This is a genomic window from Chromohalobacter nigrandesensis (assembly GCF_023061285.1).
Lineage (GTDB): Bacteria > Pseudomonadota > Gammaproteobacteria > Pseudomonadales > Halomonadaceae > Chromohalobacter > Chromohalobacter nigrandesensis.
In genome coordinates, this window is sequence record NZ_JAKGAM010000001.1 from 398983 (window position 1) to 456653 (window position 57671).

The window sequence follows — 57671 nt, forward strand, 5'->3', positions numbered from 1 at the left end:
GTTGTGGTTCATGCAGCGCAGCGCGAGCACTTGCCACCGCGAGATTCTACCGTTTTCCGTTGGCATTTCGCGAACCGCGCGCCATGCCCGTATCGTGTGCGCTGGAGCCTGGCCCCGGCATATGCGAAGCTGCCCACACAACGCCGCCTGCACGTGGCGGCAAGGAGCGACAGCCAAGGAGGTGGCATGTCACGCCAATTCGCTATCCTGGGTCTCGGCTATTTCGGTAGCACGGTGGCGCGCGAACTCAAGCGCCACGCAAACCAGGTACTCGGCGTCGACCGCGACGAGGCGCGTGTCGATGCGCTGGCCGAGTATCTCGATCATGCCGTGATCGCCGATGTCACCGACGAAAAATCCCTCGCCGAACTTTCCCTCGAGAATTACGACGCCGTGATCATCGACGTCGACGGCAATCTCGAGGCCAGCGTGATCTGCACGCTGCATGCCAAGGAACTCGGGGCACGCGAGATCTGGGCCAAAGCGCATTCCGACGCCCACTACAAACTGCTCGACCGCCTCGGCGCGGACCATATCGTCTACCCCGAGCACGATACCGGTGTCCGCGTCGCCGAAAGCCTCAATTATCATGCCATGGTCGATTTCATTCGTCTCGGCGAACGCGAATTCGTCGTCGAAATCGAAACCACCGAGCGCCTCACCGAACAGTGCGAGACTGTCGCCCACTTGGGGATCGACGAACGTGCGCTCCAATTGGTGGCCATCAAGCGCGGCGACGAGGTGATTCGCGCCCCGGGACACGACACCGCCCTCGTCTGCGGCGATCATCTCGTGCTGCTGGGCGATCTCGCCGCCCTGCGCGAGCTCGGCAACAAGCTATGATCAGCGCATCACCCCACCGCGTCTGTGCATTCGGCATCCCGGGAGAGCGCTGAGCATGCGTCTTTGGAAGCGTCTAACGCGTCCGTTCCGGCATGCGCCGCACGGTCGCGTGCTGCGACTTTCGCCGCCGGAATCCCTGCTGCTGGGTTTTACCCTATTGTGCTTACTGGGCAGCGGGTTGTTGATGCTGCCAGGGGCCGCAACGCAGCCGCTCGCCTGGCATCAGGCGCTGTTCACGGCGACCTCGGCGGTTACCGTCACCGGCTTGGCGGTCATGGACACCAGCAGTTTCACGGCGCTGGGTCAGGTCATTCTGTTGGTGCTGATCCAGATCGGCGGGCTGGGTTTCATGACCTTCGGCGCACTGACGCTGCTTTTGCTCGGCGCGCGTCTCCCCTTGCAGCAGCAAACGCTGGTGCGCGAGGCGCTCGGTGAAACCTCGTTCGGCGCGCTCTCGCAACTGATACGCATGGTGGTCGCCTTCGCCCTGGTGGTCGAGGCGCTGGGCACCGCGCTGCTGGCACTGCATTGGGTGCCGGAGCTGGGTTGGTCGCGAGGGCTCTGGGCAAGCCTGTTTCATGCCGTGTCCGCGTTCAACAACGCCGGCTTCTCGCTGTGGCCCGATAGCCTGACGCGTGACGCCGGCAACCCGCTGGTGACGCTTGTCGTCAGCGCGCTGTTCATCGTCGGCGGACTGGGCTTCGTGGTGATCAGCGATATACGCGAGAAGCGCCGTTGGGGCCGCTTCTCGATGCAGACCAAGGTGGTGATTTGCGCCACCCTGGCCGTCAATCTCGTCGCCATGCTGGCGCTGGGGTGCCTCGAGTGGCACAACCCCGCCACGCTGGGTGGGTTGGAAAGCCTCGGCGACAAGCTTCAGGCCACCTGGTTCCAGGCCGTGACACCGCGCACCGCAGGCTTCAATAGCGTGGACACCGCCGCCATGACCGATGCCTCGTCGCTGCTCACCATGCTGCTGATGTTCATCGGCGGCGGCGCGAGTTCCACCGCCAGCGGGATCAAGCTCACCACCTTCATCGTACTCATCCTGGTGGCTCGCGCCTTCCTGCGCGGCACGCAACCCGCGGCTTTCGGGCGCGCCATCGCTCAACAGACCGTGATGAAGGCCATCGCCGTGGCACTCGCCGGGGTCTCGCTGGTGTTCGTGACGCTGCTGGTGCTGACCATCACCGATAGCCGCCAGGCGTTTCTCGATCTGGCCTTCGAGAGCGTCTCGGCGTTCGGCACCGTGGGACTGTCACGCGGCATCACCGAAGAACTCTCGAGTCCCGGTCAGTGGATGCTCATCCTGACCATGATTCTGGGGCGTGTCGGGCCGCTGTCGTTGGGCTATTTCCTCGCCACACGGCGCACCAGTGGCATGCGCTATGCCGAGGGCCATATCCAGATCGGCTGATGGGAGCTGGCATCAATAGCCTGGGGGCTTGCAACATTTCGATAATTATTTAAATATAGAAACATCGCAACCCACTTTACGACTGGGACACAACATGCCACTCGCCCTTCCCATCTTCATCGTCACGCTCGTCCTGGTCATCTGGCAGCCACGCGGCCTGGGCATTGGCTGGAGCGCAAGCGCCGGCGCCCTGGTCGCGCTGCTCACCGGCGTCATCCATCTCGAGGATATCCCCGCCGTCTGGGATATCGTCTGGAACGCGACCTTTACCTTCATCGCCATCATCATCACCAGCCTGCTCCTCGACGAGGCCGGTTTCTTCGAGTGGGCGGCACTGCACATCGGGCGCTGGGGCAACGGCCGCGGCAATCGACTATTCGCCCTGGTGGTCCTGCTCGGCGCGCTGGTGGCCGCCGTCTTCGCCAATGACGGCGCCGCACTGATTCTCACCCCCATCGTTTTCGAAATGCTCATCGCCCTGGGGTTCAGTGCCGGCGCCACCCTGGCCTTCGTCATGGCGGCCGGATTCATCGCCGATACCGCCAGCCTGCCGTTGGTGATATCCAATCTGGTCAATATCGTCTCGGTGGACTATTTCGAGATCGGCTTCGGCGAGTACGCCAAGGTCATGGTGGTGGTCAACATCGTCTCGGTGCTGGCATCGCTGGGCATGCTGTACCTGTTCTTCCGCCGCGCCATTCCCGACGCCTATGCCCTCGAGGATCTGCGCACCCCTCGCGAGGCGATCCGCGACCCGGCAGTGTTCAAGGCCGGCTGGTGGGTGCTGGGGCTCTTGCTGATCGGCTTTTTCGTCGCCGAACCGCTGGGTGTACCGGTCTGCGTGATCGCCGCCATCGGCGCACTGATTCTCTTCATCATCGCCCAACGCGGCCAGCATATTCGCACCCGCAAGGTATTGCGCGAGGCGCCCTGGAACATCGTGGTGTTCTCGCTGGGCATGTACCTGGTGGTCTATGGGCTACGCAATGCCGGCCTCACCGACATGATCGCCGTCGGCCTGGAATGGCTGGGCGCGCATGGCCCATGGATCGCCACGCTGGGTACCGGCTTCATCGCCGCAGGGCTATCTTCGGTGATGAACAACATGCCCACGGTGCTGGTCGTAGCGCTGTCGATCGATGCCAGCGATGTGGCCGATCTAACCCAGCAGGCAATGGTCTACGCCAATGTCATCGGCAGCGACCTGGGGCCCAAGATCACCCCCATCGGCAGCCTGGCCACCCTGCTCTGGCTGCATGTGCTGGCACGCAAGGGTATGCAGATCAGTTGGGGCTACTATTTCAGGGTCGGCATCGTACTCACCGTGCCGGTATTGACGCTCACGCTATTGGCACTGACCGCCTGGCTACAACTGCTCAACGCCTGACACGCGAGCGCCGTATTTCTCGGAGGTAGACATGAAATTTCTGATCTTTCTCGGCTCGACACGCGACAGCCAGCCGCCCAAACCACCCCGGGTCGGCGAGCGCGTAGCACAGGCCTGCCGTCGCTACGTCGAGCTGGCGCATGCCGATCATCAGGTCGAGATCATCGACCCACTCGACATCGATCTCGGCACGGTGTTCAAACCCCATTTCGCCTATGCCCAGCACCAGGCGCCCGAATCGCTGGACCAGCTCGCCGACAAGATTCGCCAGGCCGACGGCTACATCATGGTCAGCCCCGAATACAACCACAGCATGAGTCCTGCCCTCGCGCATCTGCTCAATCATTTCGGCAGTTCGCTGTTCGCCTACAAGCCGAGCCTGATCGTCACCTACTCCGGCGGCCAATGGGGTGGCGTTCGCGCAGCGGTGGCCATGCGCAGCTTTCTTTCCGAGCTGGGTTGCCTGCCGGTGTCCGCGATGCTGCATATTCCCAAGGCGGGCGAGGTATTCCAGGCGGATGGCACGCCGGCACTCGAGCAGGACACCGAACGCTGGAAAGGGTATTTCGGACGCGCCACGACCCAACTTTTATGGTGGGCCGAAGCGGCCAATGCACAGCGCGAGGCGGTGGACCCGCATGCCATCATCGAAAACTTCACGCGGACGCCGGCTCAGCGCAACGCTCCCGACGAGGGAAGTTGATCGCCCGCGGCAGCCGCACGAAGAAGCAGCTCAGCAGCTCCCCGCATCGTCAGGCAAGCGGCACTGCTCAGGCTGGTCATCGCAGCAATGTGCGGTCAAGTAATCCACCAGCCCGCGCATATGCGAGAAATCGGCACGGTAATGCACATGGCGGCCATGCGATTCGCCATGTACCAGGCCGGCATGGGACAACTCCTTGAGATGAAAGGAGAGCGTCGAGGGCGATACTTCCAGCGCCTCTGCGATATCGCCGGCAAAGGCACCGTCGGGGCCGACACCGACCAGATAACGGAAAATCGCCAGCCGCGTGCGCTGCGCCAGCGCCGAGAGCGCCTTGAGCGCGTCGTTGGTTTCCATGATTGCACAACAATTGAAGTGACGTTGATCCCCGACTATCCCATACAGGAGACCCCCATGCACGATCTTCCCAATCTTGAGGACGCGCACTTCGCCGTGCCCTCCGCCGCGGGCTTGTTCGATACACTGCCCAGTACGCACGCGCCGCGCATCCTGATGCTTTACGGGTCATTGCGTGAACGCTCGTTCAGCCGCCTGGCCAGCGAGGAAGCCGCCCGTTTGCTGCACGCCATGGGCGCCGACGTACGGCTATTCGATCCGCGCGGCCTGCCTCTCCCAGACAGTGAGGATGCCACGCATCCCAAGGTGCAGGAGTTGCGCGATCTGGCGCAGTGGTCGGAAGGCATGGTGTGGTGCTCGCCGGAACGTCACGGCTCGATGAGCGCCATCATGAAGGCACAGATCGACTGGATTCCGCTTTCGCTGGGGGGAGTACGCCCAACCCAGGGCAAGACCCTGGCGGTAATGCAGGTGTGTGGCGGCTCGCAGTCCTTCAACACCGTCAATCAATTGCGCGTGCTCGGTCGCTGGATGCGTATGCTCACCATCCCCAATCAGTCCTCAGTGCCCAAGGCATTCCTGGAATTCGACGACACAGACCGCATGCAGCCCTCGCCGCTTTACGATCGCATCGTCGATGTCATGGAGGAGTTGATGAAATTCACGCTGCTGGTGCGTGACCGCAGTGACTACCTGACCGATCGCTATTCCGAACGCAAGGAAAGTGCCGAGCAGGTCTCGGAACGGGTCAATCAACGCGCCATGTGACTTCACGAATGCCAAGGCAGCGTCTTTCATCAAACTGACACACATTGGCATTACATTATTTTTACCATATCTATTGAAAGGACGATCCCATGGCCAAACAACGCGTCCTGTTCCTGTGTAATGCCAACTCCGCCCGCTCGCTCATGGCCGAGGCACTGCTGCGCCATATGGCCGGACAGCATTTCGAGGCCTATAGCGCCGGTGTCGAACCGGACCAGCCCCATCGCGCGACGCTGGAAGCGCTCGATCGACTCGGCGTGAAGAGCGATGGACTGGCCAGCGAGCCGCTGGAGACGTATGCGGGACAATACTTCGACAGCGTGATCATTCTCTGCGAGAAAACTCAGCAACAGTGTCGCGAATGGCCCGGCGATGCCGGGGAGCTGCTGTTCTGGGATATCCTCGATCCACGCCTTAGCGCTCGCGAAGATGCCTACGCCCAGGCACTGCAGGAGATTCGCACCCGGCTTCAGCTATGGCTCAACGTCAAGCGACGGGAAACGTGAAGGCTCGGACGATTAACTCCCGGGCCAGCCATGTATACGCGTAACTCACATTGCTATCCTTTCCCTGCGTATAGGGAATCCTTCATCCTTCCACGACAAGGAGACACCCGATGACACTGCGTATCGGCATCAACGGACTCGGCCGCATCGGCCGTCTTACCCTGCGTGCCTTGTGGACTGCGCGCCAGACGCAATCTCTGGAAATAGCGCGCATCAACGATCCCGGCGGCGATGCCGAGACGTTCGCGCACTTGCTGGAATTCGATTCTGTTCATGGTCACTGGGCACCGGGACAGGGCCTCGAGGCACGCGAAGACGCGCTGCTCATCGATGGTGTGACCGTCCCCTTCAGCGCCAACCAAGGCTTCGCGGACAGCGATTGGTCGGGATGCGATGTGGTGATCGACGCCTCGGGCGTCGTCAAGAAGAGCGCGCAATTGTCACCGTACTTCGATCAGGGCGTGAAACGCGTGGTCGTTTCCGCGCCGCTCAAGGACGACGACGTGCTCAACGTGATCATGGGCGTCAACGATGGCGACTTCGACCCCGACACACATCGCGTTGTCACCGCCACGAGCTGCACCACCAATTGCCTCGCCCCGGCGGTCAAGGTCATTCACGAGACGTTCGGCATTCGCCATGGCTCGATGACCACGGTGCATGACATCACCAATACCCAGACGATCCTCGACGCGCCGCACAAGGATCTGCGTCGCGCTCGCGCCTGCGGCATGAGCCTGATTCCCACGACGACCGGCTCGGCCAAGGCAATCACCGAGATATTTCCCGAGCTCGAGGGCAAGCTGAATGGCCATGCCGTCCGCGTGCCACTGGCCAACGCCTCGCTCACCGATATGGTCTTCGAGGTCGAGCGCGCTACCAGCGTCGAAGAGGTCAACGCCACCCTGGAAAACGCCGCCAATGGTGAACTGGCCGGTATCCTGGGATTCGAGACCCGGCCGCTGGTGTCCATCGATTACCGCACCGATCCGCGCAGTTCGATCATCGATGCGCCCTCGACGATGGTGATCAACCACACGCAGGTGAAGCTCTACGCCTGGTACGACAACGAATGGGGCTACGCCAATCGCACCGCCGAGCTCACCCTGAAAGTCGGTAACGCCTAGGACAATGATGATGACGGCCATCGAACGCTTACGCGCCCTTCCCTTCGAGATCCGCCAGTACCTGCTGGTGACGGGCAACTACTGGGCGTTCACGCTGACCGACGGCGCACTGCGCATGCTGGTGGTGCTGCACTTCCACCAGCTAGGTTACTCGCCGCTGGAGATCGCGCTGCTGTTCCTGTTCTACGAAGCTTTCGGCGTGGTCACCAACTTCGTCGGTGGCTGGCTCGGCGCACGCCTCGGCCTCAATCGCACCATGAATCTGGGCCTGGGACTACAACTGATCGCGCTGGGGATGCTGCTGGTGCCGGCGACGGCATTGACCGTCCCTTGGGTGATGGCCGCCCAGGCAATATCCGGGATTGCCAAGGACCTCAACAAGATGAGCGCCAAGAGCGCCGTCAAGGTACTGGTGCCTTCGGACAGCAGCAACGCGCAAGGCGCGCTGTATCGCTGGGTGGCGATTCTCACCGGTTCCAAGAATGCTCTCAAAGGCGCCGGGTTCTTTCTTGGTGGGCTGCTGCTGACCCTGATCGGATTCCAGGGCGCGATACTCGCCATGTGGCTGATGCTCGTCATCGTGCTGGGCCTGTCGCTATGGCGTCTACGCGCCGATCTCGGGCGCCAGAAAGCCAAGCCCAAGTTCCGCGAGGTGTTTTCCACTTCGCGCGCTGTCAACGTACTCGCTGCAGCCCGCCTGTGCCTCTTCGCGTCTCGCGATATCTGGTTCGTGGTGGCGCTGCCGGTGTTTCTCTACGATCAGCACGGCTGGAACTTCTGGAGTGTCGGCATTCTCATGGCCGTCTGGGTCATCGGCTATGGCGGCATTCAAACCCAGGCACCGCGCATCACCCGATTGCTCCACGGCGATACGCGTACCATCACCGCCGGCTGGGCACTGGCGTTGGCGCTGCTACCGGCGCTGATCGCCCTGACGCCTTTGGAAACCACCTCCTTGTGGTTGGTAGTGGGACTGCTGGCCTTCGGAGCGATCTTTGCCGTCAATTCCAGTTGGCATAGCTACCTGATCGTGCGTTTCGCGCGCGCCGAGGGCGTGTCGATGGACGTCGGCTTCTACTACATGGCCAACGCCATGGGGCGCCTCATCGGCACCGTGTTATCCGGTTGGGTTTACCAGGAGTATGGCTTGGCAGCATGCCTAGGGTTCTCTGCCGCTCTGGTGCTGACAAGCGCTCTACTCGCACTGGGCCTGCCAAGACAGACCCAGTAACCCTGCGTTGATTGTCTCCCGTCAGCGACTAGCGGCGGGAGATCTCCTAGCCGCACGCTCGGTTTTCTGCTAGAGTCCTATGCCTTTAGTTCGCTCCTTAGACGAAAGGCTAAGGCTCAAACGCCCAGCGGCGATATACGTGAGCGCAAACAACGCCCAAGTATCGAGCCTGCCGCAGCCTCACTACCAACTAATGTCCAAGGGATTATTCTTGCTTATGCATTCGATGGCATCGACAGGTCGCCAACGCGGTCTTACTCCCCCCTAGCATCACGCTTTCTGGCGCGCTTTCCACATTGAAAGTGTCAACGCCGACAGCACTTCAGCTTTCTTGCTGAAGCGCTACGTTTCCGAAAATATAAAACTGACGCAACATGCGCCTTTTTGACGTGCGACGATGCATGCAAAACGGTTGCGTTTGCGAGACTGGCAAAAGGCTCGCTCTCCATACGATGAGCCTCGCGGAGCCGCCTCACGACCCCGCACAAGGAACCCTTCATGCTTCGTTCATTCCGCCAGGCATGGCTATCCAACATTCGACTTGACCTGCTCTCGGGCATCGTCGTCGCCCTGGCTCTAATTCCCGAGGCCATCGCGTTCTCGATCATTGCCGGCCTCGACCCCAAGGTCGGACTCTACGCCTCATTCTCGATCTGTGTCATCACCGCCATCGTCGGTGGGCGCACAGGGATGATTTCCGGCGCTACTGGGGCCATGGCACTGCTCATGGTCACACTGGTCGCCGAGCACGGCCTGCAATACCTGCTCGTCGCAACCCTGCTTACTGGCGTGCTGCAGATCGTTGCCGGCTACCTGAAGCTCGGCGGCCTGATGCGTTTCGTCTCACGCTCCGTGGTCACGGGCTTCGTCAACGCTCTGGCGATATTGATCTTCCTGGCACAGCTCCCGGAGCTTACCGGTGTCACCTGGCATGTCTATGCGATGACGATTGCGGGACTGGGCATCATCTATCTATTTCCTTATATTCCCGTCATCGGGCGTATCCTGCCATCCCCTCTGATCTGCATCGTGGTGCTGACAGCCGTTTACATGATCGGCGGCCTGGATATTCGTACGGTCGGTGACATGGGCGAACTTCCCGATACGCTACCGGTCTTCCTGTGGCCGGACGTGCCCCTCAATCTGGAAACACTGCTGATCGTACTGCCCTACTCGGTCATGCTGACCGTAGTCGGGTTGATGGAATCGATGATGACGGCCACCATCGTCGACGACCTGACCGACACCCCCAGCGACAAGAACCGGGAGTGCAAGGGTCAGGGGGTCGCCAACATCGGCTCCGGCTTGCTGGGCGGCATGGCAGGCTGCGCGATGATCGGCCAGGCGGTGATCAACATCAAATCAGGCGGTCGCACACGGCTCTCGACCTTCAGCGCCGGGATTTTCTTGCTGCTGATGGTCGTCTTCCTCGCCGACTGGGTCTCCCAGATTCCCATGGCGGCGCTCGTGGCGGTGATGATCATGGTCGCCATCGGGACCTTCAGTTGGGAGTCGCTGCGCGATCTCAGGCATCACCCCATGAGCACCAATATCGTCATGCTTTCAACCGTGATCGTGGTCGTTGCCACGCATAACCTGGCGATCGGGGTCTTCGTCGGCGTGCTGCTCGCCGCATTGTTCTTCGCCAACAAGGTCGGCCAGGTGTTGTATGTCGGCAGCGAGATGGAAGACGAACATACGCGCGTCTATCGTGTGGTAGGACAGGTCTTCTTCACCTCGGCGGATCGTTTCGTGGATTCCTTCGATTTCAAGGAGACGGTCGAGCACGTGCGCATCGATCTCAGTCGAGCCCACTTCTGGGACATTACCGCCATCGGTGCGCTGGACAAGGTGGTCATCAAATTCCGCCGTGAAGGGACCGACGTCGAAATGATCGGACTCAACGAAGCCAGCGCCACGCTGGTGGACCGCTTCGCCGTGCACGACAAGCCCGATGCCGTCGAAAAGCTGATGGGCCATTGAGGATGAGCGCAAAGTGCGCTGCGACGAATGATTGACTCAAGGTATCGAGGTCATTAGGTAGCATGCAAACAGACCTGATGACGTATAATGGACGGATACCGTCGATACCATCACGAAAAATTCAAAACAGACTCCCGGTTCAGCACCGGGAGCATGAGCAAGAGGACATCAGTAGTGAACGCTCCACTCAAGGAAACCACCACTTCTACTCAAGCGCTTGAGCAGCACAAGAGTTACCGCTTCGTCGCCGATCTTCTAGCCCGCGCCGATATCCAGATCAACGGGTCACGCCCGTGGGACATGCAGGTGCATTCATCCGAAGTCTTCGACCGTGCGCTTGCCGAGGGCAATCTCGGACTCGGCGAGGCGTACATGGCCGGACTATGGGACGCCGAGCGCCTCGACGAGTTCTTCACCCGCCTGCTGCGCGCCAATATCGATAAGGCCGTGCAGCCGTCCAAGCTAATATTCCACGCCCTGCGTGCCAAGTTCACCAACCTGCAGAGCGTCAAACGTGCCTGGAAGGTCGGTGAAGCGCACTACGACCTGGGCAATGACTTCTACGCGAGCATGCTCGACAAGCGCATGACCTATACCTGCGGGTACTGGCACGACGCCGAGACCCTGGATGCTGCTCAGGAGGCCAAGCTCGATCTGATCTGCCGCAAGCTGGATCTCAAGCCCGGCATGCGCGTGTTGGATATCGGCTGTGGATGGGGCAGCTTCATGGCCTACGCCGCCGAGCATTATGGTGTGGAATGTGTCGGGCTCACCATCTCGCGCGAGCAGGCCGACTACGGGAAATCCTTGATGAAGAAGGGACTTCCCGTGGAATTTCGGCTTCAAGACTACCGCGAGACCAACGAAGAGTTCGACGCCATCGTCAGCATCGGCATGTTCGAGCATGTCGGCCGCAAGAATCACCGCGAATACATGGAAGTCGCCCATCGTTGCCTCAAGGAAGGCGGCCTCTTCCTGCTCCACACCATCGGCAAGAACGTCCGTGAAAGCACGCCGGATGCGTGGATCGACAAGTACATCTTCCCTAATGGCGACCTGCCCTCCATCGGTCAGATGGGCGACGCCGCAGGCGGGCTCTTCGTGACCGAGGACCTGCACAATTTCGGCGCCGACTACGACAAGACCCTGATGGCCTGGTGGGAGAATTTCGAAGCACACTGGCCGCAATTCAAGGAACGCTACGGTAACGAGTTCTACCGCATGTGGCGTTATTACCTGCTGTCGTGTGCCGCCGCCTTCCGGGCGCGCGACATTCAGCTATGGCAGTGGGTCCTGGCCAAGCCCGGCGTACCCGGCGGCTATTCACGCATCACCAACTGATCGTTCAACTCACCGGAAAGGATATGTAGTGGGCTATCGACGCATAATCGCTCAGCATTACGGTATTCTGGCGATCGGCTTTCTGGCCGCATTTTCCGGCAATCTCGGGCAGACCTTTCTGGTGGGCTTTTTCCAACCGGCCATTTCCGCGAGTTTTTCGCTGACCAGTGGCCAGTTCGGTATTGCCTACTCGCTGGTCACCTTGATCTCGGGCTGCCTGATCTTCTTCATCGGTCCCAAGCTGGATTGGTGGCCGGCACGACGTTTCGCTACCTTCGTCGTTTGCGGGATGACGCTGGGAATCCTGCTGCTGACGCTCTCGCCCTGGGCCGCCCTGGCCCTGATAGGCTTCGGGTTCATCCGTTTTTGCGGGCAAGGGATGTTCGTACATCTGGGCACCACCATCGCAGCACGACGCATCATGCAAGCGCGCGGTAGTGCCCTGGCACTGGTAACGTTGGCCATTCCGCTTGGCGAAGCCATTCTCCCCAGCGGTATCGCCGGCGCCCTGCACATCTGGTCCTGGCGGGAAATCTGGTGGGGTGCATTGGCAGTATTGTTGCTTGTCTGGATACCGGCGCTGCTGCTTTATCCCAATTGGCCACCCCCCAGCCAGACACGGCCCAGCAAAAGTGATGCCTCGACGAAGAAAACATCGACGCCAACACCCCGGCCATTACGCGAAGCACGCTTCTGGCGCTTGAGCTTGATGATGCTATCAGTCGCCATCGTCAATACCGGCATTTTCGTCTTTCAGGCGGACATGATCGATGAATTCAACGCCACATCCTCGACCTTCGCCATCGGTTTCGCCCTGGCGGCCGCAGGACGTGTCGCGGGCTCGCTTGTCGCAGGGCGCATGGTCGACCGCCTGGGTCCGGCGCTGATGGGCCGGCTCTATCTTTTGCCCCTACTCGCGGGACTCGTCCTGGCAGTGATCCTGCAAAACGAATGGGGCATATTGGCTTACATGCTGCTTTCCGGCATCGTGACAGGCATGCAGGAACCCACTGTCACCAGCCTGCTCATCCAGTTCTGGGGTAGCGAGCATCTCGGGCGTTTGCGCTCGATTTTCGTAGCCGGCATGGTGTTCTCCTCAGGCCTCGCCCCCGCGACATTCGGGCTACTTCTGGATGCCGGCATCACGTTCACCAGCATTCTCATGATGATGATTGCCATGGTGTGCATAGGGTTTGTACTCGCCTGGGGCCCTCTCACACAAAGTTTACACGCGCAACGCAACCCCTGAAGGAGGCGCGGCCATGAACCATCCGGATCTCGACATGGCAACGGTACGTCAGCAGCTCGAGGAAAAGCGTCAGCGCCTCGTCGAGGAAAGTCAGGAAACCGCCCAGAGCCGTGAGGTCGTCGAACTCGACCAAACCGCCAACGGACGCCTGACGCGCATGGACGCCATGCAGTCTCAAGCCATGGCCAAGGCCTCCCAGCAGCGTCGAGAGGCGAGCATTCGCTTCATCGACCTCGCCCTCAAGCGTATCGATGACCAGAACTATGGTGAATGTATCGACTGTGGCGAATTCATCACACCAAAGCGCCTGTCCTTGGACTATGCAACCCTGAAGTGTATCGATTGCGCACAATGACCCTAAGCATTCACCGGGCATCTCAAGAAAGGGCGCACATGCGCCCTTTCGCCTTTAAACAGCGCGTTGCTGTAGCAGGCGCTGCCATCAGCCATAGCGTCCGGTGATGTAATCTTCTGCCTTCTTGGTATGCGGGTTGGCGAACATCTGCTTGGTGGCGTTGTATTCGATCATATCACCAAGATGGAAAAACGCCGTGTAATCCGCCACCCGCGCCGCCTGCTGCATGTTGTGGGTCACGGTGACGATGGTGAAGTCCTTCTTGAGCTTATCCATCAGGTCTTCAATGGTGGCCGTGGAAATCGGATCGAGCGCCGAGGTCGGCTCATCCATCAGAATTATGTCGGGCTGAACGGCAATCGCACGCGCGATACACAGACGCTGCTGCTGACCGCCGGAGAGCGAAGTTCCCGGCTCGTGTAGCTTGTCCTTGACCTCGTTCCAGAGCCCCGCATCGCGCAACGCACGCTCCACCAGTTCGTCCTGGTCGGTCTTGCGACTGACCATGTCATGCATACGCGGCGCATACGCGACGTTTTCATAGATCGACTTGGGAAACGGGTTGGGTTTCTGGAACACCATGCCCACACGTCGGCGGAGTGCCACTTCATCCATGCCCCGGGCGTTGACGTCGTGGCCATCCATTTCCACCAACCCCTTGATACGCACGCTGCTGATCAAATCGTTCATCCGATTGAGACAACGCAGGAAGGTGGACTTGCCGCAGCCCGACGGACCGATCAACGCCGTGACGGTATTGGCAAAGATATCGATGCTGATGTCATTCAGCGCCTGGTGCTCGCCATACCACAGGCTGAGATCGCGCACGCGTACGCTGAGATTTTCCTCGACGCTTTCATTGCGTGTTACCGGTTGCCCCTTGTCGGGTGTCGGCGCATCGCTGTAATGGCGCACGGCTTCTTCAGATGCCGTGGACGAATCTTGCTGGGTCTGAAAGTTTTGCAGGGTCGTGTCGTTCATGGCGATGTGTCCTGTCGGAAGTCGTTTACCAGCGACGTTCGAATTTGTTGCGTAACCATACGGCGAGCGCATTGAGGAAGATCAGCACCGCCAGGAGCACCAATATGCCGCCCGCCGTCTTCTCGGCGAAGGCGCTATTCGGTTCACTGGCCCAGGTGAATATCTGTGCCGGCATGACCGTCGAGGCGCCGGTGATCGAGAGCGAAGCATCGGGAATGAAGGCCACCATGCCCACGATGATCAGCGGTGCGGTCTCGCCCATGGCCTGCGCCAGACCGATGATAGAGCCTGTCAGAATGCCCGGCAGTGACACCGGCAACACGTGATCGCGCACCACCTGCCAGCGTGAACACCCCACGCCAAATGCCGCATGACGGATACTATCCGGCACGCTACGAAGCGCCGCGCGCGTCGAGATGATAATCACCGGCAACGTCATCAGCGCCAGGGTCAAACCGCCTACCAGCGGCGAGGAACGCGGCACCCCAAAGAAGCTGATATAAACCGCCAACCCCAGCAGACCAAACAAGATGGAGGGAACAGCCGCCAAGTTATTGATATTGATCTCGATAATCTGGGTCAGCTTGTTATCGGGGGCGAATTCCTCAAGATAGACCGCCGTCATCACGCCGATCGGAAAACAGACCGCCATAGTGACCAGCATCGTCATCACCGTCCCGATAGCCGCCGAGGCAATCCCCGCCATCTCCGGCATCTTGGAATCACCGGTGGTGAAGAAGGTGGTATTGAACTTCAGATCCGCGCGCCCCTCCTCGACCAGATTCTCCAGCGTTTCCTTGTCAGCGGGACGCAAGCGATCCTCATTGCCCTTGAGATACTGATCGACACGGCTATCGGCGATGACCCACTGGGTCTGCGTGGTGTCCATCAACGCTGGGTTGTCTTCCATCTTGCGCGGCAAGGGGCGGAAAAAACCGCGCGAGATCAGCGGGCGCACATCTTCATCGACAGCGGCCAACGGCAACTTCTGAGACTGCTCGTCGTAGCTGACCTCGACCTGTATCTGCGCTTGCTGGAAAGCGGGCCATCCCCGCACCACCATGTCGGAAATGAAGACCACCAGAAACGCCGCCGAAAGAATCAAGGCGCCCAGGGTCATCCATTTCATCCGCGCCGAACGCCGATGACGTTTCTTGAGCTGCGCGGAAATTTCTTCGAACGATTGGCTCATGCTCTCGACCTATCGGATTACAGGTTGTTGACGCGATACTTCTCGCGGAAGCGGCGAATCATGAATACCGACACCACATTCAGCGTCAGCGTCACGATGAAAAGCACCAGCCCCAAGGCAAAGGCCGAGAGTGTCTGTGCGCTTTCGAATTCCTGGTCGCCGGTCAGCGCCGCCACGATACTCACCGTCACGGTGGTCATATCCTCCAGCGGATTGGCGGTCAGGTTGGGACGCATGCCGGCTGCCATGACCACGATCATGGTCTCTCCCATGGCACGAGAGACCGCCAGCAGCGATGCCGAGATAATCCCCGGCGCAGCGGCGGGCACCACCACGTTGCGCACCATTTCACTCTTGGTGATCCCCAGCGCCAAGGCGCCTTCGCGCAGACTGTTGGGTACCGAGTTGATGACATCGTCGGAAAGCGAGGAAATGAACGGGATGATCATGATGCCCATCACCAGGCCCGGCGCCAGCGCGTTGGAGTAAGAGGCATCCAGCCCGAATAGACCCGCGATGTCCACCACCAGCGGGGCCACGGTCAAGGCCGCGAACACACCATAGACAACGGTCGGAATCCCCGCCAATACCTCGATGACCGGCTTGGCCGTCTTACGTACGTACAAGGGGGCAAACTCAACCATATAGATAGCCGCACCAAGGCCGAAGGGAATCGCTACCAGCATGGCGATGAGAGTGATCATGAAGGTGCCGGCAAACAGCGGAATCGACCCGAACTGTGCGGCACTGCCACCCTCCGCGCGCCCCGCCGAACTCAGGAAACTCGCGCCCGGATTCCAGGTGGTACCGGTGACGAAATCCCAGAAGCTCTGCATCTGGAAGAAGCGCAGTGCCTCGTTGATGATCGACAGCAAAATGCCCAGCGTGGTGAGAATCGAGATCAGCGCCGCCGCCGCCAGCAGCTTGCGAATCACCCCTTCGATGGCGCGACGCGCATGAAACGCCGGGCGTACCTGGCTGAGCCCCATGGCCAAACCGATAACAGCGATGATCAAGCTCGCCGTCAATAAATACAGGACAGGGATCTCCGCCCCCATCAGTAACAAGGCAAACGCCCCCAGGGCGCTGACCAGAAGTGCCGGCCCTGCGGTGGCGAGTACCGCAAACCAGGCATATTGATCCGGCTGTGCATGCATGGTCATGCCCGAGGCCCGCACGCGCGTGGCTTTAGCGCGGCTCAGGGCAAAGGCAACGCCCCCTAATACCAAGAGCGCGATGCAAAACAGCAGGAAAACGATACTCATCGACATATCGGTCTCTCAGGATAACGTTGCTCCCAGAGGGAGGCTTCAGACTCTAGCGGGACGTCAAGCAAAGGGGCCGGCAGCGTCTGCTGCCGGCCACTTCATCTAGCTACTTACGTCCTTACTGCAGATCGCTGAGCTCGAGAGTCTCGCGGTTCTCGACAGCTTGGCGAGACGCTTCACGCTCATCGTCAGGCAGCGAGATCAAGCCGAGACCGGGCAGGTAGCCCATCGGGCTGACCATCTGCTCGCTCATGAACATTTCCGCGTAGGGATACATGGCCGGCACGTTATCGGCATGCTGATTCTTGAGATAGAAGAACATGGAACGTGCCACCGGATAGTCACCGGAACTGATGGTGTCGGGACTCGGTTCGACGCCATCGATGGTCGAGCCCAGCAGGCTATCGGCGTTTTCCTCGAGGAAGGAATAACCGAAGACGCCGAAGGCCGTGGTGTTTTCCTGCAAACGCTGGACGATCAGGTTGTCATTCTCGCCGGCATCGATCCAGGCACCATCCTGACGAATATCGGTATAGCCTTCATCGCCGTAGATATCGAAGTTTTCGGAACCGGCTTCCATCACCAGCTCTTCGAAGGAGTCCCGCGTGCCGGAGGTCGTCGGCGGCCCGTAGACTTCAATTTCACGATCCGGTAGCGAGGAATCGATATCGCTCCAGTTTTCGTAAGGGTTATCGACCAGTTCTCCGTCTTGCGGCACCTGAGCCGCCAAGGCGAGGAAGATCTGCTCACGCGTCAGCGGCACGGGCTCGTTGGCATTGGACTCGGCGACCGCAATGCCGTCATAGCCGATCTTGACTTCGGTAATGTCAGTCACGCCGTTTTCCTGGCAACGCTCGAACTCGGAGGCCTTCATGCGGCGCGAGGCGTTGGTGACATCCGCTGTATCCATGCCTGGACCATCACAAAATAGCTTGATGCCACCGCCTGAGCCCGTGGATTCGATGACCGGCGTCGGATAATCGGTGGTCGCACCGAACTCCTCGACGACGTAGCTGGCGAACGGATAGACGGTACTGGAACCGACGATGCGTAGCTGCTCGCGAGTGTCGTCCTGCGCTTGAGCGGTGCCCGCGACGCTCATCACGGCAGCGGTCAATGCGGTGGTCTTGAGGATATGGTTCATGCGGGTAACTCCTGTCGATGAGAGTGTTCAACCTTCGCGACACCTAAGATGCCTAATGAAGATGACAGCTTCATGACAGGAGATGACAAATGTCACGCGAATGATGCCTGGCATCACAGCGCGTACGGATGGCGTCACAGCAACGCCTAACGTTCGGCCACCGCCGCCTCTTCCTGTGCCCCCAGCGCGCGACCGGCCAGCCAACGCAAACCGATATTGCCCAGCAACGAGGCACCGAGCATCGTCAACACCGTCGGCCAGGCACTGGCGATTTCGAAAGCCCCCACCAGCATGCCGGCGAACGCGCCGCTGGAAAATTGCAGGCACCCCTGCAGGGCCGTCGCCGTGGCACTCATTCTGGGAAAATGATCGAGCATCGAGGACATCGCGTTGGGCGCGATCAGCCCCTGCATGCCCACGAAGATAACCATCAGCGGCGCCACGCTGTAGATCGAATCCAGCCCCGAGAGGATCAACGCGACCAGAGCCACGCCGGCACATAGCTGGAGACCCAACCCGACGACGAGGTTCTGCTGCGGTGTGCGAGTCTTCAAGAGATGAATATTGAGCCGGTTGGAAGACGCCATGACCAGAATATTGGCCCCGAACACGAACGGGTAGACGGCCGCCGATAATCCGTAATGCTCCATGTACAGATACGGCGAGCCGGTGATGAACGCGAACATGCCCGCGAACGACATCGACACTGCACAGATATACCCCATCGCCTCGCGATGGCGAAGCACACTGGCATAGTTGCCCAGCACCTGGCGTGGCGACGGCGCATCGGGATCGCGCCCGTGGGTCTCAGGAAGCTTGGTGCCAAGAAAAAACAACAAGAATGCCGCGTACAAGGCCAGGAATAGGAAGATCGACTGCCAGTTGAAGATGCCCAGCAGCACGCTCCCCACCGTAGGCGCTACCAGCGGCGCCAGCATCAGAATCATCGCCATGGTCGACATCACCTTGGCGGCCTCGCGCCCGCTGAAACAGTCACGCACGATGGCCGCCGAGTTGACCACACAGGCGCCGCCCCCCAGTGCCTGAACGAACCGCAAGCCCCACAGCGTCTCCAGAGACGAGACCTGCATGATCCCCAGGCTAGCGATCAGAAACACGACCAAGCCGGTCAGCAGCACCGGGCGCCGACCCAAGCGATCCGAAAGCGGCCCACACAGCAGTTGCCCGATGGCGAACCCGAAAAGGAACACGCTCAGCGATAGCTCAGTATGGTGAACGCTAGCGTTCACGGCCTCGGCAAGCGTGGGCATAGCAGGCAAGTAGGCATCGATGGCAAAAGGCGCCAGGGCAGTGTTGGCCGCCACCAGCAAGGCCAATCGCCGCGCATTGAGTTGAGTCACGACATCTCCCGAAAAACATACGTCGATGCACCGACGCCCTGGAGGCTCGGCACACGATAATGAAGAAGGCTAAAAGCTAGTGTGCTCATCATAGCCGATAACGGTCGCACTGGGGACCGAACATTAGCGTCGGCAACGGGAGTCGATGACAGGATATCACGGCGATGACATCATAGGAGGGCGGCACCAAGCGTGCGTCAGCGGTGCGCCTTGGAACAATCCTCGTCGGATTTCTGCTCTTCGAGCAAGTCGACCAGCGGCTGGAACTCGTCGCGATTATGATCGCTCATGCGCATGAGGATACGGTGGGCTTCGAGGATGCGTTGCTGCATGTCATCCGCGTCGGCACTTACCTGCGGCAACTCATCGAGGCTCGCCGGCTCGGTCAACGGTGCCTCCAGCAAGGTAAAGTAATGCGAAAACCCCATGACGTCGAGCATACGGCGCACGTCGGGATGCTCGGCGACGATGGTCGGCGGTTGTTCGAGCCGCCCCTGAACGGCCATGGCCACCTTGGCCAGAAAGCCGAGTGCCGTGGAGTCGACATTCGTCGCCTCGCGCAGGTCGATCATCACCGCGACGAGGCCCGGGCTCTCGGCCACGCGCTGTGCCTGCTGATCGAGCGTCGCGCATAGCGTCAGACGCACGTCACCACTGAGCTTGAGCACGAACACACCGGCGTCGAACGCCGCCTGAATACGCCCTTCATGCATGGTCGAATCCACTCAAAGTCATGATGGTGAGATCATCCGGCAATTCATCGCCCAGAACGAGCCCATCTTTCAACGCGTCCACCGACGCACTAGAGGCAATCCGGCGCTTCAATGCTTCGAGACGCTGATCGAGAGTATCGCCGCCCAGGCACTCCAAGATGCCATCGGAACACAGCCAAAGGCGGAATCGTTGCGGCAATGTACAGCCATAGGTGGGGAACTCGACATGAGGAAACAACCCCACCGGCGGCCCCTCGCCTTCGAGCACGCTGACGTCGCGATCCACTTGCAAAAAGGGCATCGGCATCTGCGCGCCGAGCGAATAGTGGAGATAGCGTTGCTCGTGGTCAAGCACCCCGGCAAACACCGTGGCATGCTTACCGATACCCGTCTCCAACAGCTCTCGATTGAGCTCCGTCAGGCAGCGCGCGGGGAAGGTCTCCGCCGCCTCTTGCCGCCACTGCGTCAGCCAGCGATTGCTGAGATACTTGAGCAGTACGGTCACGAAGGCCGACGACGCCCCGTGCCCCGAGACATCGACGAAATAAAAGAAACTGTAACGCGCATCGCAACGCTGAAAGTCGAGAAAGTCGCCCGACAGGTAAAGCGACGGTGCCAGCCAGTAATCGGCCCTCACGCCATGCAGCGTTATCGGACTGGCGGGCAGCAGTTTGCGCTGGATCTGCCAGCCGGCCTGTTGATCGAGCCGCAACATGGCCAGATGGGTTTCCAGGCTTTCGTTGAGCTCGGCCAGACGCTGGCGGTCGCGGGCATGTTCCTGAGCAAGGCGATGATGGGCGATGGAGCGCTCGATCAAGCGACGCAAGATATCGCCATGGCACTCCGGTTCGACCAGGTAATCGACCAATCCGGCATCGACGGCCTGCAGCAGATCGCCATCGAGGCGCGTCTCGCTGATGACGATGGTCGGCCAGCGCGCGGCCAACGTAGCCCAGTCATCCCGTGCGACCACCCTCACATGGGCGACCACCAAGGCCACGTCCTCGGGTAACGCGTCTACGGACGCCGTCGCCAATACGGCAAAATGTCCGCTTCCAATGAGACGCGCCAGCGCATCGCGCGATGCGCCGGGCGTGTCGAGCAGACCGATCAAAGTACGTGCGTTGGCCATGCGGGGCCTCGGGATCAATCGGCGAAGGCGTCTTCGTCGTATTCGAAATCGTCGCCGAAATCACCGCTGGCGAAGGGATCCTCTCCCGATTCACCGTCGTTGATCTCGTAGCGCCGGTTCTGGAGATACGCATCACGGATGAAGCTGTAACGATCGCCGCTAATCAACTCTTCGCGGTCGAGAAGCCCCGCTCGCGTATCGATGAGGTCGACGAAACGCAAACCATAACGCACCGAATCTTCTTCGACATAGGTCACCGGGTCGGTATACCAATCCACGGGTAATCCCGAAGTATGGCGCAGCGTACGGCCGCCCAGCACGGGCAAGACCACGTAGGGCCCCTCGCCGACGCCCCAGGTGGCCAATGTCTGGCCAAAGTCTTCCTCGCGCTCGACAAGCCCCATGCGCGAGGCCGGATCGAGAACGCCGCCGATACCGAGGATGGAATTGACCACGAAACGCCCGGATGCCACACCGGCGTTGGCCCACTTCCACTGCAATACGCTATTGACCGTGGTGCCGATCTCACCCAAGTTGCTGAAGAAATTGCCTACCCCTGACTGAACCGGTTCGGGGGTTACGTAGTCATACCCCTGAGCCACGGGTTTCAACGCATAACGATCCAGTGTGTCGTTGAAAGCGAATACCTTACGGTTATACCCCTCCCACGGATCGTCGGGATTGGCGTCTGTCTGGCCTTGCGTTGCGCAGCCGCTGACCGCCGTCACCATGCATGCTGCGGCCAGCCACTTGGTCGTTTTCATCAAGCTTTCACCTTGCGTAATAATATATTGCCCGCACTGTAGCCCGCTCCGAACGAACAGACCACCCCCACATCGCCCGCGACAAGATTTTCACGATGCAGATGAAAGGCGATGATCGAGCCTGCGGAACTAGTATTGGCATAACGGTCGAGAATCACCGGCGCCTCTGCCAAGCTCGGCTCACGCCCCAGCACACGACGCGCGATCAGGTCATTCATATGACGATTGGCCTGGTGCAGCCACAACCGCTTGAGGTCGTCGGGGGCCAGTCCCTGGGCGTCGAGATGCTCGCCGATCAGTGCCGCGACCAGCGGGCAGACTTCCTTGAACACGCGCCGCCCTTCCTGCATGAACAACTTATCGGCGACGAACGCCGGCTCGGCATCGACTCCGTGCTCCGTCACCCGGTCGAGAAAGCCGAAATTGTTGCGGATCGCATTCGAAAAGCGCGTCACCAGGCGTGTACTCAGAACCTCGAAGCGCTCCTCCGCTTGCGCCACGTCATCGGCTTCCAACACCACTGCCGTGCATGCATCGCCGAAGATGAAGTGACTGTCGCGATCGCGGAAATTGAGATGCGCCGAACAGATCTCCGGGTTCACTATCAAGACGCGTCGGGCACTACCGGCCCGGATCGCATTGTTGGCCACATCGATGGCGAAGGTCGCACTGGAACACGCCACGTTCATGTCGAAGGCATGTCCGCCGGCGCCCAATGCCGCCTGCAGTTCCACGGCAATGGCCGGATATGCCCGCTGCAGGTTGGAGCACGCCACGATCACCATATCCAGGGCATCGGGCGTGACGGCAGCATTGGAAAGCGCCTGGTGCGCCGCTTCCAAGCCCATCTCGGCCTGCACACAGAGCGCGTCATTGCCGCGTGGCGCCAATTGTGGGCGCATGCGGTCGGGATCGAGAATCCCCGCCGCCTCGACCACGTAGCGACTATGAATTCCCGAGGCCTTGACGATGAACTCACTGCTCGAATGCTCGAGTGGCTGGCGGTGTCCGTCACGAATCGCCTCGTGGTGGCGCGCGTTTTCGCGATCCACCCAGGCATTGAACGAGGCCACCAAGGTCGCATTATCGATGGCGTTGAGGGGCGTGTAGAGCCCTGTTCCAGTGATGACCGCATGCGTCATGAGCGTGCTCCCAGGTGCGCTTGGCGTGTAATCGTTAGCGTGTCGTGTCGGTCATTGCTGTCGCCCCGTCAGTTCCGCCCAGCGCCGCTCGAGGCGCTTGACCGACACCGGCGCCAGGGTGCCGAGTTGCTGGGCAAACAACGACACCCGCAACTCCTCGAGCCACCAGCCAAACTCGATGAAACGCGGGTCGCGACGGCCCTCGCGCTGATCGGCCTCGAGACGTGCACGCAGACGCTCCTCGAATTCGTGTACCTGATGCATCGCCGCCTGATCGCGGCTGCGTTCGCGCGGCGCCTTCTCGAGCCGGATCAGCGCCGCCTGCATGTAGCGCGGATACTGCTCGAGCCAGGCCTCGGCGTCGCTGATGAAACCGGGATACACCAGGCGCCCCATCTGGGCTTTCAAATCACTGTAGACCAAGGCCAATGAGAAACCGATGTTGCCCTTGAGCGCTTTGGTCACCTCCAGATGCCCTTCCAGTGCCTTCTGGAGAGTCACGACCAAGGATTCGGCATGCGCGACCAGCTCGCTTCGCGTGGCCTCGATGCGTGCCTCGAGGGCGTCGCGATCGCGCGGCAACGGATCCACGGCGACCACCTGCAGAAAGACGGCCTCGATCAGGTCGTCGACAAGTTGTTGCTTGCTGCCCACCTTGGCGAACAGCAACGCACAACGATCCACCCCCTTGAGTTCGCGGGCGAGATAGCGCACCTGCTCAGGCAGACGCAGCATCGCCGCGCGCTTCACCCCATGACGATGCGCCACGTGCGCCTTGTCCGGATGATCGAACGATTCGATGGCCAGACTATCGCCCTGATCGACCAGTGCCGGATAAGCCTCGACGCGAATGCCCGCCTGCTGGGTGGAACGCGATTCGGGAATCGCCTGCGTCGGCAGTTCGGCCAGCGCCTCGGCCGTCGGCCCGCTCGCCGCCAGCGCCTTGGCACCTTGGCTCGCCGCCTCGTCGAAACGCTGCTTGAGGGCGCTCAAGTCGCGCCCTTCGCCGAGCACCTTGCCATCGTGGTCGACCACCCGCAGGTTCATGACCAGATGCGCCTCGAGAGCCTCGGTGTGCCAGTCATCGGGCCCCAGGCGTACGCCGGTGCGTCGACGCAGGAACTCGCCCAGCGCCTCGGTCAGCGGACGCTCATCGGGCACCAGCGTCGCCAGGGCGGCATCCACCCAATCGGGAATCGGCACCACCTGGCGGCGAATCGCCTTGGGCAGCGTCTTGAGCAGCGCGATGCACTTCTCGCGCAAGAGCCCCGGCACCAACCATTCGAGGCGTCCTTCGGGGAGCTGCGAGAGCATTGCCGCCGGCACCGTCAAGGTCACGCCGTCATCGGGCTCCCGGGGCGCGAAATGATAGCTCAGCGGGTAGCGCACGCCGTTGTGTACCAGCACATCGGGATAGGCTTCCTGAGTAATCTCTTCGGCGTCGCGCGCCATCAGCGTGTCGCGGTCTAGCTTGAGTACATCGGGCGCCTCGCGCTCGGCTTGCTTGCGCCAGCGCTCGAAGCTGCGCGCACCGGCGACGTCCGCCGGCAAGCGCGCATCGTAGAAGGCGAACAGCGTCTCCTCGTCGACCAAGATATCGCGCTTGCGGGCGCGGTCCTCGAGCTCCTCGACGTCGTCGATCAAGGCGCGATTGTGCTGGAAGAAATCGGCCTGGCTGCGATACTCGCCTTCCACCAGAGCGCGGCGGATGAAGATTTCGCGCGCCTCCGCCGGCGCCACCTTGGCATAGTCGACGCGCCGCCCGGTGACGATGGGCAGGCCGAACAACGTGACCTGCTCGAAAGCCACCACCTGGCCGCGCTTCATTTCCCAATGCGGTTCGCTGTGGCTGCGCTTGATCAGATGCTCGGCCATGGGCTCGACCCAGTCCGGTTGGATGCGCGCCACGTCACGCGCATACAGCCGCGAGGTTTCCACCAGCTCGCCGGCCATGACCCACTTGGGCGTCTTCTTGGCCAGCCCCGAGCCGGGATGAATCATGAACTTGCGATTGCGTGCGCCCAGATACTCGCGATTTTCCTGCAGCGTCCCCAGATGCGAGAGCAGCCCCGAGAGCAGCGCCTTGTGCAGGCGTTCGCCGTCGACACGCGGATGCGCCGTCGCGGGGGCGTCTTCCTTGGGCGGCAACACGGCGCTTGAGGACTCAAGGCCCATGTCGCGGGTCAATTGCTTGAGCTGGCGAAAGGTATCGTGCCACTCGCGCAAGCGCAGATAGCTCAGATAGTTGTCGCGACACCAGCGCCGCAACTGGTTGCCGGACAAGGTCTCGCGGGCATGCTCGACGCCATGCCAGAGATTCAGCCAGGCCATGAAGTCGGACTCGGGATCCTGCCACTGGCGATGTTGCTGATCGGCAGCCTGGCGCTTGTCGGCCGGGCGGTCGCGCGGGTCCTGGGCGGCCAGTGCGCTGACCACAATCAAGGTTTCGCGCAGGCTGCCCTGCTCGGCGCCGGCCAGCACCATGCGCGCCAGGCGTGGATCGATGGGTAAACGGGCCAGACGCCGTCCCAACTCGCTCAGGCGATTGTCGGCTCCCACCGCCCCCAGCTCATAGAGCAGGCGATAACCGTCCTTGACGAAGCGCGAGTCCGGCACGTCGACGAACGGAAACGCCTCGATGTCGCCGAGCTTGAGTGACAGCATCGACAGGATCACCGAGGCCAGATTGGTACGCTGAATCTCGGGCTCGGTGTAGGTCGGCCGCGCCAGGAAGTCCTCCTCGCTGTAGAGGCGAATACACACGCCCTCGCTGATACGCCCGCAACGCCCCTTGCGCTGATCGGCACTCGCCTGGCTGACCGGCTCGATGGGCAGGCGTTGCACCTTGGAGCGGTAGCTGTAACGGCTGATGCGCACCAGTCCGGGGTCGATGACATAACGAATGCCCGGCACGGTCAGCGAGGTTTCGGCGACGTTGGTGGCGAGCACGATGCGACGCCCGGTGTGCGACTGGAACACGCGGTTCTGCTCGGCATTGGAGAGTCGCGCATAGAGCGGCAGAATCTCGGTGCCGCGGAGATCGGCACGCCGCAGGGTATCCGCCGTCTCGCGGATTTCCCGTTCGCCGGGCAGAAAGATCAATACGTCGCGCGGCCCGCTGAACCAGCGTCGCTCGCGCTCGATGGACTCGATCTCTTCCACCGCATGCAGGATGCCTTCCTGCAGGGAGCGGTCTTCCTCGTCGTCGGCATCGCGCACCAGCGGCCGATAGAACACGTCCACCGGGTACGTGCGCCCCGAGACCTCGACCACCGGCGCCGGCTTGCCTTCACGCCCGAAGTGTTGGCTGAAACGCTCGACGTCGATGGTCGCCGAGGTAATGATGATCTTGAGATCCGGACGGCGTTCGGTGAGACGCTTGAGATACCCGAGCAGGAAATCGATGTTGAGGCTGCGCTCGTGAGCCTCGTCGATGATGATCGCCTCGTAGCGCTCGAGATCCGGGTCGTTCTGCGTCTCGGCGAGCAGGATGCCGTCGGTCATCAGCTTGACCAGCGTGCGCTCGTCGGTCTGGTCGGTGAAGCGCACCTGGTAGCCGACTTGCGCCCCCAGCGGCACTTCCAGTTCTTCGGCGAGTCGCGTGGCGACGGTACGTGCCGCCAGGCGCCGTGGCTGCGTATGGCCGATCAGGCCGCGCCGCCCCAGCCCCAGCTCGAGACACAGCTTGGGTAGCTGGGTGGTCTTGCCCGAGCCGGTTTCCCCGGCCACCACGACGATCTGGTGTTCATCGAGCGCCGCTAGCAGGTCGTCGCGACGCTCGACCACGGGCAGCTCTTCGGGATAGCGCAGCGTCAACGGCTGGGCACGCCGCGCCGCCAAGGCCTCGCGGGAGCGCGCCAGACGCGTTTCGATCTCGCGCAGCGAACGGTCGATGGGTTTACCGCCGCGCGCGCGTCCTGCCAGCTTGTCGAGACGCCGCCCCTGATCGCGGGCGTCGCGCAGCAGGCAATCGTCGAGTTGCGAGCGCAGGCGCGCCAGTTGATCGCGGGAATCGCTCGTCGGTGTCGTGCTCAAGGGCGCCTCATGAAATCAGCAAAACGGCTCGCCTTCACGCGAAGACGAGCCGTCAATTGTAACGCCAAGGCCGACCTTGCGCCTATGTCGGCCCATCACCCGGCGCCGATTCTTTGCTGTCCTGGCTATCGCGAAGCTCGCGGCGCAGTACCTTGCCGACGTTGGTCTTGGGCAGCTCATCGCGGAACTCGATGAGCTTGGGCACCTTGTAGGCGGAGAGTTCCTGCTTGCACCAGGTGCGTAACGTCTCGGCATCCAACGCCTCGTCGCGGCTCACCACGAAGAGCTTGATCGCCTCGCCAGTGGCATCGTCGGGCACGCCGATGGCAGCGACCTCGATCACATCCGCGTGCGTGGCCACCACGTCCTCGACCTCGTTGGGATAGACATTGAAACCGGAGACGATGATCATGTCCTTCTTGCGGTCGACGATGCGCACGTAGTCGTCGCCCTGAATCACGGCGATATCCCCGGTGCGGATCCAGCCCTCGGCGTCCAGCGTCTTGGCAGTATCTTCAGGGCGATTCCAATAGCCCTTCATCACCTGCGGCCCCTGAACGCACAGCTCGCCGGGTTCTCCCCGCGCCACCTCTTCGCCTTCCGGACCGATCACCTTGATCGAGGTGCCGGGCACCGGCTTGCCGATGGTGCCCAGTTGAATACCGTCCGGCGGATTGACGCACACGATCGGCGAGGTCTCGGTCATACCGTAGCCTTCCAGAATCGCGCAGCCCGTGACCTCTTCCCAACGTTTCGCGGCGGCCTTGGTCAGCGCCATGCCCCCGGAAATCGTCAGCTTGAGACGCGAAAAATCCAGGGCGCGGAAGTCCTCGCGATTGCATAGCGCATTGAACAGCGTATTGAGGCCTACGAAACCGGTGTATTCGGTCTTGCGCAGCGTCTTGATGAAGCCGTCGATATCGCGCGGATTGGGAATCAGCACGGTGTGATTGCCGGTGACCATGGTGAACAGGCAATTCACCGTGAAGGTATAGATATGATAGACGGGCAGCGGCGCGATGATCGTCTCGCGCCCTTCCTCGATCAGCCCGGCAATCATCTGGCGCGTTTGCAGCATGTTGGCGATCAGGTTGCGATGCGTGAGCATGGTGCCCTTGGCCACCCCCGTGGTGCCGCCGGTGTACTGCAACACGGCTACATCGTCGCTCTGGCATATGGCCGCTTCGCTCGACTGCCCTCGGCCGCGTGTCAGCGCATCGCGAAAGCGCGTCGCCTCGGGCAACGTGTAGCGCGGCACCATCTTCTTGACGTGCTTGACCACGGCATTGATCAGCGGGCGCTTGGGAAAGTCATGCATGTCGCCGAGCTCGGTCACCAGCACGTGACGAATCGCCGTGCGCGGCAGTATCCGCTCGAGCTTGTCGGCCATGTTGGCGAGGATCAGGATCGCCTTGACGTCGGCATCCTGAAATTGATGTGCCATCTCGCGCTCGGTATACAGCGGGTTGGTGTTGACCACCACCAGCCCGGCACGCATGGCACCGAAGATCGCCACGGGAAACTGCAGCACATTGGGCAACTGGATGGCGATGCGGTCTCCCGGCACGAGGTCGGTTTCCTCGCTGAGCCAAGCGGCGAAATCCCTCGAGAGGCGTTCGAGCTCCGCATAGCTCAGCGTTTGCTCCATGCAGGTGAACGCCGGCTTGTCGGCGAAGCGCCCGCAGGTGTGGGCGAACACCTCATTGACCGAGGCGAACTCTTCCATTCCTTCGAGAGGCGGACCGGAAACGACCGGCGAGGTGGCGTGGCTCATCGTATATCTCCGCTGACCGGGTCGACTGCATGGCGCCGACATTTATTATTGCATCTCGAGCCTGGGTCATGCCGAAAAACACAGGCTTTCCGCAAGATAGCGCGACACCGACTACGACACCAGCCAGCTCGGCGTGCGTGATGAAACATTGTTCGATATCTGTCGGACAACATCATTGACGGTGCCGTTTCCGTTATAACAGGTCAGTAGAAATTAAAACAGACGATTGAAACTAACGTTCAATACCGACCCTCGACACATATTCACAGGCACCGGAAGACAAAAAGCCCCGGCAATCATGCCGAGGCTCTGAATCTTGCCGATGGTTATACCTGCGGTTCGTGCCGCCGCCGATGACGACGCCGTATTGAACGCTGACGTAACGTCCACAAGACCACTAACGCCAATAACAGCGCGGCGAACACTACCCAGGTCGTGGGGCGCTTGGCGTAGGGTTCGACTTGCGGTCGCAACGCCTGCCACTCGTCGCCGGCCTTGTCCCATAGCGCGCCGGCCATGGTGGTCAGGTTACGTTCCTCGCTCGCATCACTTTTTTCCTCTTGGCTGGCAGCTTCGACGTCCGGCAATGCCTCGGCGCGCGGCCCCTCGTCATCGATCTCGGCGCCAGAAACGCCGATACGCGCCTCGGGGTTGAGGCGTAGCACAGGCAAGGCAATGGACCAGGAGCGGTCGTCGAGCGTCACCGTCACATCGATATCCAACGGCACCGCTTGATCGGGGTCGATCTCCGGCAGCGCGATCTGCCATGTCCGCTCGTCATCGGGTACCACGTCGAGCGTTTCGCCCAGCAGGCTCGCCGAAATCTGCGTATTGTCGACGTTCAGGCGCGGATGCTGCGCCTCCAGCGTGACCTGCGTGGCATCGTCGTTCAGCGTCGCGGTCACGGGGGTGACGACATTGACGCCCTGCACGCGCTCGCGCGTCCAGGCGTCGCTATCGGCATTGAGTACCAGGCGGGCATTGCCTGCCTCCTCGGGCGCTGGCAGCGTCCCCGTGAAATGCCCATCGTTACCGGCTTTCAAGGACGTGGAGGCCAGCGTTTCGTCATCGAGTCCGCGCAATTCGCCACGCAGGCGAATGTCTTCAGGCAACGTATCGCCTTCAAGGGTTTCGCCCTCGCGGGATAGCCAAGCGTCGAGCGGTACATCGAAGCCCAGATACAGGGTCGGCGGTAAGCTGTCACTGCGCAATTGCAGCGGCGACTCGATGCTCACGCGGCTATCGCGGCCCACCTGCCCTTCGATATGCCACTCACCCGCCTGCGGCTCGGGGACGCGAATCAGGTCATAACGGGGATTGTCCTGCCAGAGGATGTCATCGGGATGGTCGTCACGCGTATAACGCTCGCCGTCGGGACCCACCAGGGTGATCTCGGGCGCATCCTCGTCGTGAAAAATCAGCGCATTGAAGTTCTCGACTTCGTCATCGACATCGAAACGTCCTTCCTCGAGCGGCAGTTGATCGCGAGGCACGATGCGCTCGAGTACATCGAGAAACGCCCGCAGCAATGCTTCGGGCGTTTCGGCCACCGCCGCCAAACCACCCGTGGCTTGGGATATCCGCTCGAGCAGCTCGCGATCCACGTTATGCGATAGCGCAATGGTATGCACCACCACATCATCGCGCGAGGCAAGTTCAGGCGCCAGCGAGCTCAGCAATGTCTCGCGCGACGCCGCATCACGGGTGCGTTTTTCCTCGCCACTTCCCGGCAAATCGACCATGCCATCGGTCAACAACACCACATGGCGCTTGCCTCCTGAAGCGTCGGTGGCATCACGCAGCACCCCTTCTATATCGGTGAACTGCTGATAATCGACGAGTTGCGGCGCCAGCGACCGGGCACGCCGTCGCCATTGGGCGTCGACCTTGCCATCGGGCAAGGGATTGCGCACCTGCGAGCCGAACGTCCACACCGAACCACGCGCCTGCGAGGGCAGCAACGTCGCCGCCAGTTGCAGGGCCGAAGCGCGCAAGTTATCGGGATCATTGGCTTTCATGCTGCCCGAGACGTCGAAAATCATGCGAATATCCGGCGTCGGGGATGCGGCGGAGTCCTGTGCCCAGCCGAGGGGCGAGAGCCCCCCGCCAACACATAACAACAGCAACGCGAACAGCGCTCGCATGACCCTTCCTTCTTTTATAATTGCTTGCGTAATCTTGCGTAATACGGATATCAGAGTATCAGTTGAGCACCGGCTCACGACGCCCGGCGGCGTCGTTCTGCGTATTTCCGCTGCGCGACTTACGCTGCTTGCCACGGCCACCGCGTGATGCGTCGTTATCACCACCGCTATTGCGACCCCGGCGCCATATCCATAACAGCGCGCCCAGCACGCCGCCTATCGCCATGCCGACCAACAACAGCGGCGTGGCCACGGCAAGTTGCCCGCCATCGCCCTGCAGCCCCCCCACAGCGACGACGACGATGGCCGGCGCGAGACCGGAATAATGCTCTCCGTCCTCCAGCAAGGGCGAGGTAAACGGCGCTACTGCCCATAACATCCCCGCAACCGCACCGGTGACGACCCAACGCGGCAATCTGGGCAAAAAGCGCACCCCAAGGTAGCCGGTGACCAGCACCAGCAGCGATAATACAAAGTAACTCAGCCACAACTGTGGCAAGGAATCGGAAATCAGCATCGCGTCCTCTCGCGTTCGATCTTTCTTCGACATGGTACACCGCTGCACATGAAAGCACAGCCGCACATCCCTGCGCTTCACGACGCAACCCAACTCTCGCCGGTCGCGCGCTTCAAACGCAAGGACGATCCTCACTGGCATTGGCTGGAGAATCGTGACGATCCTGAGGTAGAGGGCCTTCTCGAGCAGGCCAACGTAGAGTCCACCGCCTGCTTCGCGCCCCTCGAGCCACTCGTCGAGACGCTCTACGCCGGCCACTTGGCGCGTCGCGAGCTGGCTGTCGATGGCCTGCGCACGCCACTCGATCACTATACCTACTGGAGCGAGACCGCCCACGACGCCGACTATCCGGTATGGTGGCGCCACCCCAACCACGACGCGTCACGGCGTGAATGCGTGCTCGATGTCCAGGCCCGCGCCCAAGAACACGACTTCATGGAAGTCGCCGACATGGCCATCGCCCCGGATGAAAGCTGGCTGGCGTGGACCGAAGACATCAACGGCGACGAGAATTTCGATCTCTTCCTGCGTGTCCTGCCTGACGGCGAACCTCGGCGCTTGCTGACCGACATCGGGCCCGAACTATGCTGCGCCGAGGACAACCGCACTCTGCTGTTCACGCGTTACGACGACACGCAGCGCCCGGACAGCATCTGGCGGCTGGATATCGTAAGCGGAGAAAGCGCGTGTCTGTTCCGTGAAACGGACGCCGAGTTCTGGGTGGGGTTGGGCAAGACCCGTTCACGCGCCTGGCTGGTACTGGAAACCGCCTCCAAGGACACCTCGGAGTGCCACCTGATTCCCGCGGCAACGCCCGATACGCCGCCGCGCTGCGTACGCGAACGCGTCAAGGGCGTCGAATACGGCCTCGAGCATCGCCCCGGTCATTTCTATATTCTGCATAATCAGGGCGCGCCGCATTTCCGGCTCGACATTGCAGCCGAATCCACACCGGGCGACTGGGCACCGCTGCTCGATCATCAGGAGCACCTGACGCTGGAAGGCGTCGATGCCTTCGCCTGGGGGCTCGTCATCACCGAACGCGATCACCGCGAGGCTCAGGTGCATCTCAGCGTGGTCGCGCTCGACACGGATACGCCGGTCAAGCGGCGCCTGCCGCTGCCCGAAGCGCCCTGCAGCCTGATACTGGGCGATACACCCGATTTCGACACCCGTCTCCTGCGCCTGCACGAGGAATCGTTCACGCTGCCGCCGCGCTGGATCGAGCACGATCTCGAGACCGACGCGCGCCGTCTGCTCAAGGCCCAGCCCGTGCATGGCGATCTTGCCCCTGAGCAACTGGTATGCCGCCGCCTGTGGGCCGAGGCTCACGACGGCGAACGCATCCCGGTCTCCGTCGTGGCGCGTGGCGATCTGATCGCGCAAGGGTCACTGCCGACGTTGCTCTATGGCTATGGCGCCTACGGGGAGGTGCTCGATCCGTGGTTCTCCGTGGCACGGCTCGAGTTGCTGTCGCGGGGCGTGGCGTTCGCCGTCGCCCATGTACGCGGCGGCGGCGACCGGGGCGAACCCTGGTACCTGGCCGGCAAACTGGCGCACAAGGAAAACAGCTTCCGCGACTTTCTCGCCGCGCGCCATGCCCTGGTGACACATGGCGTGGCGGATACCCAGCGCATCGCCGCCTATGGCGCCAGCGCCGGCGGCCTGCTGGTGGGCGCCAGCCTCAATCTCGAGCCTGATGCATTCTGTGCCGCCGTGCTCGACGTGCCGTTCGTCGATGTGCTGCGCACCATGGAAAACCCCGACCTGCCGTTGACGACCGCGGAATATAGCGAATGGGGCAACCCCAACGAGCCGGAAGCGAAACGCCGCATTCGCGACTATTCGCCCCTCGACAACCTCGTCGCGCAGCCCTATCCCACGCTGTTCCTGCAAGGCAGTTGGCACGACTCGCGCGTGCCCTATTGGGAGCCGGCCAAGCTTTACGCGCGCCTGACCGAGATCGTCTCACAACTGCCCGCCGAGCAGCGCCGCCCCATCCTCCTGCGCACCGACATGGCCGCCGGGCATGGCGGCGCCTCGGGACGCTTCAAGGCCTGGCACGACAACGCTCGCCAGGATGCCTTCCTGCTTTGGGCGCTGGGCCTCACCGACACCGAGATACCGGCTGACCGGCCACGCTGACGGCCCATAACGACGAAGGCCCCGGTTGGGGCCTTCTTCATATACCCCACCATGCCACCGACAACGTCATTGGCACGGGATGATGTCGATGATGTGATCTTCGAGCGCCTCGTCGGCCACCTCGCACTCGCTCACCGCGAAATGGCGGACACTCTTCTGCTTGCGATGCATGCGCTGTGCATCGCCCGCGATCAGTGGATGCCAGGCCGCGAGCTTGCGTCCCTCGGCCAATCGACGATAGGCACACGACGCCGGCAGCCAGTGAAACGCCGCCAGGTTGTCGCGAGTCAACTTGGTGCATCCCGGCACATGCTCGAAGCGGTTTTCGTAATCGCTGCAACGGCAAGTATCGATATCCAGCAACTGACAGGCCACGTTGAGCGTGGCGACATCGCCGCTCTCGTCGTCTTCAAGCTTGAGCAGACAACACTTCCCGCAGCCGTCGCAGAGCGCTTCCCACTCTTCATCGTCGAGCTCTTGGAGGGAAAAACGCTCCCAAAAACGTTCACGCATGGGTCAGTACCGTGCCTCGGTGGGCGCCTTGTATGAATCCAGCATGTAGGCCTCGCGCGCCGGCGGCATCTGCAGATAAAAGCCTTGTGACGCGATGGCGGCCAGCACGTCCCCGGCCTTGGCCCGCGCCAGCGGCTTGTCTTCGCTGAGCATCATCACGGTCACCGATACCGGTTTACCGAACCGCTCGAGCAGCGCTTCGGGCACATCCGTCAGTCCTCGCGCGCGATCCACGTATAAATACATCTCGTCGCGGCGCGGGCTCTTGAAGATTTCACAGAGTCGTTTGGGCATCGTCTTTCGCCTCTCAGTGATCGGCCAGTGCCTGGGTAAACGCCTCGGCCAGCAAGGTGCCACGCCAGCCCTGGGGCAGTGACAGCGGCACGCCGTCCAGGTCCGCCATCACCAAGGCTTCGAGGTCGCGGCGGTTGGCCAGCACCTCGGGAGCGATGTCCAAGCGTTCGGCCTCGCGGTTGACCACACTTTTGAGTGCCTTGAGCCGCGTCTTGAACGCCGCTGAATGCGGAGGTGGTAGCGGCGCCGGCAGTGCCTCTTCATCGAGGTGCGCGGCTGATTGCACCATCGCCAGCAAGGTATCGCCGTCATGTTTGATCAGTTTGGGCCGGACGCCTTCGATGGTCGAGAGCTGATGGCGGTTGTGCGGCATCTCCACCGCGATCGCGAACAGCACCTTGTCGCTCGCCAGCCACCCACGCGGCAGATCGCGACGACGCACCTCGCCTTCGCGCCACCGCGTGAGCGCCTGATAAAGCGCCAGTTGACGCGGTTCGAGCCGCCACAACTGGCGATGACGCCGATACCACTGCTCATCGGCATCGCGGTTGCGACGATTGGCCTCGCACAGCCGCGCGCATTCCTCTTCCAGCCAGGCAAGACGCCCCTGCTGTACCAGCGCGTCGCGCTGCGCCTGCCAGACACGCGGCAGATAGACCACGTCCAGCGCGGCATAGCGTAGCTGTGCATCGGACAACGGACGCTGCAGCCAATCCGAGCGCGTTTCCTCCTTGGGCAACGCGTCGCCGGTCCATTGCTCGACCAAGCGTTGATAGCCCAGCGATGCCTGGGTACTCAGCAGGCTTTGCGCCACCTGCGTATCGGCGATTGGCGCGACGGCAATATTCGCCCAGCTCTCCAGCACTTCAAGATCTTCGCCGCTGGCATGCAGCAACTTGAGGGGGCCGTCGGCCCCCAGGAGCGCCTGCAGAGCACTATCGGCCGCCACGACTTGCGGGTCGATCAGGAAGGCCTCATGGCCGCCGGCGTAGAGCTGCACCAGCGCCGCGATGGGAAAGAACGTCGACTCGCGATGAAACTCGGTGTCCACCGCTAGCCAATCGGCGTCGGCCAGCGTCTCGCACGCCTCGGCCAGTGCGGTGGGCGTTTCCACCCAACGAATCTCGAAACTCGGGGGCATCCCGTATCCTTGTTGACGATAATGAGGGTCAGCTCGACTCTTGCGCGAACGGCAAACGACCATTGAAGGCGCGACTCAGCGTGCCGCCGTCGACGTATTCCAGCTCGCCACCCATGGGCACGCCGTAGGCCAGGCGCGACAGACGCACGCCGGTGCCACGCAGTTGCTCGGCGATATAGTGCGCAGTGGCCTCGCCTTCCACGGTAGGATTGGTGGCCAGAATCAATTCCTCGATGGCGCCGTTTGCGAGCCGCTCATCGAGCTGATCGAGCCCGATATCTTCGGGGCCGATGCCATCCAGCGGCGACAAATGGCCGTGGAGCACGAAATAGTGGCCGCGATAGCCGCCGGCCTGCTCGATCGCCAGCATATCGGCCGGCGATTCGACCACACACAACAGACCCTCATCGCGCCGCGCATCCTGGCAAATGGTGCATAACGGCGTCTCGGTCAGCGTACGGCAACGCTGACAATAGCCCACCTGCTCCAGGGCCTCGCCCAATGAGGCGACCAGACGGCGACCACCATCGCGGTCACGCTCCAGCAGATGCAGGGCCATGCGCTGCGCGGTCTTGGGGCCTACGCCCGGCAACACCCGCAGCGTCTCCAGCAGTTGATCGACGAGGGGAGAAAACGCCATCGCTTAGAACGGCATCTTGAAGTCTGCCGGCAGGTTCATCCCGGCGGTAACTTCTTCCATACGCTCCTTGGATGTCGTCTCGACCTTGCGCACCGCGTCGTTGACGGCGGCGGCCAGCAAGTCCTCGAGCAACTCCTTGTCTTCTTCCATCACCGAGGGATCGATATTGACGTTACTCACGTCGTGACGACCGTTCATGGTGACCTTGATCATGCCGGCCCCGGCCTCGCCCGTGACTTCGGTCTCGGCGATCTCCTCCTGGACCTTCTGCATCTTTTCCTGCATTTCCTGGGCCTGTTTCATCATGTTGCCCATTCCGCCCTTCATCATGGTCGTATCCTCAAGGAGTTCTAAAAAGTCAGAGCCGCCGACGACTTACGCGTCGGAAGCGGCGCCATCGGTCGGCGTCACGCTGCGTTCCAGCAAGTGGGCGCCGAAATCGTGTTCCAGCATCTGAATATGCGGGTCGCGGCGCAACGCTTCAACCGCTTGGGCATGACGCTCCCGCGCCTGCCGCTCGCTTTGCGAACGCGGGGTATCCAGGTTCTCGGGCAAGGCCGCGACCGTGACATTCAGGCGACGCTCAACGCCCTGATCGGCCAGGGCCTTGGCGAGACGTTCGACGTGCACATCGGCCAGCATCGCCTCCTGCGAAGGATCCAGCCGCAGCGTTAACGTTTCGCCGTCGTCATGTTCGATGATGCAATGCGCCGCCAGGTTACGCGTCAGCCCGCCCAGCGTCAGCGATTCGAAAACCGCCAGCCAGCGCGCGTGGTCGAAAGCGCCCGTGTCGTGCGTGGCAGCGACGGGGGCCGGCGTCGTGGGCTCGGGATCAGGCTCATCCACCTCAGCGGCAGCATCCATCGCCGGGGATTCTGGCACGGCGGCGGGGGGCTCGGAGGCGGCTGGTGCCGGGGCGTCATCGAGCGCCCAGGGCGGCGCATCGTCCACGTCAGCAACGCCAGCGGCGTCCGCCTGACGTTGCGCTTCGTCTTCGAGCGCGGCATCGACAGCGTCATCAGGTGCGTCGGCCATGGGAGGCGGCGCCTCCTCTACCACCGGAGGTGCCTCGACTTCAGACACCTCGGTCTCAGGCAACTCGGCTTCGGGCGGCTGGGTTTGGAGCGGCTCGCGCGGCACGTCTTCACTGCCAACCTCTGCTGCGGGCGCTTCGTTTGCAGGACGCGATGGCTCGCTAGGTGCAGGCGCGACGGCAGACGCTGGCGGGGTTGGCGCCGGCGCGATAGAAGACGGCGGCTCGCTAGGCGCAGACTCAGCAGCCGGAGCGCTCGATGTCGCGGCGCCTGGCGCCTCATTCTCGGCCGAGCCGCGAATCGGCAATGGTGTCTGCGGCGGCTTGGGTACGCCTTGCGGCCGAAACGCGAGCATGCGCAGCAGCGTCATCTCCAGCGCAGTACGCGGATCCGGGGCGCTTTCCATATCGCCGCGGCCTTGCAGCGCAATCTGATAATAGAGCTGTACGTCCTCGGCGGTAAAACGCGCGGCCAGCGGAAGTAGCGTGTCGCGGTCACCGTGACCGTTATCCAGCGCATCCGGCACCATCTGGGCGATGGTCAGGCGGTGGAAGACACCGGCCAGGTCGTCGAGGATGGCGCCGAAGTCGGGCCCCTGTTCGGCCAGGCTGGCGACTTCCTGCAACACCCGCGCGGCATCGACCTCGGCCAGCGCCTCGGCCAATGCCAGCAGGTGACGATGATCGAGCGTGCCCAGCATCGCGGCGACATCCGCGTGGCGCACCTCGCCCTGCCCGAAGGCAATGGCCTGGTCGGTCAGACTCAAGGCATCGCGCATCGAGCCCTCGGCCGCCTTGCCGAGCAACCATAGCGCCTGTTCGTCAAAAGCCACCGATTCGGCCTCAAGAATATGCGTCAAATGCCTGACCACATACTCCGGCGACATGTTCTTGAGCGTGAACTGCAGGCAGCGCGAGAGCACCGTGACCGGGAGCTTCTGCGGATCGGTGGTTGCCAGCAGGAACTTGACGTGGGGGGGCGGCTCCTCGAGCGTCTTGAGCAGCGCATTGAAACTGTGCGTGGACAGCATGTGCACCTCGTCGATGAGGTACACCTTGTAACGCCCCTGGGTCGGCGCGTACTGCACATTGTCGAGCAGCTCGCGGGTATCTTCGACCTTGGTTCGCGAGGCGGCGTCGACTTCGATCAAGTCGACGAAGCGGCCTTCGTCGATCTCGCAGCAAGTCTCGCATTCACCGCACGGTACCGATGTCACGCCCTGCCGGCAGTTCAAGCACTTGGCGAGAATCCGCGCCAGCGTCGTCTTGCCGACCCCGCGCGTGCCGGTAAACAGATAGGCATGATGCAGGCGCCCCTGGTCGAGCGCGTTGACCAGCGCACGCGAGACATGCTCCTGACCAACCAGTTCGTGAAACGTACGGGGGCGCCATTTGCGGGCCAGAACCTGGTAACTCATACCGTCGGGATGTCCTTGCAGATCGGGCCGATTCCCACCTGGCAGTACCGAGCACTCGACACAGCGGGGAAGATCGTTAAAGCATCTATTCTAGCGGGTAGCAGGAACTTCGACGAGGGGCGAGTCGACATCGAGGCCGAACAGGCAATACGGGGGGACGAAATGGAGGCGGCCCCATCAGCCACATCCCGGCACACGCAGCCACCACTACCGTTGCTCCCTTCCGGGCCTGGCGGGGTTCGCGGTTTAGCGTTGCGGGAGGACCGACAGGGCCACCATAGCAACATCGGTTGACGAGAATCATTCACTTGTCGCCACCGAGCCGTTCGAATATGAGAAAACGCTATGCGCTTTCAATGACTTGCCTCGAACGCCGCTGCACTATAACAGCGTGCCCGCTGGTCGGCAAGGCATCAAACAATCCAACGCCCACTATGCATTATAGGCTAGGCGGGAAGGGCCTTGCCCTTCCCTGCCCCGCGTTCAGGGAGAACGCCCATGCTCCCGATAAGGGAGATTGGATCAACCTCAACGACACTCGCCCCCACCGGCACACCGGCGGGGGCGAGACATACGCAGCATACTTGTCAGACGTCGGTCACATTAACCGACTTTCTCCTGAGCAGCTTTCATGCGGCGCCGCAGAATCGGCCCCACGACCACGGGGAGTACCAGCCCAATGATCGCCAGCGCCCACAGCGTGATCGACAATCCGCTGCTCCACAGCACGCTCCAGTCGCCGTTGGAGGTTGTCAGCGCATGGCCGAGGTTCTTTTCCATTTCTGGCCCCAGAAGCAAGCCCAGGATGATGGGTACCAACGGAATTTCCAGTTTGCGCAGGATGTAGCCCGCCGCGCCGAAGGCCACCATGAAATACAGATCGAAGGCGGAGTTGCTGATCGAATAGATGCCCACGAATGCGACCATCGTCACGATGGGCAGCAGGTATTTAGGAGGCACCGAGAGCAGCTTGACGAACATCCCTACCAGGGGAATGTTGAGCAACAACAGCAGGAAGTTACCCACCAACAAGGCGGCGATGACCCCCCAGACGATATCCGCATTCTGGGTGAACATCATCGGCCCGGGGGTAATATTCATCGAAATCAGCAGCGCCAACAGCACCGCCGTCGTGCCGCTTCCCGGCACGCCGAGCGTGAGCATGGGCACCAAGGCACCGGAGGAGGCCCCGTTGTTACCCGCCTCGGGCGCCGCGACACCGCGTGGATCGCCCTCGCCGAAGCGTCCTTTGCTGCCCAGGATCTTCTTCTCGAGGGTATAGCCGATGAAACTTCCCAGCGAGGCACCGGCCCCCGGCAGCACACCGGAGATGAAGCCCAGCACCCCGCCGCGCAACGTAGTGGGGAAGATGGAGCCGATCTCTTTCCAGGACAGCTTGAGCTTGTTGACCTTCATCGGCCCCTTGCCGCCACCGGCACGGCTTTCGATGAAGAACAGCAGCTCGGAAATCGCGAACAAGCCGACGATGGCAATGATGAAATCGACGCCCTCATAGAGTTCCAGCACACCGAAGGTATAGCGCTGGGTGCCGGTGTTGTCGATGCCCACCGTGGCAATCATCAACCCGATGGCAGCGGCAAGAATCGTCTTGACCGGGTTCTTGCCGGTAATCCCACCCAGAGTGGCGAACGCCAATACGAACAACGCGAAATACTCTGCGGGCCCAAACGTCAACGCAAACTTGGCCAGCAACGGCGCCAGCAAGATAAGGCCGATCGTGGCGATCAAGCTCCCCATGAAGGAGGCAATCGCCGAGATCGCCAACGCCTCGGCGGCCTTGCCCTTCTGGGCCATCGGGTAACCGTCGAGACAGGTCATCATCGCCGGCTCATCGCCAGGAATATTGAGCAGTATCGACGAGATACGCCCGCCATACATGGCCCCGGCATAGACGGAGGTCAGCATGATCAGTGCGGTTTCCGGTGGCAGGCCCAGCGTGAAAGCCAGCGGAATCAGAATCGCCACGCCATTGGCTGGTCCCAGCCCCGGCAAAGCCCCGATCAAGGTACCCAGAAAGGCCCCGATCAAGGCGAACATCAGGTTGTGCGGCGCCAGGGCGACGCCAAACCCATCAATCAGATAGCCCAGGGTTTCCATCAGCTTCCCTCCAGTACACTCAACACGCCCAGCGGCAGGGACAAATCAAGGCCGATCGTGAACAGAAAATAGACCACGATGCCCGCGATCAGACCCGTGACGTAAGCGCGAATGGGCGCCGCTCCCATACGCCAGCACAGGGTGCCGACAGCCAGGGTCGTGCTGATGATGAAGCCCAGGGGCTGAAGCAACAGTACATAGGCGATCAACACCACCACGGCGATCAGCAGCTCCAGCCCCGTGCGCATCGGTGGCCATTTTGATCCCGGATCGGGTTTGACGATCAGATACAGACTACTTAGCGCCAGCACCACGGCCAGCAAGGTGGGAAATGTTTCGGGCCCGATGGCCTCGCTCCCCCCGAATGGTTCGGGAAACTGTGCGGCACCCCAGCCGTACGCGACGGCCAGGACGAGCATCAGTAGACCGAAGATGCGGTCATTGCATTTCATTTAACTAACCCGATTTCCTTGGAGAGTTCCTGGATATCCTGGATCTGCTGTTTCACGAATTCATTGAACTCATCATCACTCTTGTGGAACGGCATCAGCCCGTTCTTTTTCATGAGCTCCTTCCATTCGTCGCTGGCGTAGACGGTATTCATCGCGTCGACCCAGTACTCACGGGCGTCATCGGAAATATCCGCCGGCATGTAGAAACCACGCCAGTTGGGGCCCAGCGCATCGATACCCTGCTCACGCGCGGTAGGAATGTCGCTGAACTCGCCGGGCAGGCGCTCTTCCGAGAGCACGGCGAGGATGCGCAGATCGCCGGATTCCATGAAGCCCTTGGCCTCGGTAATGTCGCCGGTAAAGGCGTCCACGTGGCCGCCGACCACCTGCGTCAGTGCCTCACCTCCATTGTTGTACGAGAGGTAGGGAATCTTCGGCAGCTTGCCGACATCCGCCGCTTTCGCCGCGATCAATACCTTGAGATGGTCCCAGCCACCCTTGGCGCTGCCGCCCGCAAACTTAACCGCACGCGGATCGTCCTTGAGGGCGTCCATCAGGTCATTGAGGTTCTCATACTCGGAATCCTTGCTTACCGCGATGACGCCATAATCGGCACCCAACGCGCCGATCCAGTTGACCATGTCGGCGTCCAGGCCCTGGAACTGCCCCTGCGCCAGACGCGTGGTGGTCGCCGTGGAGGCGGCAACCAGCAGTTGCTCGTCCCCGGCACGCTTGCTCACGGTGTGCGCATAGGCAACCCCACCGCCGGCGCCGGCCATGTTGATGGTCTGCACACTGCGCGGCACGAGGTCGAGATCCTCGAGGACATTGCCAATGCTACGGCAAGTGAAGTCCCAACCGCCGCCCGGATCGGAGGGTGCGATGCACTCGACCTTGCCGGACGGTTCGAAGGCCATGGCCGAACTGGCACCCAGTGTCAGCGCGGCGGCCATGATGATTTTGAGCGGCGTCTTGAAAGCCATTGTTGTTATCCCCCTTGAGCGAGAATTGAAATGGGTTGCAGGCAACCTGACACTTACCTTACAGTTCTGTAAGGCAGAACAACGTTCCCTTGAGCGGAAAACTAGGCCTGTCATAAGCGAGCGTCAACGCTCGTGCCGCCGTTCAAGACTAAAGTTGAATACTGCCATTGCGGCACGCAAACACCCTGGGAGACCCGCCATGGCGCAAGACCGGGTAGAGGCTGTCGAACGTGCGCTATCCGTCATGGAAGCCTTCGACACGCAGCATGAAAGCCTGACCTTGGCCGAGTTGGCCGAGGTAACCACACTCTATAAAAGCACGCTGTTACGCTTGCTCGGCTCGTTGGAGCGTTACGATTACGTGCAGCGCGATGCACGCGGACGCTATCGCCTGGGGGCCACGCCGGCGCGCTTGGCCAGACGGCACGCACCTACGCGGCAATTGGCCAGCCTGGTCATGCCGGTTCTCGAACGTTTATGCCGCGACACGGGAGAAACCGCCGCGCTACTGTCATGCGAGGAAGATCAGATGGAATGCTGCTTGAGCGCCTTGCCGGACACCGACCTGCGCCATACGCTACGCCCCGGCTACCGCTGGCAGATGCAGGACGACGATCCCTCTTTGGCCTTGCCCGGCGGGACGATGACCTGCCAGGCCATCCCTGACACCGCCTACTGGCTGAGCCTTTCCGGCCCCAAGGGGCGTTTGCCCGCCCGCGAAGCGCGACGCGCCCTGCAAGAGGCCGCGACAGTACTAAGCCACCGCGCATTGCAGGACTATCCGTCATGACACCCGAGACCACCGCTCCCCTATTGCTGGTCGAGGACGATACCCTGCTGGCCAGTACGCTGTACGACGTCCTGAGCCTGGCCGGCTACCGAGTCGATGCCCTCGAGGACGGCGACGCCGCCTTCACCCGCCTGGCCTCCCCCGAGCATGGCTATGTATTGGTACTGCTCGATCTCAACCTGCCGGGCCGCGGCGGCCTCGAGATACTCGATGCCATGCGGCGCCATGATCGCGACACGCCGGTATTGATCCTGACCGCACGCGGCGCCATCGAGGATCGCGTCAAGGGGCTCGATCTGGGCGCCGACGACTACCTGGCCAAGCCTTTCGCCCTGGACGAACTGGAAGCCCGGGTCCGCGCCCTCTTGCGCCGGCGACAACACGACGACGGCACGCAATTGCATGTCGGGGCACTGAATTTCGATACCTTGACCCAGCGTTTTACCCTCGATGACGCCACGCTCGAGCTGCCACCCCGCGAGCAACGCCTGCTCGCTTATTTGATGCGCCATGCCGGGGAACCGGTGGACAAAGCCCGCCTACTCGAGCATGTCTTCGCCGAGGAAACGCTCGGCGACAACGCCATCGAGGTCTATATCCATCGCCTGCGGCGACGTCTTGACGGCTCGGCACTGACACTGCGCACCGTGAGGGGGCTGGGTTACCTGCTGGAGAGCGAGGCGTGAGCCCACCGGTCAACTCACCCAGCCTCTATCGGCGCCTGCTGATCTGGTTGCTGGTGCCCATGCTGGCCTTGGGGGCCTTGATGCTCGTTCAGGCTTACCTGGCCTCGCGCGATACCGCCGACCGGGCGTTCGACCGCCTGCTCGAGTCGGCCTCGCTCTCCATCGCCGAACAGGTCAAGCGCCAACAAGGCCAACTATGGATGGATTTGCCCCCGGCGGCCCTGAAAATGCTGGCCTCAGACGCCGAGGAGCGTATTTTCTATGCCCTCTACGATGCCCATGACAACTTCATCAGCGGCAACGCCGAGCTGCCACGCATCGACGACGGGCAAGGCAACATGCGCTTCGCCAACATCGAGTGGCACGACATGGCGTTGCGCCTGGGCGTGCGGCGCTCGCAACTCGAGGGATGGCGCGATCGTCAACCCTTCGAGGTCCGCGTGGCGCATACCCGCGAAGGGCGCGAAGCCCTGACACAGGCGCTGTTCCAGGGCAGTATGCTGCGTTTGATCGCCATGGCGCTATTGGCCATTGGCGTGGTGTTGCTCGGGGTACGTATGGCGTTGATGCCCCTGACCCAGTTACGCCGGGCGATCCGCACCCGTGACCCGCGCACCCTGGCACCGCTCGACCTGACCCTGCCTCGCGAACTCGCCGAGCTGCGCGAAACCCTCAATGAACTGTTGGCGCGCATGCGCCGTGTACGCGCCAACCAGGAACGCTTCATCGGCGATGCCTCGCACCAATTGCGCACCCCACTGGCCGGACTTTCGGCACGCGCCGAGCTTGCCCTGCGTCAGGACGACCCGCGTGCCTGGCACGATGCACTCGGCGTCATGCGCGGCAGTGCCGACAAGACTGCGCGCCTGGCGTCACAACTGCTCTCCCTGACGCGCCTCAACAACCCCGAGTCGATGCCGGAAGCCCGCGATATCGATCTTTGCGACATCGCCCGGCAAGCCGTACGTGACGCCCTGACGAGCTGCCATCGCGCGGGGATCGACCTGGGCGTCGAGACACCGCCACATGCGGTCATCCAGAGCGCGGTCGAATGGCAACTCGCCGAGGCTCTGGCCAACTTGATCGACAACGCCTGCCGCTATGGTGCAATGCGCATCACGGTGCGCGTCGGCGAAGCCCCGACGCGTCTCGAGGTCGAGGATGACGGCCCCGGGATCCCCGAGGCGCAACGCCTGCTGGTGCTGCGTCCCTTCCATCGCGGCATCGAAGGCGGCCAAGGCTCGGGGCTTGGCCTAGCAATCGTCGATGGCATCGCCCGGGCCCATGCCGCCCGACTCACCCTGGCGCCGGCTCAGCCGAATGCCGAACCGCCGGGCTTGCGCGTGCGCCTGCATTTCACCGAGGAATCATCACCATGACCGCGCCACGTCGCTCACCCGCGCGCTGGGCCGTCGCCCTCACCGCCATGATGCTCTCCGCCATCACGCTGGCCGATGACGCCAATGTCCTGCGTTACCCCGCCGCCCACGAGGCCGCCGCGCAGCCACTGGAAATTCACGGCGCACTGGACAACGAGTTGATGGCCCCGCTACTGGCCGACTTTCATGCGCGCTACCCCGAGATCGAGCTGATCTACCGCAACCTGACCACGCTCGCGTTGTACCGGCGTTTTCTGGCGGAAGACGAGGCCTCCGCCGACGTGGTGATGTCCTCGGCCATGCCCTGGCAGTATCAGCTTGCCAACCGCGGCCACGCACGGGCGTTGACCACCTCCGCAGCACAGCAGTGGCCCCAGGCATCGCGCTGGCGCCAGGAGCTTTTCGGCTTCACCTTCGAGCCGGTGGTGATCGTCTATCGACGCGACGCCCTCGCAGATCTCCCGCCGCCGGATAGCCACGAGGCCTTGCAGAGCTTGCTCACCGACGAACGCCAGCGCCTGAAAGGCCGCGTGGTGACTTACGACCCCTGGCGCAGCGGTGCCGGCTATACCTATGCCACCGAAGACGCGCACATGTCGCCACGCTACTGGGAACTGGTGGCTGCCTTGGGCGGCGTGGAAGCGGCGCTGGCCGATACCACCGGCGAAATGCTCGACGGCCTGGCCGACGGACGCTACGCCGTCGGCTATAACTTGCTGGGCTCCTACGCACGTGACTTCGTCGCCGATCACCCGCAACTGGAAATGGTCATTCCCAGCGATTATGCCCTGGTGACACAGCGTCTGGTGTTGATCCCCAAGCGCGCGCGCCATCCCGAGACCGCCGAGCGCTTCGTCGATTATCTTCTCAGTCGTCAAGGTCAGCAGACGATACGCGACAAGACACCCCTCGGGACGGTACATCCCGACCTCGAGGGCGAGGGCACCGCCAGAGACTTGCGCAAGACCCTTGGCGATGCCCTTCATCCGATTGCCATCGACCCCAGCCTGCTGGCCACGCTCGACACCCTCAAGCGCCACTCACTGCTCGACCGTTGGCAGCGCGAGTACACACGACTCAGCGATAGCGGGCCATGAACGCATGAACGTCACGCCACCTCGCGCTATACTGCGCGGCGTTTTATCGACTCCTCTTATCGACTTCTCAGCGGTGTGGGCATGCAGCGTCTCGACCAACTTCTCGTCGCCCAGGGCTGGGCACGCTCACGCACGCGTGCCCAACGCCTGATCCGCCATGGGCGGGTCACGCTGATCTCGACGGCCCCTCCGCGTACGCTCACCAAGCCCGGCGAGAAGGTCGCCGACGACAGCCGCTTCCAGCTCGCCGAGGATCCGGAAGAGCGCTACGTCTCGCGCGCCGGGCTCAAGCTGGAGGCCGTTCTCGACACGCTGGGACTGCGCCTCGAAGGGAGGACGGTACTCGACGTGGGACAGTCCACCGGCGGGTTCACGGATTGCGCCTTGCGCTACGGCGCTGCGCGCGTGGTGGGTATCGAGGTCGGGCGCGATCAGCTCGACGCGACGCTGCGCGAGGATGAACGCGTCATCTGTCTGGAAGGCGTCAACGCCCGCGCGCTTCCCCACGAGCGGCTCGCCGCCCTGGCCCCGGAAGGACTGCACGTGGCGGTCATGGATGTCTCCTTCATCTCGCAGACCTTGATCCTGCCCGAGCTCGCCACCGTGCTCTCGCCCGGCGCGCACCTGGTGTCACTGGTCAAGCCGCAATTCGAGGTCGGCCCGCATAAGGTCGACGCCCACGGCATCGTCCGCGATCCGGCGCTTTATGCGGCGGTGGAAGCTCGTATCCACGAAAGTTGCACCGCCGCCGGCTTCGAAATCCGCCACTGGCAGGAAAGCCCGCTACGCGGCGGCGACGGTAACCGCGAGTTCCTGCTGCATGCGGTCAAAAGCGGCTGAGGCCGCCCTCAATCATCGCTGCCAGCCGTCCCGTCTCCGCCGGAACTGCGGCCGGCATCGACATCCTCGATGCCATCACGTCGCGCCGGCCTCGATGACGTCACCGCGCCGCCCAACGGCGTCTCGCCCTGGGGTTGCGAGCTTACCCAAGCTTGCCGCCCTGCGGCATCGTGCAGCCAGACATCCAACTGATTGAACGCGATACGGATACCGTATTCATGGAACAAGGCATCGAGGCGTCGATTGATTTCATCGCTAGCATAAAGGCGATCCATCAGGTCGTTGACGAAGATCCGCAACTCGAAGCTGAACGCCGTGGCGCCATATTCGAGGCAGAAGATCTGCGGCTCGGGATCGCGCAGCACGCGCGGGTTTTCCTCGGCGGCCTGACGCAGCAGGCGGTGGACCTGCTCCAGGTCGGAACCGTGCGACACGCCATAAGTCAGCACCACCCGCGTGATGTTGTCGGAAAGCGACCAGTTGATCAGTTGATCGGTGACGAAGGTCTTGTTGGGGATGATGATTTCCTTGCGGTCGAAATCCGTCACCGTGGTGGCGCGAATGCGGATACGGCTGACCGTACCGTGCAAGTTGCCCAGGGTGATGGTATCGCCGATACGCACCGGGCGTTCGAACAGGATGATCAGCCCCGAAATGAAGTTGGCGAAGATCTCCTGTAGCCCGAAGCCCAGCCCCACGCCCAGCGCGGCGACCAGCCATTGCAGCTTGTCCCACGACACCCCGAGCGTGCCCAACGACACCACGACCCCGGTGCCCACGATAGTGTAGGAAAGCAGCGAGGAGATGGCATAAGCACTGCCTTGCTTGAGACTCAGGCGCGAGAGCACCATGACCTCCAGCAGCCCCGGCAGGTTGCGCGCCATCATCAAGGTCAACGCGACCAGCACCAGCGCCGTGAGCACATCGGCCACGGTGATCGGGCTGGTGGTCATCGCTTCGCCCTCGCCGCGTTCGATCTGCCATACAGCGACGTTGTCGAGATAGGACAGCACGCCCAGTAGATCCGCCCACACCACATAAAGCAGCAGGGTAAAGCCCAGAGACAGGATCAGCTTGGACAGGCGCAGCGACTGCTGATTGACCTGCTCCATATCCAGCGGCGGCTCCTCGACCACCTCGAGTCCGCTCTCTGTGTCCTCCTTGGCCTGCGCATGGCGACGTGCCACCGCGCGCCGATAGGCCAGTCGCCGTGCCGCGACCGCCAATCCGCGGACGACCGCCGCCTCGACGAGAATCCACAGCCCCAGAATATAGATTGAGGTAATGAAGCGGCCGACCAGACTTAGCGCGGTATATTCGAACCCCATGACGATCAGGCCCGCGAGTATCAAAGGCACGACCGATAACGCCAACCCCAGCAGCAGACGAAAAAGCTTGAGGCCGAAAAACGGCACATGAGCGAGGATCAGGCGCACCAGTACCGCCGTCATCATCACCAGCCCCAGCAACAGCAATAGCAGCGACAACGGCCGCTCTGCCAGGCGCCCATCGCTATAAGGCGCCACGTTACTGATCAAGATGACCGGAATCAGCGCGATGCCCAGCCATAGCAACAGTTGCCGCAAGCGCAATACGTACTGCGGTGACCAGTGAAAGTGGCGCGCAGCCACACCATCGGCGACCAGCAGACGTCGCGACCAGGCGATAACGCCCCACGCCAGCGCCAACTGAAGTAGCGCATTACCCAGCACTACGGCGAAGCCATGTCCCCCCAGGTTGAGCGCACCGCCCACGGCCGCCAACGACAAAGGACCATGCGCGGCGAGTAACGCATTGAGCGCGATCGCCCGAGGCGTGTGCATCTGGGTATCACGCTTGAGGCGCCCGATTTCCTCATGCAGCCTGAGCAATGACGCCTTGAGACGCCGCCGCCATAGCAACAGCCCGCTGGAAAGCAGCAACAGCGGCACCATGGCGAACGCCTCGCCCTCGGGACGTTGCCACGCGGAGCCCAATGTCGAACGCCAGTCGTCGTCTGTCATGCCTTGCCACAGCGTGCGCGGAAACTGCCGCAGCCATGTCCAATCCAGCGGGCGCCCATTGGCCACCCAGAACAGTTGCTCCTCGATGGTCGCGCGCAGCTCGTCACTGATCTCGAGCAACTGCTGCTGGTTGAGCTGCTGGTTGATGGCAATCGTCAGCAGGTTGCCATACTCGCCGTCGAGCTGTTCGAGTAGCTCACGGCGCGACTCGAACAACGTGATCAACGCCTCACGTAACCCCGGGGCATCGTCTATATTCGCATCGGCCAGGCTTTGATCGGCCAATTGCTGGGGGCGTCGCAAGGCGTCGTGTTGCTGCGACAAATCGAACTGACGCAGGCGTAGATCGGCGATTTCGTCCTGTAACCCGCTCAGGGCATCCACTTCGGGCAATGACTCACGTTGCTCGCGAAGGATGCGCGATAGCAGCAAGCTGCCGCGAATCGCATCGATCTGTTCGTTGAGCGTGCGCTGTACCTGGCGCACACGATCGAGCTGGGTGCGCGTTTCGATCCCCTCGCGCACCAGGTCGTTAGCGCGGTCGGTCACTTCCAGCAATTCACCGCTTAGATCGCGATTAACCTGCTGGACCTTGGTCAGCACAGGATGCTCGGCAATCGTCTCGGCATCTTCGCGACCGACATCGGCAATGGCCTTTTCCGACTGCTCTCGCCGCGCCTTGTCCAGCGCTGCCTGCAACGCCGACAATTGGCTTTCCCGGAGTGCGATGCGCTTTTCCAGCACGTCGCGTTGCTGCATCGCCAACTCGCGCAGGCGGGTGTTATGAGACAGCTCGCTCTGATGCCACTGCGCGCGGCGCTCGGCCAATGCCTGCTCGACCCGATAGCGGTCACGCTTGGCAAGCTCCGCCTCGTTCGACTCTTCGGCGTCGTCTAACTCGGCAAGCTGCGCCTGGCGCATATCGGCGCGCTCCCGCGCTTCGGCGATCGCCTTCTGGGCGCGCTCAGGAAGCGTCTGGGCACTGATCAACTGAGCATTGACGTCCGCCAGACGGCTCTGCAGTTTCTCCAGTTCTGCCAACGCATCACCGGTACGCTCACGCAGCGCATCCAGCGACAAATCGTCAAGTTCTCCCTCAGCCAGGGCTCCCGACGACGCCTCCAAGCGCTGGAGTTGCTGCGCCAAGGATTGCGATTCCTGAGGCGCGTTCTCCGCACGCTGCTCGAGCGCGTCGAGTTTATCGTCGACCGACTCGAGTTCTTTAAGCCCCTCCAGCGCGGCGCGGGTATCGTCTATGGCTGTGCGCTGGTCGCTATCGGGCTGCTCGATGGATTGCAGCCGTTCCAGACGCGTTGTCAGCTCATCATGCTCGGGCAATGCCGACTGCGCCATGGCGTCGCCAACCACGCACAGCAGGCAAAGCGCAACACATGCGATACAATGAACCACACGCACCTTGGCATGCCCACGTTCATGCCGCCCAGGCCAGCATTGCCAAGTGAAGAAATGATGCCAGCGTCGCCACGACATGCTCTGTCCTCGTTACCCATGCGGTGCGCCGATTGTCGGTGCGTGGTACGTACATGGCAATCTTGTGCGAATATTTGCGTTCTACCACCCACGTGATAGAAATATTCACCATGACCAATGTTAGGGTTTTACGCCATCGACAAGGTACTACCATCACAAGGTACTAAATGACATGGAGTCACCACGCCCCCGCTTGCCGATCCTCGTGTTGCTCACGCTTGCACTGTCCGCTCCCGTGCAGGCAGCCGCCGCCCTGAGCGATAGCGAACGCGAGGCCATTGAAGCGCGCGTTCAGACACTCGAAGCGGAGCTGCAAGAGCTACGCGCAACATTGGCCGACGACACCACGGCCACAGCGGCCGACGCCACGCCCCGAGAGCGCGAGGCACAGAACTTGGAAGCCCGTGCCGACAAGCGTCGCGCGCTGGAGCGCGAATCCTCGCGCAATCCGTTGGCGGTAACGACGTATCGGCGCAACTATCTGTTGCCTTGGGCCTACAACGCCAACCCCGATCAAGACCGTTTCCGCGAGGTCAGCAACGCGGACAATGCCGATAACGCCGAGGTCAAGTACCAATTGAGCTTCAAGGTCAATCTGGTCGAAGACCTGTTCGAGGATAACGGCGATGTATACTTCGCCTATACCCAACGTAGCTGGTGGCAAGCCTACAATTCCGAGGCGTCGGCGCCATTTCGCGAAACCAACTACGAACCCGAGATGTTCGTCAGCTTCGATAACGACATGAGTGCCCTAGGCTGGACCAATACCATTAACCGTGTCGGTTTTGCACACCAGTCCAACGGCCGCTCCGACCCGTTGTCGCGTAGCTGGAATCGTGTCTACGCCGATATGGTATTCCAACGCGGCGAGTGGGCGGCGAGCATCGCCCCTCACTGGCGTGTCCCGGAGGACGAGGAAGACGACGACAACCCCGACCTCGAAAACTATATAGGCTACGGCGATATCACCCTGGTACGCGCCTTCGGCGATCAGGAAATTTCTCTGCTGATGCGTGGTAACCCCGGCAAAGACCACTATGGCGCCCAACTGGACTACTCGTTCCCGCTTTTCGGCAAGGTTCGCGGCTACGTTCAGTATTACCATGGCTACGGCGAAAGCTTGATCGACTACGACCACATCAACCGACGCCTAGGGCTGGGTTTCAGCATCAATACCTTCCTGGCCGGCATTCCTGGCCTAGACTAACGATGCACTCAAGGAAGGGCTGTTGATACGGCGGCTTAGCCTGCTATGCTGAAGACGCAAATTAACCCGTCAGAGGAAGACATCATGGCCATGCAACCTACCGGTAACCAACGCGAAAGCGAAGCGTCCACCGAACAACTCAAGAATGACCTGCGCCAGCTATCGCAGACCGTTGAAGAACTGGTCAAAGCGACTTCTGACGATTCTCGCGGGCACATCAGCGAAGCGCGCGAGCGCGCCCAGCAGCGTCTCAACGAGACTCGCGCCAAACTCGAAGCGCGCAGTGAAAAAGTCTACGAAAGCGCACGTGAACAGATGGATTGCTGCGATCGTTACGTGCGTGAAAACCCTTGGACCAGCATCGGCATCGGCGCGGGTGTCGGGGTCGTCATCGGCTTGCTCATCGGGCGTCGCTAATGGCGGATCGCCAGGGACCGGCGGAGCGCGTCATTAGCTCGGCGCGCCGTCTGCTTTCCAATGTGATTGCCATGGGCGAGACGCGCTTGCGTCTCGCCGTGCTCGAGTTGGAAGACGAACGCGATCGCATGCTCAGCCTGCTATTACTGGCGGGCGCCGCATTGATCACTTTCTCATTCGCCCTCGGCATGCTGCTTTTGATGCTGGTGGTCCTGTATTGGGAAGATCACCGTCTGCTCGTGATCGGTGTGTGCGCGGTCGTGCTGTTCATCATCACCGCAGGCTTGGCATACGCTGCCAAACGTATCGCCAAACGTCGGCGCCTGATGCAGTCCACCTTGAGCCATTTGGAACAAGACCGCCAAGCGCTGGGGGGTTCGCGTGAATCGTCGTGAACGCGCTGCGGAGTTCGAGTACCTCGAGACCCGTATCCTGCAGCAACGTCTCGATATGGGTCACGCACTGCTCGACTGGCGAGACGCCACGGCCCCCATCGATCATGGCTGGCAACGCCTGATGCAGTGGCGAGCGCCCCTGGTAGGGGGCTTCAGCCTACTCGCGGCGATGGGTGTACGCCGCCCCCGGGGCACACGCGCCTGGTTGCGCCGAGGCTTGTCGACCTTCTTGTTGGCCAATCGAGCGCGGGGCTTGTATCGCCTTATACGCCGTTAGCCCTCGCTAGTGCCATAAAGCCTCCACTCGGAGGCTTTTTCGTAGCTCTCGTCTGAACGTGTCTCTGCGCTATCGTGACCGACTACATCGTCTGCCCACAGGCCACGCCCGAAGCCCAAGCCCATTGAAAATTGAAACCGCCCAGTTGGCCGGTGACATCCAACACCTCGCCGATGAAACGCAGCGCCGGTAGCCCCTCTACCGCAAAGGTCTTGGAAGAAACCGACTGCGTCTCGACGCCCCCCAGCGTTACCTCGGCGGTCCGCCAGCCCTCGGTCCCTGCGGGTTTGAGCTGCCAGCGTTTTAGCTCGCCATCCAGGCGCGCCACTTCACGCTTGGAAAGCGCTCCCAGCGGTTTTTCCGTCACCCCTTGCCATTCGCACCAGGCCTGCGCCAAACGCTTGGGAAGTCGCTCGCCCAGCCACGTGGACACATGCCGCTTGGGTGCTTCGTGACGCAGAGTGGCAAGCTCTCCGGCAACGTCGATATCCGGCAGCAAATCGATGGACAACGCCATGCCCGGCTGCCAATGGCTGGAGGCCTGCAACATGGCTGGCCCCGAGACACCACGATGCGTAAACAGCATGGGTTCACGATAGCGCCCCTCGCCGACCTCGACCGTCACTGAGCAGCTCACCCCCGCCAGCGACGCGGCCCGCTCTCGCCATTGAGAGGTCAGCGTGAACGGCACCAGCGCGGCTCGCGTGTCGGTGACGCCCAAGCCAAACTGACGGGCGATGTCATAGCCGAAACCGGTGGCGCCCATGGTGGGAATCGACAATCCGCCGGTGGCGATGACCACCGCACCGGCGTCGATCGCGCCACTCGAGGTCTCGAGACGCATGCCCTCACCACGGCGCTCGAGAGATGTAATACGCGTCTTGAGGCGTACTTCCGCCCCTGCCCACTCGCATTCGGTGAGCAACATGGACACTATCGGCTTGGCCGAATCGGCACAGAAGAGCTGCCCCGGCGCCTTCTCGACATGCTCGATGCCGTGGCGCTCGACGAGCTCGACGAAATGGCCTGGCGTATAGCGCTTGAGTGCGGAGATGCAAAAATGCGGGTTGGCAGAGAAGAAATGCTCCGGCCCCGTCGCCAGGTTGGTGAAATTGCAGCGCCCGCCCCCGGACATCAGGATCTTCTTGCCCGCCTTGTTGGCATGGTCAAGCACCAGCACACGCCGCCCCTCGTAACCGGCGGTCAGTGCGCACATCAGGCCCGCCGCGCCGGCACCGATCACCACTACGTCATAGGTCTGCGCCATCGTCGCGTCTCATTGCTGGCAAAGGCGATCATTCTAAGCGTTAAGCGCCACAGCGACGAACCTGTATATTCTGTATGCTCGTCATCGTCACCGACAGCACAACAACGAGACACTATGCCCGTATCTCCTCTCCCGGCCGTGAGCGCATTCGGCCGGCGCACTCTCGGGCTGGCGGCATTGAGCCTGCTGGCACTGACAAGCGCCCATGCGCAGGAAGCCACCGAGCGCACCCAGGTCATCGCCGTGCAGGCGTCCATTGCCGAGTGGAGCGATCCGCTGGAAGCACTGGGTACGCTGCGTGCCGACGAAAGCGTGACGCTTTCCGCGACCGTGACCGAGACCGTTGCGGAACTCAATTTCGACGACGGCCAGCGCGTCGAAGAAGGCGAGTTGCTGATTCGCCTCGACGATAGCGCGGAACAGGCCGAACTGCGCGCTGCCCAGGCCCTGCGCCGTGAACGCGAGCATGCCGTGCGTCGCGCCCGGCAACTGCAGGACCGCAAGGTCGGCACCCGCGCCGACTTGGAGGATGCCCAGGCCCAACTCGCCCAGGTCGACGCCCAGATCGACGGGATTCAATCACTCCTCGCCGATCACCGCTTGCGCGCGCCGTTCGACGGCACCGTCGGTCAACGCAATCTCAGCGTCGGTGCGCTGGTCACGCCCGGCACCGAGCTGGTGACGCTCGACAAGCTCGATCACATGAAGCTCGACTTCACCGTCCCCGCGACGGTGCTCGACATGCTCGCACCGGGGCTATCGCTTAGCGCCACCACGCCCAGCTATCCCACACGCACCTTTCGTGGCGAGGTGACCAGTATCGGCACGCGTATCGACCCCGTCTCGCGCAGCGTCAGCGTACGCGCTCGCCTGCCCAATCCCGAACGCACATTGCGCCCCGGCATGCTGATGGTGGTCACGCTGCAACGCAATCCACGCCAGACACTGATGGTGCCGGAGTCCGTCCTCGTGCCCAGCGGTGAACGCCAGTACGTGATGCGCATCGACCGTGACGCGGACAACCGCATCCAGCGCCATCCGGTGGAGATCGGCAAACGCCGCGTCGGCAGCGTCGAAATTCTCGACGGCCTCACGCCGGGCGACTGGGTCGTCAGCCACGGCATGAACAAGGTACGCGATGGCGATCACGTGGATATCCTGGCGCTCGACGATGGCAGCCGCGAGATCAGCGAGATCCTCAAGGCCACGCGTGACGGAGAAGACGGCTGATGCGCCTTTCCGATACCGCCATCCAGCGCCCGGTGCTGGCGACCGTCTTCGCCCTGCTGTTGATCGCCTTCGGCATTCTCGCGCTCGAACGTTTGCCGGTGCAGGAATACCCCGCCATCGACCCGCCGGTGGTCAGTGTCGAGACGAACTATCCGGGCGCCTCGGCGGATGTGGTGGAAACCCGCATTACCCAGGTAATCGAAGACCGCATTGCCGGTATCGAGGGCATCGACCTGATCGAGTCGACCAGCAGCGATGGCGAATCGGAGATCGACATCACCTTCAACCTCGACCGCGACATCGAAGCCGCCGCCAACGATATTCGCGACCGAGTCTCCGGGGTCAGCGACAACCTGCCCGAGGAAGCCGACCCACCCGAGGTGGAAAAGTCCGATAGCAGCGACGACGTCATCATGTGGCTGAGCCTCACGGCGGAAGGCTACTCGGTTCCCGAACTCACCGACTACGCCAATCGCTACCTGGTCGACCGCTTCTCCACCCAGACCGGCGTCTCACGCGTGCGCGTCGGCGGCGGCAAGGAATACGCCATGCGCGTGTGGCTAAAGCGTAACGCGCTGGCCGCCCGCGAGCTGACCGTCAGCGATGTGGAAGGCGCCTTGCGTGCCGAAAACGTCGAACTCCCGGCAGGCTTTCTGGAGTCCGACTCGCGCCAGTTCACTCTGCGACTGCCGCGCAGCTTCGAGACCGCCGATGACTTCCGCGACCTGGTCATCGACCAGGGCAACGACGGCTACCTCACGCGGCTGAGCGACGTGGCACGTGTCGAAGTCGGCTCGGTGGAGGAGCGCTCGCTGTTTCGCGGCAACGGCGTGCCCATGGTCGGCCTGGGCGTCATGAAACAATCAACCGCCAACATTCTCGAGGTCTCCCAGGGCGTCAAGGCGGAGATGGAACGCCTCGAATCGACCCTGCCCGACGGCATGCAACTGCGCCTCAACTTCGACTCCTCGGTGTTCGTCTCCGGCGCCCTGAAGGAAGTCGTCGCCACGCTGTTCATCGCCATGGGTCTGGTCGTCGTGGTGATCTTCCTGTTCCTGGGCAACGTGCGCACCACGCTGGTGCCGGCGGTTACCGTGCCGATCTCGATCATCGGCACTTTCATCGCCCTGAATGCCTTCGGCTTCACGCTCAATCTGCTCACCCTGCTCGCCCTGGTGCTGGCCATCGGCCTGGTCGTCGATGACGCCATCGTGGTGCTCGAAAACGTCCACCGCCGCATGCAGCGCTATGGCGAAACACCGCTGGTAGCCGCGTTTCATGGCACGCGCCAGGTTGGCTTTGCGGTCATCGCCACCACCCTGGTGCTGATCGCGGTATTCGTGCCGTTGAGCTTTCTGCGCGGCGACATCGGCCGGCTGTTCTCCGAATTCGCGCTGACCCTGGCCGCCGCCGTGGCAATCTCCGGCGTGCTCGCGCTATCACTGGCACCGATGATGTGCTCCAAGGTCCTCGACCCGCGCATGCACGAAAGCCGCATCAGTCATGCCGTGCACACCCTGCTCGACGCCACCCAGCGGCTCTATCGCTATGTTCTGGTCACTCTGCTGCGACTGCGCTGGCTATGTCTGATCGTGTTCTTCGTCCTGCTCGGCGCCACGGCCTGGCTGTTTGCCGAGCTACCCAACGAATACACGCCGCAGGAAGATCGCGGTAACTTCTTCATCCTCGTCAACGGCCCCGAAGGTGCCACCTTCGACTACATGCAGGACTACATGGACGAGATAGAGGCGCGTCTGCTGCCGCTGGTCGACGCGGGCGAGATCCGCAACATCTCGGTACGCGCGCCTCGCGGCTACGGCAATATCGAGAACTTCAACGACGGCATGGTGGTGGTCAGTCTCGCCGACTGGGGCGAGCGACGTTCGGCCTGGGAGATCATGGCCGACGTGCGCCAACGCCTCGCGAACCTGCCCGGCGTCGACGCCGCCCCGGTAATGCGACAAGGCTTCGGCGGGCGTATTCAGAAACCGGTGCAGTTCGTGATCGGCGGCGGCACCTACGATTCCCTAGTCACCTCGCGCGACCGCTTGCTCGAACGCATCCGCGAGGACGACTCGGGACTCACCGCCGTAGAGAGCGACTACAAGGAGACCCAGCCCCAACTGCGCATCGAGATCGACTATCAGCGTGCCGCCTCGCTGGGCGTGACCGTCGACACCATCGGCAGCACCCTGCAGACGCTGCTCGGCGGACGCAGCGTAACCAGCTACGTGGATGACGGCGAGGAATACGACGTGATGCTCGAGGGCGAACGCGACACGCAGCGCAGCCCCAGCGCGCTGGACAACATCCAGGTGCGTTCCGAACGCAGCGGCGAATTGATCCCGCTGGCGAGTCTGGTCACCCTCAGCAACTACGCCGACGCCAGCGAGCTCAACCGCTTCAACCGCGTCCGCGCGA

The 57671-nt window shown here is 62.0% G+C and carries 49 protein-coding genes and 1 other RNA gene (1 of these 50 running past the window's edge); 24 read left to right on the forward strand and 26 right to left on the reverse strand.

The genetic code is table 11. From position 1 onward, the window contains the following. Positions 1–186: 186 nt before the first annotated feature. The 4 genes from L1073_RS01880 (at position 187) to L1073_RS01895 (ending at position 4350) form a co-directional block, all read left to right on the forward strand. The gene (locus L1073_RS01880; RefSeq protein ID WP_246896546.1) at positions 187–843 is read left to right on the forward strand and encodes a potassium channel family protein; all 657 of its coding nucleotides are present in this window, start codon (positions 187–189) and stop codon (positions 841–843) included. Positions 844–898: 55 nt separating this feature from the next. Further along, positions 899–2260: a TrkH family potassium uptake protein gene (locus L1073_RS01885; RefSeq protein ID WP_246896547.1), complete on the forward strand. Its 1362-nt coding sequence runs from the start codon at positions 899–901 to the stop codon at positions 2258–2260. A 94-nt stretch (positions 2261–2354) separates the two neighbouring features. Beyond that, the gene (locus L1073_RS01890) at positions 2355–3647 is read left to right on the forward strand and encodes an arsenic transporter (RefSeq protein ID WP_246896548.1); all 1293 of its coding nucleotides are present in this window, start codon (positions 2355–2357) and stop codon (positions 3645–3647) included. A gap of 31 nt (positions 3648–3678) precedes the next feature. After that, on the forward strand, positions 3679–4350 hold the full coding sequence (locus tag L1073_RS01895; RefSeq protein WP_246896549.1) for an NADPH-dependent FMN reductase: 672 nt from the start codon (positions 3679–3681) through the stop codon (positions 4348–4350). A gap of 30 nt (positions 4351–4380) precedes the next feature. Here the strand turns inward: L1073_RS01895 and L1073_RS01900 are convergent, their stop codons facing one another. Further along, positions 4381–4707 carry an ArsR/SmtB family transcription factor gene (locus tag L1073_RS01900; RefSeq protein WP_246896550.1) on the reverse strand — a complete coding sequence of 109 codons (327 nt, stop codon included), beginning with the start codon at positions 4705–4707 and terminating at the stop codon, positions 4381–4383. Positions 4708–4764: 57 nt separating this feature from the next. Here L1073_RS01900 and arsH point away from each other — a divergent pair, with 57 nt between their 5' ends. From arsH to L1073_RS01940, 8 genes are all read left to right on the forward strand, one after another. Beyond that, a complete protein-coding gene (gene arsH, locus L1073_RS01905; protein ID WP_246896551.1) occupies positions 4765–5475 on the forward strand; it encodes an arsenical resistance protein ArsH in 711 nt (236 codons plus the stop codon). Between the two features lie 89 nt (positions 5476–5564). Beyond that, on the forward strand, positions 5565–5981 hold the full coding sequence (locus L1073_RS01910) for an arsenate reductase ArsC (RefSeq protein WP_246896552.1): 417 nt from the start codon (positions 5565–5567) through the stop codon (positions 5979–5981). 110 nt (positions 5982–6091) lie between these two features. After that, complete coding sequence (locus tag L1073_RS01915) at positions 6092–7108, forward strand: ArsJ-associated glyceraldehyde-3-phosphate dehydrogenase (RefSeq protein ID WP_246896553.1); 1017 nt, start codon at positions 6092–6094, stop codon at positions 7106–7108. 10 nt (positions 7109–7118) lie between these two features. Then, positions 7119–8339, forward strand: a complete 1221-nt coding sequence (arsJ, locus tag L1073_RS01920) for an organoarsenical effux MFS transporter ArsJ (protein WP_246896554.1) — start codon at positions 7119–7121, stop codon at positions 8337–8339. A gap of 498 nt (positions 8340–8837) precedes the next feature. Beyond that, entirely contained in the window at positions 8838–10322 is a 1485-nt protein-coding gene (locus L1073_RS01925) for a SulP family inorganic anion transporter (RefSeq protein WP_246896555.1), read from the forward strand. Positions 10323–10496: 174 nt separating this feature from the next. Continuing rightward, positions 10497–11663 (forward strand): cyclopropane fatty acyl phospholipid synthase, encoded by a 1167-nt coding sequence (gene cfa, locus L1073_RS01930; protein ID WP_246896556.1) that lies wholly within the window; start codon positions 10497–10499, stop codon positions 11661–11663. A gap of 28 nt (positions 11664–11691) precedes the next feature. Continuing rightward, on the forward strand, positions 11692–12912 hold the full coding sequence (locus L1073_RS01935; protein ID WP_246896557.1) for an MFS transporter: 1221 nt from the start codon (positions 11692–11694) through the stop codon (positions 12910–12912). Between the two features lie 13 nt (positions 12913–12925). After that, complete coding sequence (locus tag L1073_RS01940) at positions 12926–13267, forward strand: TraR/DksA family transcriptional regulator (protein WP_246896558.1); 342 nt, start codon at positions 12926–12928, stop codon at positions 13265–13267. An 87-nt stretch (positions 13268–13354) separates the two neighbouring features. Here the strand turns inward: L1073_RS01940 and pstB are convergent, their stop codons facing one another. From pstB to L1073_RS02005, 13 genes are all read right to left on the reverse strand, one after another. Continuing rightward, positions 13355–14248, reverse strand: coding sequence for a phosphate ABC transporter ATP-binding protein PstB (pstB, locus tag L1073_RS01945; RefSeq protein ID WP_246896559.1), 894 nt, complete (start codon positions 14246–14248; stop codon positions 13355–13357). A gap of 25 nt (positions 14249–14273) precedes the next feature. After that, the gene (gene pstA, locus L1073_RS01950) at positions 14274–15440 is read right to left on the reverse strand and encodes a phosphate ABC transporter permease PstA (protein ID WP_246896560.1); all 1167 of its coding nucleotides are present in this window, start codon (positions 15438–15440) and stop codon (positions 14274–14276) included. Between the two features lie 17 nt (positions 15441–15457). Further along, positions 15458–16711, reverse strand: a complete 1254-nt coding sequence (pstC, locus tag L1073_RS01955; protein WP_246896561.1) for a phosphate ABC transporter permease subunit PstC — start codon at positions 16709–16711, stop codon at positions 15458–15460. Positions 16712–16826: 115 nt separating this feature from the next. Beyond that, positions 16827–17852, reverse strand: a complete 1026-nt coding sequence (locus tag L1073_RS01960; protein WP_246896562.1) for a substrate-binding domain-containing protein — start codon at positions 17850–17852, stop codon at positions 16827–16829. 146 nt (positions 17853–17998) lie between these two features. Continuing rightward, on the reverse strand, positions 17999–19213 hold the full coding sequence (locus L1073_RS01965) for a Bcr/CflA family multidrug efflux MFS transporter (RefSeq protein ID WP_246896563.1): 1215 nt from the start codon (positions 19211–19213) through the stop codon (positions 17999–18001). 197 nt (positions 19214–19410) lie between these two features. After that, on the reverse strand, positions 19411–19926 hold the full coding sequence (locus tag L1073_RS01970; RefSeq protein ID WP_246896564.1) for an STAS domain-containing protein: 516 nt from the start codon (positions 19924–19926) through the stop codon (positions 19411–19413). After that, entirely contained in the window at positions 19919–21058 is a 1140-nt protein-coding gene (locus L1073_RS01975) for a PP2C family protein-serine/threonine phosphatase (RefSeq protein WP_246896565.1), read from the reverse strand. The genes L1073_RS01970 and L1073_RS01975 overlap by 8 nt, the downstream gene beginning before the upstream one ends. Before the next feature lie 14 nt (positions 21059–21072). Then, on the reverse strand, positions 21073–21822 hold the full coding sequence (locus L1073_RS01980) for an MlaA family lipoprotein (protein WP_246896566.1): 750 nt from the start codon (positions 21820–21822) through the stop codon (positions 21073–21075). Beyond that, positions 21822–22964 (reverse strand): beta-ketoacyl-ACP synthase III, encoded by a 1143-nt coding sequence (locus L1073_RS01985; RefSeq protein WP_246896567.1) that lies wholly within the window; start codon positions 22962–22964, stop codon positions 21822–21824. The genes L1073_RS01980 and L1073_RS01985 overlap by 1 nt, the downstream gene beginning before the upstream one ends. Before the next feature lie 51 nt (positions 22965–23015). Further along, positions 23016–26999, reverse strand: coding sequence for an ATP-dependent RNA helicase HrpA (hrpA, locus tag L1073_RS01990; RefSeq protein ID WP_246896568.1), 3984 nt, complete (start codon positions 26997–26999; stop codon positions 23016–23018). Between the two features lie 82 nt (positions 27000–27081). Further along, the gene (locus tag L1073_RS01995) at positions 27082–28773 is read right to left on the reverse strand and encodes an AMP-binding protein (protein WP_246896569.1); all 1692 of its coding nucleotides are present in this window, start codon (positions 28771–28773) and stop codon (positions 27082–27084) included. A gap of 326 nt (positions 28774–29099) precedes the next feature. Continuing rightward, entirely contained in the window at positions 29100–30917 is a 1818-nt protein-coding gene (locus tag L1073_RS02000; RefSeq protein WP_246896570.1) for a VWA domain-containing protein, read from the reverse strand. Between the two features lie 58 nt (positions 30918–30975). After that, entirely contained in the window at positions 30976–31434 is a 459-nt protein-coding gene (locus L1073_RS02005) for a hypothetical protein (protein WP_246896572.1), read from the reverse strand. 48 nt (positions 31435–31482) lie between these two features. Here L1073_RS02005 and L1073_RS02010 point away from each other — a divergent pair, with 48 nt between their 5' ends. Further along, positions 31483–33579: a S9 family peptidase gene (locus L1073_RS02010; RefSeq protein ID WP_246896574.1), complete on the forward strand. Its 2097-nt coding sequence runs from the start codon at positions 31483–31485 to the stop codon at positions 33577–33579. Positions 33580–33645: 66 nt separating this feature from the next. Here the strand turns inward: L1073_RS02010 and L1073_RS02015 are convergent, their stop codons facing one another. The 10 genes from L1073_RS02015 to L1073_RS02060 form a co-directional block, all read right to left on the reverse strand. Further along, complete coding sequence (locus L1073_RS02015) at positions 33646–34092, reverse strand: YcgN family cysteine cluster protein (RefSeq protein WP_246896575.1); 447 nt, start codon at positions 34090–34092, stop codon at positions 33646–33648. A gap of 3 nt (positions 34093–34095) precedes the next feature. Then, a complete protein-coding gene (locus L1073_RS02020) occupies positions 34096–34386 on the reverse strand; it encodes a YcgL domain-containing protein (protein WP_246896576.1) in 291 nt (96 codons plus the stop codon). 13 nt (positions 34387–34399) lie between these two features. Continuing rightward, positions 34400–35527: a ribonuclease D gene (gene rnd / locus L1073_RS02025; RefSeq protein WP_246896577.1), complete on the reverse strand. Its 1128-nt coding sequence runs from the start codon at positions 35525–35527 to the stop codon at positions 34400–34402. A 28-nt stretch (positions 35528–35555) separates the two neighbouring features. Continuing rightward, complete coding sequence (recR, locus tag L1073_RS02030; protein ID WP_246896578.1) at positions 35556–36167, reverse strand: recombination mediator RecR; 612 nt, start codon at positions 36165–36167, stop codon at positions 35556–35558. Between the two features lie 3 nt (positions 36168–36170). Further along, positions 36171–36497: a YbaB/EbfC family nucleoid-associated protein gene (locus L1073_RS02035; protein WP_246896579.1), complete on the reverse strand. Its 327-nt coding sequence runs from the start codon at positions 36495–36497 to the stop codon at positions 36171–36173. A gap of 45 nt (positions 36498–36542) precedes the next feature. Next, complete coding sequence (gene dnaX, locus L1073_RS02040; protein WP_246896580.1) at positions 36543–38618, reverse strand: DNA polymerase III subunit gamma/tau; 2076 nt, start codon at positions 38616–38618, stop codon at positions 36543–36545. Between the two features lie 172 nt (positions 38619–38790). Continuing rightward, an RNA gene (ffs, locus tag L1073_RS02045) (signal recognition particle sRNA small type) lies at positions 38791–38887 on the reverse strand. A 334-nt stretch (positions 38888–39221) separates the two neighbouring features. Next, entirely contained in the window at positions 39222–40736 is a 1515-nt protein-coding gene (locus L1073_RS02050; protein WP_246896582.1) for a tripartite tricarboxylate transporter permease, read from the reverse strand. Beyond that, positions 40736–41188 carry a tripartite tricarboxylate transporter TctB family protein gene (locus L1073_RS02055; protein ID WP_246896584.1) on the reverse strand — a complete coding sequence of 151 codons (453 nt, stop codon included), beginning with the start codon at positions 41186–41188 and terminating at the stop codon, positions 40736–40738. The genes L1073_RS02050 and L1073_RS02055 overlap by 1 nt, the downstream gene beginning before the upstream one ends. Next, the gene (locus L1073_RS02060; protein WP_246896586.1) at positions 41185–42171 is read right to left on the reverse strand and encodes a Bug family tripartite tricarboxylate transporter substrate binding protein; all 987 of its coding nucleotides are present in this window, start codon (positions 42169–42171) and stop codon (positions 41185–41187) included. The genes L1073_RS02055 and L1073_RS02060 overlap by 4 nt, the downstream gene beginning before the upstream one ends. 199 nt (positions 42172–42370) lie before the next feature. Between L1073_RS02060 and L1073_RS02065 the strand changes: the two genes are divergently transcribed. From L1073_RS02065 to L1073_RS02085, 5 genes are all read left to right on the forward strand, one after another. After that, a complete protein-coding gene (locus L1073_RS02065) occupies positions 42371–42961 on the forward strand; it encodes an IclR family transcriptional regulator (protein WP_246896588.1) in 591 nt (196 codons plus the stop codon). Continuing rightward, complete coding sequence (locus L1073_RS02070; protein ID WP_246896590.1) at positions 42958–43647, forward strand: response regulator transcription factor; 690 nt, start codon at positions 42958–42960, stop codon at positions 43645–43647. The genes L1073_RS02065 and L1073_RS02070 overlap by 4 nt, the downstream gene beginning before the upstream one ends. Further along, positions 43644–45026, forward strand: a complete 1383-nt coding sequence (locus L1073_RS02075; protein ID WP_246896591.1) for a sensor histidine kinase — start codon at positions 43644–43646, stop codon at positions 45024–45026. Before L1073_RS02070 ends, L1073_RS02075 begins: the two co-directional genes overlap by 4 nt. Next, positions 45023–46123, forward strand: a complete 1101-nt coding sequence (locus L1073_RS02080) for an ABC transporter substrate-binding protein (protein WP_246896592.1) — start codon at positions 45023–45025, stop codon at positions 46121–46123. The genes L1073_RS02075 and L1073_RS02080 overlap by 4 nt, the downstream gene beginning before the upstream one ends. A gap of 81 nt (positions 46124–46204) precedes the next feature. Beyond that, positions 46205–46963, forward strand: a complete 759-nt coding sequence (locus L1073_RS02085; protein ID WP_246896593.1) for a TlyA family RNA methyltransferase — start codon at positions 46205–46207, stop codon at positions 46961–46963. A gap of 8 nt (positions 46964–46971) precedes the next feature. Here the strand turns inward: L1073_RS02085 and mscK are convergent, their stop codons facing one another. Then, the gene (mscK, locus tag L1073_RS02090) at positions 46972–50457 is read right to left on the reverse strand and encodes a mechanosensitive channel MscK (protein ID WP_246896594.1); all 3486 of its coding nucleotides are present in this window, start codon (positions 50455–50457) and stop codon (positions 46972–46974) included. A gap of 172 nt (positions 50458–50629) precedes the next feature. Between mscK and L1073_RS02095 the strand changes: the two genes are divergently transcribed. The 4 genes from L1073_RS02095 to L1073_RS02110 all read left to right on the forward strand — a co-directional run bounded on the left by L1073_RS02095 (position 50630) and on the right by L1073_RS02110 (position 52753). Beyond that, positions 50630–51664 carry a phospholipase A gene (locus L1073_RS02095; RefSeq protein WP_246896595.1) on the forward strand — a complete coding sequence of 345 codons (1035 nt, stop codon included), beginning with the start codon at positions 50630–50632 and terminating at the stop codon, positions 51662–51664. A gap of 84 nt (positions 51665–51748) precedes the next feature. Next, positions 51749–52081 (forward strand): ElaB/YgaM/YqjD family protein, encoded by a 333-nt coding sequence (locus L1073_RS02100; RefSeq protein WP_246896596.1) that lies wholly within the window; start codon positions 51749–51751, stop codon positions 52079–52081. Continuing rightward, on the forward strand, positions 52081–52476 hold the full coding sequence (locus L1073_RS02105; RefSeq protein ID WP_246896597.1) for a phage holin family protein: 396 nt from the start codon (positions 52081–52083) through the stop codon (positions 52474–52476). The genes L1073_RS02100 and L1073_RS02105 overlap by 1 nt, the downstream gene beginning before the upstream one ends. After that, entirely contained in the window at positions 52463–52753 is a 291-nt protein-coding gene (locus L1073_RS02110; RefSeq protein WP_246896598.1) for a YqjK-like family protein, read from the forward strand. The genes L1073_RS02105 and L1073_RS02110 overlap by 14 nt, the downstream gene beginning before the upstream one ends. Positions 52754–52835: 82 nt before the next feature. Here L1073_RS02110 and L1073_RS02115 read toward each other — a convergent pair whose 3' ends face one another. Next, positions 52836–54020, reverse strand: coding sequence for a BaiN/RdsA family NAD(P)/FAD-dependent oxidoreductase (locus tag L1073_RS02115; protein ID WP_246896599.1), 1185 nt, complete (start codon positions 54018–54020; stop codon positions 52836–52838). A 114-nt stretch (positions 54021–54134) separates the two neighbouring features. Here L1073_RS02115 and L1073_RS02120 point away from each other — a divergent pair, with 114 nt between their 5' ends. Together L1073_RS02120 and L1073_RS02125 are read left to right on the forward strand one after the other, a co-directional pair. Beyond that, positions 54135–55250 carry an efflux RND transporter periplasmic adaptor subunit gene (locus L1073_RS02120; protein WP_246896600.1) on the forward strand — a complete coding sequence of 372 codons (1116 nt, stop codon included), beginning with the start codon at positions 54135–54137 and terminating at the stop codon, positions 55248–55250. Next, positions 55250–57671, forward strand: the 5' portion of a protein-coding gene (locus tag L1073_RS02125) for an efflux RND transporter permease subunit (RefSeq protein WP_246896601.1). The gene runs 701 nt beyond the window's last position; only the first 2422 of its 3123 coding nucleotides appear in the window; its start codon is at positions 55250–55252; its stop codon lies off the right edge, out of view. Before L1073_RS02120 ends, L1073_RS02125 begins: the two co-directional genes overlap by 1 nt.

What these genes read in the sequence shown, in the direction of transcription:
- L1073_RS01880 (WP_246896546.1), top strand. Translation starts at nt 187, where the DNA reads ATGTCACGCCAATTCGCTATCCTGGGTCTCGGCTATTTCGGTAGCACG.
- L1073_RS01885 (WP_246896547.1), top strand. Translation starts at nt 899, where the DNA reads ATGCGTCTTTGGAAGCGTCTAACGCGTCCGTTCCGGCATGCGCCGCAC.
- L1073_RS01890 (WP_246896548.1), top strand. Translation starts at nt 2,355, where the DNA reads ATGCCACTCGCCCTTCCCATCTTCATCGTCACGCTCGTCCTGGTCATC.
- L1073_RS01895 (WP_246896549.1), top strand. Translation starts at nt 3,679, where the DNA reads ATGAAATTTCTGATCTTTCTCGGCTCGACACGCGACAGCCAGCCGCCC.
- L1073_RS01900 (WP_246896550.1), bottom strand. Translation starts at nt 4,707, where the DNA reads ATGGAAACCAACGACGCGCTCAAGGCGCTCTCGGCGCTGGCGCAGCGC.
- arsH (WP_246896551.1), top strand. Translation starts at nt 4,765, where the DNA reads ATGCACGATCTTCCCAATCTTGAGGACGCGCACTTCGCCGTGCCCTCC.
- L1073_RS01910 (WP_246896552.1), top strand. Translation starts at nt 5,565, where the DNA reads ATGGCCAAACAACGCGTCCTGTTCCTGTGTAATGCCAACTCCGCCCGC.
- L1073_RS01915 (WP_246896553.1), top strand. Translation starts at nt 6,092, where the DNA reads ATGACACTGCGTATCGGCATCAACGGACTCGGCCGCATCGGCCGTCTT.
- arsJ (WP_246896554.1), top strand. Translation starts at nt 7,119, where the DNA reads ATGACGGCCATCGAACGCTTACGCGCCCTTCCCTTCGAGATCCGCCAG.
- L1073_RS01925 (WP_246896555.1), top strand. Translation starts at nt 8,838, where the DNA reads ATGCTTCGTTCATTCCGCCAGGCATGGCTATCCAACATTCGACTTGAC.
- L1073_RS01940 (WP_246896558.1), top strand. Translation starts at nt 12,926, where the DNA reads ATGAACCATCCGGATCTCGACATGGCAACGGTACGTCAGCAGCTCGAG.
- pstB (WP_246896559.1), bottom strand. Translation starts at nt 14,248, where the DNA reads ATGAACGACACGACCCTGCAAAACTTTCAGACCCAGCAAGATTCGTCC.
- pstA (WP_246896560.1), bottom strand. Translation starts at nt 15,440, where the DNA reads ATGAGCCAATCGTTCGAAGAAATTTCCGCGCAGCTCAAGAAACGTCAT.
- pstC (WP_246896561.1), bottom strand. Translation starts at nt 16,711, where the DNA reads ATGTCGATGAGTATCGTTTTCCTGCTGTTTTGCATCGCGCTCTTGGTA.
- L1073_RS01960 (WP_246896562.1), bottom strand. Translation starts at nt 17,852, where the DNA reads ATGAACCATATCCTCAAGACCACCGCATTGACCGCTGCCGTGATGAGC.
- L1073_RS01970 (WP_246896564.1), bottom strand. Translation starts at nt 19,926, where the DNA reads ATGCATGAAGGGCGTATTCAGGCGGCGTTCGACGCCGGTGTGTTCGTG.
- L1073_RS01975 (WP_246896565.1), bottom strand. Translation starts at nt 21,058, where the DNA reads ATGGCCAACGCACGTACTTTGATCGGTCTGCTCGACACGCCCGGCGCA.
- L1073_RS01980 (WP_246896566.1), bottom strand. Translation starts at nt 21,822, where the DNA reads ATGAAAACGACCAAGTGGCTGGCCGCAGCATGCATGGTGACGGCGGTC.
- L1073_RS01985 (WP_246896567.1), bottom strand. Translation starts at nt 22,964, where the DNA reads ATGACGCATGCGGTCATCACTGGAACAGGGCTCTACACGCCCCTCAAC.
- L1073_RS01995 (WP_246896569.1), bottom strand. Translation starts at nt 28,773, where the DNA reads ATGAGCCACGCCACCTCGCCGGTCGTTTCCGGTCCGCCTCTCGAAGGA.
- L1073_RS02000 (WP_246896570.1), bottom strand. Translation starts at nt 30,917, where the DNA reads ATGCGAGCGCTGTTCGCGTTGCTGTTGTTATGTGTTGGCGGGGGGCTC.
- L1073_RS02005 (WP_246896572.1), bottom strand. Translation starts at nt 31,434, where the DNA reads ATGCTGATTTCCGATTCCTTGCCACAGTTGTGGCTGAGTTACTTTGTA.
- L1073_RS02010 (WP_246896574.1), top strand. Translation starts at nt 31,483, where the DNA reads ATGAAAGCACAGCCGCACATCCCTGCGCTTCACGACGCAACCCAACTC.
- L1073_RS02015 (WP_246896575.1), bottom strand. Translation starts at nt 34,092, where the DNA reads ATGCGTGAACGTTTTTGGGAGCGTTTTTCCCTCCAAGAGCTCGACGAT.
- L1073_RS02020 (WP_246896576.1), bottom strand. Translation starts at nt 34,386, where the DNA reads ATGCCCAAACGACTCTGTGAAATCTTCAAGAGCCCGCGCCGCGACGAG.
- rnd (WP_246896577.1), bottom strand. Translation starts at nt 35,527, where the DNA reads ATGCCCCCGAGTTTCGAGATTCGTTGGGTGGAAACGCCCACCGCACTG.
- recR (WP_246896578.1), bottom strand. Translation starts at nt 36,167, where the DNA reads ATGGCGTTTTCTCCCCTCGTCGATCAACTGCTGGAGACGCTGCGGGTG.
- L1073_RS02035 (WP_246896579.1), bottom strand. Translation starts at nt 36,497, where the DNA reads ATGATGAAGGGCGGAATGGGCAACATGATGAAACAGGCCCAGGAAATG.
- dnaX (WP_246896580.1), bottom strand. Translation starts at nt 38,618, where the DNA reads ATGAGTTACCAGGTTCTGGCCCGCAAATGGCGCCCCCGTACGTTTCAC.
- L1073_RS02050 (WP_246896582.1), bottom strand. Translation starts at nt 40,736, where the DNA reads ATGGAAACCCTGGGCTATCTGATTGATGGGTTTGGCGTCGCCCTGGCG.
- L1073_RS02055 (WP_246896584.1), bottom strand. Translation starts at nt 41,188, where the DNA reads ATGAAATGCAATGACCGCATCTTCGGTCTACTGATGCTCGTCCTGGCC.
- L1073_RS02060 (WP_246896586.1), bottom strand. Translation starts at nt 42,171, where the DNA reads ATGGCTTTCAAGACGCCGCTCAAAATCATCATGGCCGCCGCGCTGACA.
- L1073_RS02065 (WP_246896588.1), top strand. Translation starts at nt 42,371, where the DNA reads ATGGCGCAAGACCGGGTAGAGGCTGTCGAACGTGCGCTATCCGTCATG.
- L1073_RS02070 (WP_246896590.1), top strand. Translation starts at nt 42,958, where the DNA reads ATGACACCCGAGACCACCGCTCCCCTATTGCTGGTCGAGGACGATACC.
- L1073_RS02080 (WP_246896592.1), top strand. Translation starts at nt 45,023, where the DNA reads ATGACCGCGCCACGTCGCTCACCCGCGCGCTGGGCCGTCGCCCTCACC.
- L1073_RS02085 (WP_246896593.1), top strand. Translation starts at nt 46,205, where the DNA reads ATGCAGCGTCTCGACCAACTTCTCGTCGCCCAGGGCTGGGCACGCTCA.
- mscK (WP_246896594.1), bottom strand. Translation starts at nt 50,457, where the DNA reads ATGTCGTGGCGACGCTGGCATCATTTCTTCACTTGGCAATGCTGGCCT.
- L1073_RS02095 (WP_246896595.1), top strand. Translation starts at nt 50,630, where the DNA reads ATGGAGTCACCACGCCCCCGCTTGCCGATCCTCGTGTTGCTCACGCTT.
- L1073_RS02100 (WP_246896596.1), top strand. Translation starts at nt 51,749, where the DNA reads ATGGCCATGCAACCTACCGGTAACCAACGCGAAAGCGAAGCGTCCACC.
- L1073_RS02105 (WP_246896597.1), top strand. Translation starts at nt 52,081, where the DNA reads ATGGCGGATCGCCAGGGACCGGCGGAGCGCGTCATTAGCTCGGCGCGC.
- L1073_RS02115 (WP_246896599.1), bottom strand. Translation starts at nt 54,020, where the DNA reads ATGGCGCAGACCTATGACGTAGTGGTGATCGGTGCCGGCGCGGCGGGC.
- L1073_RS02120 (WP_246896600.1), top strand. Translation starts at nt 54,135, where the DNA reads ATGCCCGTATCTCCTCTCCCGGCCGTGAGCGCATTCGGCCGGCGCACT.